Consider the following 46,799-nt stretch of genomic DNA (forward strand, 5'->3'; position numbering starts at 1 on the left):
CAGCCGCCGACCGACTTGGCAAAGGAGGTGATGTCCTCCAGGCGCGAGCCGATCTGCTGGCCATAGAGATCGACGGAGGCGCGGCCAATGGTGATGACGTCGAGCGGGGCATGTTTCGCGTCCACGGCTTCGCTCATTCGAACCTCCCATCAGCCTTGTTGTCTTGTAACACATTGTTTGGGTAACACGCGCGAGCGGCAGCGTGGCGTCGGCAATATGAAATAATAATTCCAATCGATAGTCAATATGGAACGCGCGTTCCTTTGCCGAAAAGTAGCCTGTCAGGCCTTGCCCTTGCCGCCGGTGTCGCGCCGCTTTTCGCCAACCGCAACAGTCAGCGCCATGGCCAGCGCCATCGTCGCCGACAGCGAGCGGAAGCCGGCGAAATCGGCTTCAGCGACCTCGAACCAGACTTTGGCGAACTGGGCCAGCGGGGAAAAGGAACTGTCGGTGATCGCTACAATCGGAACGCGTTGCTCCGAGATGACGCGCGCCTCCTCGATGGTCGCCGGCGCATAAGGCGAAAAACTGATGGCGATGACGGCATCCCTGGACGAGGCGAAGCTGATCATCTCGGCGTTGAGGCCGGCGGCTGATTCGATCAGCTGGTTGCGGATCTTGAGCTTGCCCAGCGCATAGGCGATGTAGGAGGCGACCGGATAGGAGCGGCGCTTGGCCAGCACATAGATGGTCTCCGCTTTCGCCAGCAAGGTGATCGCAGCCTCGAAATGGTCTTCGTTCAACCTGCCTGAAATATCGTTGAGCGAGGTGCTCGCCGCGGCGACGAAGCCGTCGAAAATCGCCCGGTGACCGGCGCCTTCCTCGGCCTTGGCGCGCAATGCCGCCAGCCTTTCATCATACGACGAATTGCGCTCGCGCAGGCGCTCGCGAAACACCAGCTGCAGGCTGGTGAAGCCGTCGAAGCCGAACTGCTGTGCGAAGCGTATCAAGGTCGAAGGCTGGACGCCGGCGGAGGCGGCGATGCTGGCCGCGGTGCCGAAGGCAATATCGTCGGGATTGTCGAGCGCATAGGCGGCGATCTGCGCGATGCGCTTGGGCAGGCTCTGGCGCCGTTCCAGGATCGTTGTACGCAGCGTCTCGAAATTGCGGGGCACCCGTTCGTCCATCGTCGCTCCGCCTAGGTCCATCAGTCGATGCCGTGCGATGCCCCATCATAGCGAGCCTGTGCAAGAAGACCATAAAAAATGAGCCATGCGTTCCATTTCTGGATAAAATGGACTAATTCATCCACACAACCTTCCTGGCAGCGGAGACAAGGAAATGGTCGGAGTCGGTCTTATCGGCACGGGGTTCATGGGCAAGTGCCACGCCATCGCCTGGAACGCGGTCGGCACCGTCTTTCCGGATGTGGCCAAGCCTAGGCTGGTCCATCTCGGCGAGGTCAGTGACGACCTTGCCAAGCGCCGGGCGACCGAGTTCGGCTTCGCCAAGGGCTCCGGCGACTGGCGCGCCGTTGTCGACGACCCGGACGTCGATATCGTCTCGCTGACCACGCCGAACCAGCTCCACCCGGAGATGGCCATCGCCATCCTCGAAGCCGGCAAGCATCTGTGGTGCGAAAAACCGATGGCGCCGAGCTTTGCCGAGGCGCAAGCCATGGCGGCCGCGGCGCAAAAATCCGGCAAGGTGGCCGCGCTCGGCTACAACTACATCCAGAATCCGGCGATCCGCCATATCGGCGCGCTGCTCGACGAGAAGATCATCGGTGAAGTCAACCATCTGCGCATCGAGATGGACGAGGATTTCATGGCCGACCCGGAGGCGCTGTTCTTCTGGAAACACGAGGCGGCGTCCGGTTACGGCGCGCTCGACGATTTCGCCGTGCATCCGCTGTCGCTGGTCTCGGTGCTGTTCGGCCGCGTCGCCCGCGTCATGTGCGACATGGCAAAACCCTATGCCGATCGCCGCGTCGCATCAGGCGGGCGTCGCGCGGTCGAGACCTACGACATCGCCAGCGTGCTGATGCATCTCGAAAACGGCATTGCCGGCACACTGCTGGTCAACCGTTCGGCTTGGGGCCGCAAGGGCCGGATCGCCATTCAGATCTTCGGCTCGAAGGGCTCGATCCTGTACGACCAGGAGCGGATGAACGAGTTCCAGCTTTACCTGACAACCGACCGCCCGACCGAGCAAGGCTATCGCTCCATCCTCGTGGCGCCGCACCACAAGCCCTACGACGCCTTCCTGCCGGCACCCGGCCACGGTCTCGGCTTCAACGACCTCAAGATCATCGAATGCCGTGAGCTTTTGACGCGGTTGGCCGGCAAGCCGGCGCGGATCATCGATTTCGACGAAGGCCTCGAAATCGAGCGCACCGTGCATGCCATGGCGCGCTCGTTCGACGAACAGCGCTGGGTGGCGGTGCGATAACGACGTACCCTCCGCAGTTCGAGCTTCCACACGTCATCCCTGCAAGGGCAGGGGGAGAACTTGTGTTGACGAGCCAGTTGTCGATATTGACGCTGAGGGGGCGGCGCCGGCCTTTCAAAGCCAAAAGCAATGTAGCAACCGCCGCAAAATTCCTGACTTCCAGCCAACGGCGCCAACCGCATCAGGCGGCTCCCGGACGGCTGGCCATCAGGGCGCGTCGCGCCGACCGGCGCCGCTCGACGGCGTCGGCAAGGCCGTGCAGCACCGTCTCGGTGGTTGTCCAGTCGATGCAGCCATCGGTGATGCTCTGGCCATAGACGAGCGGCTTGCCAGGCATGACCTCCTGCCGGCCGGCGACGAGGTTGCTCTCGATCATGACGCCGATGATGCGTTCGTCGCCTGCCGCGACCTGGCCCGCGACGTCGGCCGCCACCATCGGCTGGTTCTCCGGCTTCTTGTTGCTGTTGGCGTGGCTGACGTCGATCATCAGCCGTGGTGCTACGCTGATCCGGCCGAGTTCCGCGCAGGCGGCAGCTATGCTCGTTGCGTCATAGTTCGGCACGATGCCGCCGCGCAGGATGACGTGGCAGTCCTCGTTACCGGTGGTCGTCGCGATAGCGCTGCGCCCGCCCTTCGTCACCGCCATGAAATGATGTGGCTGGGCGGCGGATTTCACCGCTTCGGCGGCGATCCGCAAATTGCCGTCGGTGCCGTTCTTGAAGCCGACCGGGCAGGACAAGCCGGATGCGAGTTCGCGATGGATCTGGCTCTCTGTCGTGCGCGCGCCGATCGCGCCCCAGGCGACGAGGTCGGCAATGTATTGCGGGGTGGCCATGTCGAGGAATTCCGTCGCTGCCGGAAGGCCAAGATTGTTGACTGCGGAGAGCACGTTGCGGGCCATCCGCAAGCCCTTGTCGATGTTGAAGCTGCCGTCCAGGTCGGGATCGTTGATCAGGCCCTTCCATCCAACCGTCGTGCGCGGTTTCTCGAAATACACGCGCATCACGATCTCCAGCCGGTCCGACAGGCTCTCGCGCAACGCGACTAGCCGGCTGGCATAGTCGACGGCAGCGATCGGGTCGTGGATCGAACAGGGGCCGACGACGACGACCAGCCGATCGTCGGCGCCGGTCAGCACGGCGTGGATAGCGTTGCGTGACGCGGCAACGGCGCGCGTCGCCGTCAGCGTGCGCGGTATCTCCCGCATCACGTCGTCCGGCGCACTCAGCTCTCGGATTTCCTTGACCCGAAGATCATCTGTGGTGGTCAACACGGCTTTCTGCTCCTGATTGGGAGATCTGCCGGCTAAAACAAAAAAAGCCGCCAGATCTGGCGGCTGTTCGGATGTTGTTGCTGCAATCTTCAGATCGAGCGCAATCCTCCCGCCGCCAGCGAGCTGCCGTAGCTAAAGTACCAGAACGAGGCGGTCAGGTGGATCATGCCAGCCCTATAGCCGAAGCCACGGCGCTTGTCACGCGTCCGATGAGGAGGAGGTCTACTCGAGCCCATTCGCGATTGGCTGAAGCCTCTCGAACTTCGTCATCCTAGTGCGAAGGAAGAGCGAAGCTCCGTCGCGAAGACCCTGGGATCCATTCCGTGATCCTAGCCGAAGAGCGCAGCGGAGCAGAATTCTTCACCGCGGCAACGCCTAGAAGTCGCGGCATGGATCTCGGGTCTGCGCCGCGTCGCTACGCTCCTTGCTCTGCCCGTGGATGACGAAGCGATGGGGCGGTTCCGCTAGACTCGCCGGCGTTACTCCGGCGACGCTCCGGCAACGTTCTGGTCGTAATCGACCAGTGACCCGGTCATGACGCCCGACTGTGGGCTCAGCATATAGCTGATCAGTCGGGCAAGCTGGTCCGGCTTCACCAATTGGCCCATCGGCTGCGCGGCCTCGGCCTTTTCCAGCCAGTCGTCCGGCGCGTCGTGCCATTTCTTCTGCACGATCTCCTCGCCCTCGGTGTCCATCCAGCCGGGCAGCACCGCGTTGCAGCGGATGCGATTGCTGCGGTAGGCATTGGCGACATTCTTGGTCAGCGTCGCCAGTGCGCCCTTGCTCGACGAATAGGGCGCCAGGAACGACTGGCCGCAATGCGCCGACATCGACAGCACATTGACGATCGAGCCGGGCGCCTTGCGGTCGAGCAGGTGTGCCACCACACCCTGCATCAGGAAAAAGGGGCCGCGCACATTGGTCTGGAAGATCTGGTCGAATGTTTCCTCGGAGGTCTCGACCAGTGAGCCGCGGGCCGAGGTGGCGGCGGCGTTGACCAGCGCGTTGATCGAGCCGAAACGAGCGATCGCCGTTTCGACGACCCGCTTGCAGTCGGCCACCACTGAGACGTCGGCGCTGATGAACATGGCGTCGACGCCGTCTTTCGCAAGTGCGGCGACCGCCTTGTCGCCCTTCTCCCTGGAGCGGCCGACCAGCGCCAGTGCGCGGCAGCCCTCGTCGGCGAGCGCTTCGGCGACGGCGAAGCCGATGCCTTGCGCGCCGCCGGTGACGATGGCGCGTGTTTCTGAATTGCGACCGGCGGAACCGTTCATCCCCTTGCTCCTGTGCTTGATGGTCAGACTGTCTTGTCGAGGCGGACGGTCTTGCCTTCCCTGGCCGATTTCAGCGCCGCGTCCGCCAGCCTCAGCGCGACGAGCCCGTCCTTGCCGCTCGGCGCCGCCTTCTTGCCTGACGTCGCCGCCGCGATGAAGGCGGCGATCTCGTTGGCGTAGGCGTCGAGATAGCGGGTCATGAAGAAGTCGTGCAGCGGCGGGCGCGTATAGCCCTTCTCATTGGCCAGTTCGATCGACACCGGCCGCTGGTTCTCGGCCGCAACCATGCCTTTCGAGCCATGCACCTCAATCCGCTGGTCATAGCCATAAGTGGCGCGCCGCGAATTGGAGATGATGCACTGCTTGCCGGAGGCGGTTTCGAGGATGACGCTGACGCTGTCGAAATCGCCGGCCTCGCCGATTTGTCTGTCGACCAGCACCGAGGCATGGGCGCTGACCGCCACCGGCTCCTCGCCGAGCAGAAAGCGCGCCATGTCGAAATCATGGATGGTCATGTCGCGGAAGATACCGCCCGAGCGGCCGATATAGTCGAGCGGCGGCGGGCCGGGATCGCGCGACGTGATGGTCACCATCTCGACGGTGCCGATGGCGCCGTCGTCGATCGCCTTGCGCACGGCGGCGAAATGCGGATCGAAGCGGCGGTTGAAGCCGACCATCAAAGTGGCGCCGGCCTTATCGACCACGGCCAGGCATTCTTCCACTCTGCCGGCGTCGAGGTCGATCGGCTTCTCGCAGAAGATCGCCTTGCCGGCCTTGGCGAACCGCTCGATCAGATCGGCATGGGTGTCGGTCGGCGTGCAGATGATGACCGCATCAATATCCCCGGCTTTTTCGATGGCCTCTATAGTGCGTACTTCCGCGCCATAGGCCGACGCCAGCTCCGTCGCCGCCTTCTCGAAGGCATCGGCAACTGCGACCAGCCTGGCCTGCGGATTGGAACCGACGGCACGGGCGTGGACCTTGCCGATGCGGCCGGCACCGAGAAGAGCGAAGCGGAGAGACATGGGATTTCCTTTGAGGATTGTTCGAAATGGAAGTGCGTCTTTACTGCACCGTTCAGGGCAAGGCGCAGTGGATTTTCCTGCTCGGCGACGGGCCGATGACCCGCCGCGCCGGCATTCGCCTTAGGCCGCGAGTTCTGCCTCCCCGGTCTTGGCGCCGGTGATGTATGAGACGACGTCGTTGCCGTCGGTGTCCTGCTTGCGCAGATTGGCAACGATTTTGCCGCGGCGGAAGACGACGATGCGATCGCAAAGGTCGAACACCTGGCGCATGTTGTGACTGATCAGGATCAGCGGCTCGCCATTGGCCTTCAGCGTGCGGATGATGTTTTCAACCTGCATCGTCTCCTGCACACCAAGTGCTGCCGTCGGCTCGTCCATGATGATGAGCTTGGACGCGAAGGTCGCGGTTCTGGCGATTGCCACGCACTGGCGCTGGCCGCCAGACATGTGGCGGATGGTGTTGGAAAGGTTGGGAATCTTGACCGCCGTGCGGATCAGCGCTGCCTCGGTTGCCTTGCGCATGAACTTGCGATCGAGGATCGAGAAAGGTCCGAGATTGAAAAGCACCTTTTCGCGGCCGAGAAACAGGTTCGACGGTACGTCGAGATCGTCGGCGAGCGCCAGGTTCTGGAACACCGTTTCGATGCCCGCCTCGCGCGCCGCGATCGGGCCGGCGAAGTTCACTTCCTTGCCATCGAACCAGACCTTGCCGCTGGTCCGCTGCTCGACGGCCGTGATCTGGCGCACGAAGGTCGATTTGCCGGCGCCGTTGTCACCCATGATGGCGACATGCTCGCCCTTGCGCAGTTCGAAGTTCGCGCCTTCGAGCGCATGCACGCCGCCATAGTATTTGGTCAGGTTTTCGGTCTTCAGGACGATGTCTGACATGATCAAGCCCTCATTGCCCGCAGGCGCTGGCGCCACTGGTCGAGAACGACTGCGCCTATGATGATCACGCCCTTGACCATCTCCTGGTAGTAGGCGTCGAGGCGCAGGAAGGTGAAGCCGGAGATGATGACGCCGAAGATCAGCGCACCGATCACCGTTCCGATGATCGAGCCGCGGCCGCCCGACAGCGAGACGCCGCCGATGACCGCCATGGCGATCGCGTCCAATTCGTACATCACGCCCATGCCGGCCTGAGCGGTGAGGTTCTTGGAGCTCAGCACCACGGCGGCGAGCGAGGCGAGGATGCCGGCAATGACGAAGACGAGGATCTTGTGGTTCTGGACATTTATGCCGGACATGCGGGCGGCGTCCTCGTTGGAGCCGATGGCATAACAGTGCTTCCCGTACCTGGTGTATGACAGGATCAGCTGGAACAGAATCGCCAGCGATATGAAGATGATGACAGGCATCAGCCCCTTGCCGATGGCGGCGAAACTTTCGGTGGGAAACGAGATCGGCTGCCCCTTGGACCACCATTTGGCGACGCCGCGCGCGGTGACCATCATGCCGAGCGTGGCGATGAACGGCGGAATGCGGGAGTAGGCGACCAGCGTGCCGTTGATCAGGCCCGCCAGCAGGCCGCAGCCGATCGCGACGATCACCGGCACGATCACCGGCAGGTCGGTCCAGCCCTGCTCGATGAACATCGCCTTGGGGTTAGGGTTGCCGTTGACCGTCGCCACCTGGGCGAAGCTCATGGCGATCATCGCCGTCGCGCCGACGACCGAACCGGAGGAAAGGTCGATGCCGCCGGAAATGATGACCTGCGTCACGCCGATGGCGATGATGCCGACGATCGACACCTGCAGGATGATGATCTGCAGGCGCGCCTCGTTGAAGATCGTATCGACATTGGCGCGGGTGTTGAACAGGAAGCTGTCGCCAAGAAAGACGCGGCCTATCAGCTCGAAGGCGCCGACGAGGATGATGAGCGCCAGGAAGACATTGAACTCGGCAGGCCATGTGCGCCTTTTCGCATCATAGCTCAGTCCGCCGACGCCATGGGTTGTCTGTGCCAAATCTTGATTCCTCCAACCGCATCGGCCCGAAAATCGGGATCGATTTTCGGAAAGCACGATGCGTAGTCTCAAAGTTTTAGAGCGTACTTTTGTGCGTCCAAATGGACGCACGCCGCTCTAATCGTAGTCGCCCTCCCGCCGCCTGTTCCGGCGACGAGGGGAAAGAGGAGCGGCGTTTTTTTGTTTTTCCAACATCGGACTCTCAAAACGGTCCGATGCTCTGCCGCCGCTCCCGATTGAAAAACCGTCCTCTGCCTCAGTTCTTCTGCAGGAACTTGTCGATGTTTGCCGGCGTGACCAGCTGGAAGGGGATGTAAACCTTCTGCTCGACCGCCTCGCCCTTGGAAAGCTTGAGCGCCGCGTCCAGCGCCCCGGCGCCCTGGCCAGCGGCATCCTGGAAGACGGTCACGTCGAGATCGCCCGCCTGCATCGCGGAAAGCGCGTCCTGAGTGGCATCCACGCCGCCGACGACAACCGACTTCATGTCGATATTGGCAGCCTTCATGGCCTGGATCGCACCGATGGCGCTTTCGTCATTGTTGGCGATCACGCCATCGAACGGCGCGCCGGTCGACAGCCAGTTGGTCATCAGATTTTGAGCCTCGTCACGATTCCAGTTCGAAGTTTGCTTGTCGATGATCTTGATGAAGCTGCATTCGGGAGTGGCGATCACATCGTCGATGTCCTTGGTGCGCTGCACCGCGGCCTGGTTCGACAACTCGCCCATGATCACATAGACATTGGCCTCGGTCTTGCCGGCTTCCTTGAACAGCCGGCAGACTTCCTGGGTCTCGAGCGTGCCTGACTCGACCTCGTTCGAGGCGACGAAGGCCTGGTTGTCCGGCAGCGTGTCGACATTGACCGGCTCGCGGTTGACATAGACCAGCGGAACGTTGGCCGCAGCCGCTGCGTCCGACATCGCCTGGGTGGCCGAGGTGTCGACCGGGTTGACGATGATAGCGTCGACGCCCGAGGCGACGAAGTTCTTGATCTGGTCGAGCTGTTTGGCGACGTCGTTCTGCGCGTCCTCGACCTGCAGTTCCACGCCTTCCATGGCCTTGGCCTGCTCGATCATGCCGTTGCGCAGCACGGTGAGAAAATTGTCATCGAACTTGGCCATCGACACGCCCACCTTGGCAGCGAGGGCGGACGAACTCATCAGCGCCAGGAATGCGGCGCCCAACAGCAGTTTTTTCATTCTATTTCTCCTCCACAGAATTGGTGTCCGGCTGCACCGATCTACCCGGAATCCCCGATCTCCCAGGGAATCTCTCCCGATTGCTTCTCCGTTTCCGATGGCGACTTCCGCGTTGGCTGGAACGCCAAGCCCTCCGTTGAAAACAGATGTTCCGGAACGAAAGAACCAAAATGCCTAGTTGGTGAAATATTTATTCCATTCTGCGGGCGGGCGTCAAGGAGATTCCGAAAGCGGCTGCCGGATTTTTCGGACAACGCGGCTGAGGGCCGGCAAATCTTCTGCAAGAATCCAGCAGGCTGATGGTTCACATCACTGCCGACGCCCCGATCTAAACAGGATGTCTTGGCTGAGCCAGATGTTCTGCCCGAACCTAGATGTTTTCCGGCAGATAGATGTCGAAGGGCAGGAAGGTCTGGCCCGGCGCATTGGCAGCGCCTGCCTCGATGGCATGGGCCATCAGCCCGACAAGCTCGCGGCATAGTGCTGCCAGCGGCGTCGAAATCACCATGGTCAGGATGTTGTCGGCGAGCGCCGCGCGCGATTCGGCGTTGATCTCGTTGCAGACGACCACCGGCATGTTTGCCGGCCTGGCCGCCCGTAGCGCGGAAACCGCGCCTTCCATGCCGCCGCCAGCGACGTAGCAGCCGGCCAGATCCGGGTACCGCGCCAGAAGATCGATCATCGCATCATGGGTCACCTGGTTGGCTTCCAGGTTGACCAGTGTCTCCATCACCGTGAATTCCGGCGCATGCTCGCGAAAAAACGATCTGAAGCCGATCTCGCGCAGCTCATGGCCATGGAAGCGATGGCTGCCGACGAAAAGGGCGACCTTGCCGGGCTTCCTCGCCGCTCTGGCGATCATCCAGGCCGCGGTACGACCGACCTTGCGGTTGTCGAGGCCGACATAGCCCTCGCGGATGCCGGCTGCAAAGTCGGATAGCAGGGAGAAGACGGGTTGCCCCCTCGCCTTCAGGGTCTCGACGGCTGCCGTCAGCGTCGGATGGTCCGGACCGACAAGGGCGACTGCCCTGGATTTCGCCGCCAGCTTGCGCATCTGCGCGACGATCTCGTCGGGGGCCAGCGAACTGGCGAAATCGATGGTTGCCACGCCGCGGAAGCGCTGCGATTGCGAAACCGCCAGTTCGATCTCCCGGGCGAAATCGCTGTAGAAAACATCATTGCCCCTCAGCAGCAGAAAGCCGAGCCGGTATTTCGGCAGTTCCTGGCGCATCCGCTGCTTGATCAGCCCGGCGGCGTGATAGCCGATGCTGGTGGCGGCCTCATAGACGCGGCGCGCGGTTTCCTCGCGCACCGGCAGGCGATCGTTCAGCACCCGGTCGACGGTGGCGACGCTGACCCCAGAAATACGCGCCAGATCGGTGATGGTCGGCCGTTTTGCCATATGCTTCCTGCCTGATTGCCTTACATAGGCTTTACATCATTCTGATGGGAAATGATAGAAACTATCTTCATGATGTTGAGCCTATCACGGCTTGGCGCTATTTTAGGGTATAGCACCTGTGGCAGAGGCACCCGTTTCGACGGATGCCGACGGAGGCAGCCTCAATGGAAGCGACAATATCCGCAATGCCGTCCCGGCGAGACTACAGCCTGCTCGGCCGCGACGCGAAGCGCGCCGTCGAGACCGGGCTGGCGGCGGCCGAATGGTATCATACCGACGTGCCCCGCAAGCAGATGAAGGAGCTGATGCAGCGCTCCGATGGGCCGGCGATCCGCGACACCATCATCTGGCTCGGCGCCCTGGTCCTGAGCGGCGCCGGCGGCGCCTGGTTCTGGGGCGCTTGGTGGTGCGTGCCGTTCTTCTTCGTCTATGGCGTGCTCTACGGCTCTTCCACCGATTCACGCTGGCACGAATGCGGCCACGGCACCGCCTTCAGGACGCAGTGGATGAATGATGTGGTCTATCAGATCGCCTGCTTCATGATCATGCGCAACCCGGTGACCTGGCGCTGGAGCCATACGCGGCATCACACCGATACGATCATCGTCGGCCGCGATCCGGAGATCGCGGTGATGCGCCCACCGGACCTGTTGCGCGTCGTGCTCAATTTCTTCGGCATTGTCGATGCCTGGCATGCCATGACCGACATGGTGCGCAATGCGGCCGGTATCATCAGCCCGGCGGAAAAGACCTTCATTCCCGAGCCGGAGCAGCCAAAGGCGATCCGCATTGCCCGCATCTGGACCGCGATCTATGCCGCGACCATCGCGCTGGCGCTTTATAGCGGCTCGTTCCTGCCCTTGATGCTGGTCGGTCTGCCCAGGCTTTACGGCGCCTGGCATCATGTCATGACCGGCCTGTTGCAGCATGGCGGCCTCGCCGAAAACGTCATCGACCATCGCCTCAACAGCCGCACGGTCCACATGAACCCGATCAGCCGCTTCATCTACTGGAACATGAACTACCATGTCGAGCACCACATGTTCCCGATGGTGCCCTATCACGCGCTGCCGAGGCTGCATGAGCTGATCAAGCACGATCTACCGGCGCCGACGCCATCGATTCTGGCCGGCTATCGCGAGATGGTGCCTGCCTTCCTGCGCCAGCTGCGCAATGAAGACTATTTCCTCAAGCGCGAGCTGCCGCCGACCGCCAAGCCTTATCGCGACGAATTCCATAACGACAACGACGCCGTCGCGGCAGCAGCCGAATGATTTGCGCGCCTCTGCCAGGGCACGTTGACCAAGCAAAATTCTGCCGGGAGGACCAATGAGCGACTGGGTCGAGGCTTGTGGTGCCGATGACATCGACGAAGAGGACGTGATGCGGTTCGACCATGACGGCCGCACCTTCGCCATCTATCGCAGTCCCGACGACGAATATTTCGCGACGGACGGCCTTTGCACGCATGAGAAGGTGCATCTGGCCGACGGGCTGGTGATGGACGACATCATCGAATGCCCGAAACACAATGGCCGCTTCAACTATAAGACCGGTGCAGCCAGGGGCGCACCGGTCTGCGTCAACCTCAGGACATATCCGGTCAAACTCGACGCCGGCAAAATCCTCATTCAGATTGGGTGACGATGATGGCGAAAGGAATGCTCATCATCGGCGCCGGCGAATGCGGCGGGCAGGCTGCCTTGGCGCTGCGCGATCTCGGCTATGATGGCCCGGTGACGCTGGTCGGCGACGAGCCGCATCTGCCTTACGAGCGGCCGCCGCTGTCGAAAGACGCGATGACCAGCGATGCGCCCGCGATCAAGGCGATCGCCAGCGATGAGATCCTGGCCGAGAGATCGATCAGGCATATCCATTCGGTTCAGGCAATGGCGATCGACCGCGCCACGCATGGCGTGCGCCTGTCGGACGGTTCGGTCCTGCCATACAGCAAGCTGTTGCTGGCAACGGGTTCCGTGCCACGCAGACTGCCGATGCCGGGCATCGGGCCGCGCTGCGTCTATCTCCGGACCTTCAACGACGCGCTGGCCATTCGCGCCCATCTCCGCGCCAGAAACCGCATCGCCATCGTCGGCGGCGGCTTCATCGGTCTTGAGCTCGCCGCCGCGGCACGCGGGCTGGGGGCCACGGTCACCGTCATCGAGGCGCAGCAGCGCATCCTGATGCGCGGCGTGCCGGCCGAGATCGCCAAAATCATCCACGAGACGCATCAAGCCGAAGGCGTGAAAATCCTGTGCGGCGATGCCATCGCGGCGATCGCCGACGACGGCGCCCAGGTGCGCATCGCACTTGCCGGCGGGCAGGACATCGTCGCCGATCTGGCGGTGATCGGCATCGGCGCCGTGCCGGTGACCGGACTTGCCGCGGAAGCGGGGCTGACGATCGACAACGGCATAGCTGTCGATGCCGAACTTCGCACCAGCGATCCGGATATCTTTGCCGCCGGCGATTGCTGCTCGTTTCCGCTTGCCGTCTACGGCGGCCGGCGCGTGCGGCTGGAGGCCTGGCGCAACGCGCAGGAGCAGGGCGCGCTTGCGGCCAAGAACATGCTTGGCGCCGGTGAGGCCCACGCGGCGGTGCCATGGTTCTGGTCGGATCAGTACGGCCTGACCTTGCAGATATCAGGGCTGTCGGACGAGGGCAGCAAAGTCGTTCGCCGCGATCTCGACGACGGCGCCTTCATCCTGTTTCATCTGGCCGAAGACGGCAGGCTCGTCGCAGCGAGCGGCATCGGTCCGGGCAATTCGGTTGCCCGCGACATCAGGCTGGCCGAAATGCTGATCGCAAAAAGGGCAAAACCGGCGCCTGAGGCGCTCGGTTCGCAAACAATCAAGCTGAAGTCGCTGTTGGCGGCATGAGCCGTGGCGTGCCTATTGTCAAAAGCCGCGCCGCCCCTCATCTGCCTGCCGGCATCTTCTCCCCGTACAGTGACGGGGAGAAGGCGCTGACCGCACCCTCGGCATCCTTTCTGCTACGCTGGAGATTGGCGAAATCGTTCGCGAAGGCGTTTTTCTCCCCGTCACTATACGGGGAGAAATGCCCGGCAGGGCAATGAGGGGCAGCGCAAACGCCCAAGGGGGCGACTTCGGGTTTCAGCTCAAAGTCCAAATCTCAACACCCACCTAAAACAGCGCCTTCAGCTCCGGCAGTTTGTCGTTGACCAGCCAGCCATAGTAATTTTCCTCGGGCAGCTTCTCCGGTTCGCCCGCGGCGCGGCGCCTGTCGTTCTCCGCCTTCAGCACATGGGCGCGCTGTTCCGGATTGCCGACATTGTAGAGCGTCGATGTGATGCCGGGATTGCCCGATATGTCGAAGCCGGCAATGCTCTGATAGGCATCGATCGATTTCCGGATCGTCGCCGCGACATAATCCAAGGTCAGGTCCGGATCCATGATGGTCTTGTAGACCGCATTCGGATCGCCGACGTCGAGCTTCGGCAGGCCGGAAACATGGTGCACGATATCGCTCATCTGCAACGCCGTCAGCGGATTGAGCTGCCCAAGGCCAAAAGTCTGGCCTGCATAATAGGGCTGGAAGAACGTGGCGCCGAAGCGGTCGTCCGGAAAGCTGGTCCCGCCGACTGTCTTGCCGCGAAAGGAAAGGTTCCACACCTGCTCGCGGCACTCCCAGAGCGCGTAACTGTCCGTTTTACCGGCGCATTCCTGGAATTGCGGCCGCTGCACGAAATCGGCGATGTCCTCGCCTTCATAGGCGAAGGATAGCTTGCTCGACAGATAGGAGATCGCCTTGACGTAGTAGGTCTGCAGCCGGTCGTAGGCGTCGACATTGTAGGTGTGCTCGCCGACGATGGCGCCGACGATGTGCATAGGATCGATGCCATAGGTCGCTGCTGCCTGCTCGATCTTGCCGCGAAGACCGGCGTCGTGCTGCAGCAGCGCATAAACCTTGCGGTATTTCGCCTGGAAGGTGGTGTTGGTGGCCTGGGTGCGCCGGCTTGAGGCGCCCGGTATGTTGGGCTGCTCGACATGACTGTTGCCCGGCGGCACCATCGTCGCCGCTTCGGCGGCGAACATGGCTGTCGCCAGCGTCAGCCCAAGAGTGACGAGGATCGTTTTTTTCATGCGCCGCCGCCTGCAACAGCGCATGACCCCCGGAATCGATCTTCGGGGGTCACGCGCAGAACCAACTGTACAGCGCCCTTTGCACGTCCAACTGATGCGCGGCGCTGGTGTTGCCGGCAAACTAGGTAAAGCTGGAACGGGAGTCGAGAGCCCCGTCGCCCGGCAAGACAAAAGCTGGCCAGATGCTTCCATTTGGCCACACGTCCCGGAACGTGCCGGCTCCGCCGGCCCGACTCTTGCGGATGGATCGCCTGCTACAGGATGAATCGCGACAGATCCGTGTTTCTGGACAGGTCGCCGACATGCGTCTCCACATAGGCGGCGTCGACTGTCACCGACGTGCCGTGGCGGTCCGGCGCGTCATAGGAGATCTCGTCCAGCACCCGCTCCATCACCGTCTGCAGCCGCCTGGCGCCAATGTTCTCGACGCTGGCGTTGAGATCGACGGCGATGCCGGCCAGTGAATCGATGGCGTCGTCGGTGAAGACGAGATCGACGCCCTCGGTCTTCATCAGCGCGATGTACTGCTTGATCAGGCTGGCCTCGGTCTCGGTCAGGATGCGGACGAAATCGTCCTTCTCCAGCGCACGCAGCTCGACGCGGATCGGCAGACGGCCCTGCAGTTCGGGCAGCAGATCGGATGGCTTGGCAACGTGGAACGCGCCCGATGCGATGAACAGGATGTGATCCGTCTTCACCGGTCCGTATTTGGTCGCGACCGTGGTGCCCTCGACAAGCGGCAGCAGGTCGCGCTGCACGCCTTCGCGGGAAACACCGGCGCCCATGCCGCCTTCGCGCGAGGCGATCTTGTCGATCTCGTCGAGGAAGACGATGCCGTCGTTTTCGGTCGATTCGAGCGCCCTGCGCACCACCTCATCCTGGTCGAGCAGCTTGTCGGACTCGTCGCCGACCAGCACCGCGTAGGATTCCTTCACCGTCGTCTTGCGCGTCTTGGTCTTCTGGCCGCCCATCGCTTTCGACAACATGTCGTTGATGTTCAACACGCCGATATTGGCGCCCGGCATGCCGGGAATCTCGAAGCCGGGCATGCCGCCAGTGCCGGTGTCGCTCACTTCGATCTCGATCTCCTTGTCGTCGAGCTCGCCGTCGCGCAGCTTCTTGCGGAAGCTGTCGCGCGTCGCCGGGCTCGCCGTCTTGCCGACGAGCGCTTCCAGCACGCGTTCCTCGGCATTGATATGGGCGCGCGCCTTGACGTCCTCGCGCATCTTCTCGCGCACCAGCCCGATGGCGATCTCGACCAGGTCGCGGATGATCTGCTCGACGTCGCGGCCGACATAGCCGACCTCGGTGAACTTGGTCGCCTCGACCTTGACGAACGGCGCACCAGCAAGGCGCGCCAGGCGGCGCGAGATCTCGGTCTTGCCGACGCCGGTTGGGCCGATCATCAGGATGTTCTTCGGCATCACTTCTTCACGCATCTGGCCTTCGAGCTGCTGGCGGCGCCAGCGGTTGCGCAAGGCGATGGCCACGGCACGCTTGGCATCCTTCTGGCCGATGATAAAGCGATCGAGTTCCGAAACGATTTCGCGGGGCGAGAATGTCGTCATATCGCTAAATTCCACTTTGCCACTGCCGGATGGACTCGAACGGATGCAGCAGCATGATCACGTTGAGTGTCAGATTGTCCCTGATGATGTAGCCGACACCGAATTCGAAGATGAGAGCGAGGGTCACGATCACCCATATAGGAAGCCTGCGCGCCATCACAAATCCCAGCACCATCGCCAGCGTGTCGGCCACCGAATTGATGATGCTGTCGCCATAGTAATCCAGGGAAATTGTGCCGGCGCGGTAGCGCTCGATAATCAACGGGCTGTTCTCGAGAAGCTCCCAGCCGCCCTCTATGACGACGGCAAATGCCAGCCTGAGCCCGATCGGCGAACGCGGGAACAGAGCCCACGCCAGCGCGTAGAACAGGAAGCCGTGGATGATGTGCGAGAATGTGTACCAGTCGGAAATATGCTGGGAATTTTCCGAGCTCTGGACGATGCCGTGCCACAGCTTGACATAGCCGCATTCGCAAATCGGCGTTCGGCCCATGCCGTAAAGGGCTCCAGCCTGGAATATAATCAGGCCGAGGACGAGCAGAAGTCCCATCCGCCAGCTGTCTTCATAGGCCGAGACGGTCTTGTCGGCGCCGCTTGTGCTCATGCTGGTACTGCCCCTCTTCGGCGCCTTATTCGGCGTCGCCCTATTCGATATTGCCCGCTTGGGCGTCGCCCTCTTCCGCGTCAATCGCCATCAGCACGGCGTCGCCATATTCCGATTGCCTGCGATCGATAGCTGTGAATCCGGCCTTTTCATAGGCACGGATCGCTCGTCCGTTGGACGGATCCGGATCGATGATGACACGCGGTGCCCCTTCTTCGAACAGCTGTTCCACGAACTGACGGACAATTGCCGACCCGTGCCCGCGTCCGACAAGCTCGGGCCTGCCGATCGACAGATCGATGCCGAGCGTGCCGAACGGCTGGTCGCTGTAGGGATGACCGTCCTCCAGATGCGGGTCGTAGCTCTGCATGTAGCCGATCGGCTCGCCGTCGAGCTCGATGATCAGCGGTTCGACGGAAATGCTGTCGATGTGCTTGCGGATCTGCGCGATCTCCGTCTCGGGATCGTCCCACCACTCCGCCACATGTGGCTCGGCCAGCCATGCCGCGATCATCGGCAGGTCCGCTTCCGTCACCGGTCGAAAATCATATCTATTCTCTTGTTTGGCTATGATCTCCTCCGAAATCGGTTGCCACTTTTCGGGATATGGCCAGCGGCCGGCTCAGCCGGCATCGAGGGTTTCGATGACAAAATTGTTGTTGGTGTAGACGCAAATGTCGGATGCGATCTGCATCGCCTTGCGGGCGATTTCTTCGGCATCCTTGTCGCTGTCCATCAGCGCGCGCGCCGCGGCCAGCGCATAATTGCCGCCTGAACCGATGGCCATGACGCCATGTTCGGGTTCGAGCACGTCGCCGGTGCCGGTCAGCGCCAGCGAGACCGACTTGTCGGCAACCAGCATCATCGCTTCCAGCCGGCGCAGATAGCGGTCGGTGCGCCAATCCTTGGCGAGTTCGACGCAGGCCCGCGTCAATTGCTCCGGATATTGTTCGAGCTTGGCCTCCAGCCGCTCCAGAAGCGTGAAGGCGTCAGCGGTGGCGCCGGCGAAACCGGCAATGACATTGCCGCTTTTGCCGATGCGGCGCACCTTCTTGGCGTTGCCTTTCATGATGGTCTGGCCGAGACTGACCTGGCCGTCGCCGGCAATCACCACCTTGCCGCCCTTGCGCACCGTCACGATGGTCGTGGCGTGCATGGTCAATTCGTCAGACATTTTCTGCTCCGATCGGCACCGGCCCCGGAAAGGCGATTGGCGCGTTACGAGTGACTTGATCGACCATATGTATGCATAGGTCCAATGATTGCCAACCGGCCATCAGCAAGGCTCGATATCCCCTGGCACGGCAACTGGCAATCGCCGGATCATGCTGCTAGAAGGCTCTCGTTTTCAAGCACGTCGACGCTTTCAAGCATGTGGACGCTTGGAACGCCTGAACTCTGGACAAGGATGAGCATGCCGCCCCGTTCCGCCAACGCAAGCCGCAAGACCAAGGAAACCGACATCTCCGTATCGGTCCAGGTCGACGGCTCCGGAAAATCCGATATTTCGACGGGCGTCGGCTTCTTCGACCACATGCTGGACCAGCTGTCGCGCCATTCGCTGATCGACATGACGGTCAAGGCCAAGGGCGATTTGCACATAGACGACCACCACACGGTCGAGGACACCGGCATCGCTCTCGGTCAGGCGCTGGCCAAGGCACTGGGCGAGCGGCGCGGCATCATGCGCTATGCCTCGATAGATCTCGCCATGGACGAGACGCTGACGCGCGCGGCGATCGACGTTTCCGGCCGTCCTTACCTTGTCTGGAACGTCGCGTTCTCGTCGCCGAAGATCGGCACGTTCGACACCGAACTGGTGCGCGAATTCTTCCAGGCTCTGGCGCAAAATGCCGGCATCACGCTGCATGTCACCAACCACTGCGGCGCCAACAATCACCATATCGCCGAGACCTGCTTCAAGGCGGTGGCGCGTGCGCTGCGTTTCGCGCTTGAAAGCGACCCGCGCCAGCCTGACGCGGTTCCTTCCACCAAGGGATCTCTGAAGGGATAGGCCATGGCCGTCTATGTCGTGATGGAACCGCCGGGCCGCGGCGAAAAGCCTGACACAACGGCCTTTGTCCGTGATGGGTTTTCCTGGCTTGGCTTCCTCGTGCCGCCGCTATGGCTGCTCTGGCACCGGTTGTGGATCGAGGCAGCACTGGCGTTTGTCGCCATGGCTCTGCTTTCGATGCTTGCCGAAGGGCTGAGCCTTGGGCTGGCCGGCCCGCTGCTGTCGCTGCTGGTATCGTTCTTTGTCGGGCTGGAAGGCCAGGCCTTGCGGATCGCCGCACTGCGCCGTCGTGGCTGGCACGAATGGGGCGTCGTCGATGCCGACAGGCTCGACGATGCCGATACGCGCTATGTGCTGGAAGCCGAAGCGCATGCGGATGAGCAAGTGCCAGTGCCGCGCATCGTTCCGGACGCGGCCCATGCCCGGCCGGCGCAGACGGGAATGGTGCTCGGACTGACGCACACGCCGGGAAGACCCTGACATGCGGGTGGCGATCATCGATTATGGCTCGGGCAACCTGCGCTCGGCCACCAAGGCCTTCGAGCGCGCCGCGCACGAGGCCGGTATCGCCGCCGCCATCGACCTGACCGCCGATGCCGAGCGTGTCAGAACCGCCGACCGCATCGTCCTGCCCGGAGTCGGCGCCTATGCCGATTGCGCGGCCGGGCTGCGCGCTGTGGCCGGCATGTGGGAGGCGGTTGAGGAGGTCGCGATCGTCAAGCGGCGGCCGTTCCTCGGCATCTGCGTCGGCATGCAGCTGATGTCGGAGCGTGGCCTGGAAAAGACTGTTACGACAGGCTTTGGCTGGATCGCCGGCGACGTCAAGGAGATCACCCCGGCCGATCCTGCGCTGAAGATCCCGCAGATCGGCTGGAACACGATCGAGCTCACGCGCAAGCATCCACTGTTTTCCGGCATTCCGACCGGCAGCAAGGGGCTGCACGCCTATTTTGTTCATTCCTACCATCTCGACGCGCAGAAGCCGGACGAGGTGCTGGCGTTTGCCGCCTATGGTGGTCCGGTTACAGCTGCTGTCGCACGCGACAATCTCGCCGGCACGCAGTTTCATCCCGAAAAGAGCCAGGCGCTTGGCCTGGCGCTGATCACCAATTTTCTGCGCTGGAGGCCTTAGGAACATGAGCAAGAAAGGCTACTGGATGGCGATGGTCGATGTCCGCGATCCCGAGGGCTATAAGCAGTATATCGAGGCGAACGCGGCGGCGTTTGCGAAATATGGTGCGAAGTTTCCCGTGCGTGCGGGGCGTTACGCGAACCCGGAAGGGCCGACAGGCAACCGCCACGTCCTGGTGGAGTTCGAGTCCTACGACAAGGCGATAGAATGCTACGAATCGCCTGAATACCGGGAGGCATTGAAGTATAGGCTTGCCGCCTCGACCGGTCACTTCGTCATTGTTGAAGGCGCCTGAACGGTGATCCTGTTCCCGGCCATCGATCTCAAGGACGGCAAGTGCGTCCGCCTGAAGCACGGCGATATGGCGACCGCGACGATTTACAATGACGACCCGGCGGCCCAGGGCAGGGCCTTCGAGCAACAGGGCTTTGAATGGCTGCATGTCGTCGACCTCAACGGCGCCTTCAAGGGCCAGAGCGTCAACGGCGCGGCGGTCGGCGCCATTCTCAAGGCAACGAAAAACCCGGTGCAGCTCGGCGGCGGCATCCGCACCCTGGCGCAGGTCGAGGACTGGCTCGATCGCGGGCTGGCCCGGATCATTCTCGGCACGGTGGCCGTGCGCGATCCGGATCTGGTCAGGCAGGCCTGCAAGGCATTCCCGGGCAAGATCGCCGTCGGCATCGACGCCAAGGGCGGCAAGGTGGCGGTCGAGGGCTGGGCCGAGGCCTCCAGTCTCGGCGTCATCGAACTGGCGAAGAAGTTCGAGGGCGCCGGCGTTGCCGCCATCATCTACACCGACATCGACCGCGACGGTGTGCTGACCGGCATCAACTGGGACGCCACCATCGATCTTGCCGACGCCGTGTCTATCCCGGTCATCGCCTCCGGCGGGCTCGCCTCGATCGCCGACATCGTGCGCATGACGATGCCCGACGCGCAAAAGCTCGAAGGCGCAATCTCAGGGCGTGCACTTTATGACGGACGTATCGACCCGGCCGAGGCATTGGCGATCCTGGCGGCCGGACCGGAGAAGGCGAGGGCGCGATGAAACTTTCGATCATCCTCGCACCCTATGACAGCGGCCTCTACCATGCCGGCTTTGGCCAGGGCCCCGACGCCATCATTGCCGGCGGCCTTGTCGATGAACTTGCCTTGCGCGGCCATGATGTCGTCGTCGAGGACATCGGCGAGGTCGGCGATGCCCAGAAGCGCGAAATCGCGACAGGTTTCGCGGTTTGTCGGGCAGTTGCCACCAAGGTTGACATGGCGCGCGACGATGAGCGTTTTCCCATCGTGCTCACCGGAAATTGCCTGACCGCCGCCGGTGCAGTGGCTGGCGATGCCGCTGATTCGCTCATCTGGATCGATCAGCATGGTGACCTCAATACGCCCGAGACGTCTGCCTACGGCTTTCTCGACGGCATGGCGCTGGCGACGACGCTGGGGCTCTGCTGGCGGCCGATGACGTCAGCGATTCCCGGCTTCAAGGCGATCGACCCGTCGCGGTGCATGCTGGTCGACGCGCGCGACCTCGATCCAGATGAAAGGCGGCTTCTGGAGACGTTGCCGATCATTCGCGCCCAATGGACCGATGCACTCGACAATATCGGAAAGCTCAAGGCGGCCGGCGCGGCCCAAGCGCATTTGCATCTTGATCTGGATGTTCACGATCCGGATGTGCTGCAAGTGAACCGCTATGCGCTGCCGGGAGGTCCAAATCCGGAGCAGCTGCGGCAACTGGTTTGCGGGCTGGCCAAGTCGATCCCGATCGTCGGCATCACCCTGTCCGCCTACGATCCTGCCTTTGACGCCAAGGGGGAGGTTCCGCCTGTCGTTGGGCAATTGCTTGGCGATTTTTTTGCCGCACATGCGAGGATCTGATGCTGAAGGCCCGCGTCATCCCCTGTCTCGACGTCAAGAACGGCCGCGTCGTCAAAGGCGTCAATTTCGTCGACTTGATCGATGCCGGCGATCCGGTCGAGGCGGCAAGGGCCTATGATACCGCCGGCGCCGACGAGCTCTGCTTCCTCGACATCACCGCTTCGTCCGAAAATCGCGAAACCATCTTCGACATCGTCGCCCGCACCGCCGAACAATGCTTCATGCCGCTGACCGTCGGCGGCGGCGTGCGCCAGATCGCCGACATAAGAAAGCTGCTTTTGGCCGGCGCCGACAAGGTATCGATCAATACGGCGGCGGTGAAGAATCCCGATTTCGTCTCCGAGGCGGCCGACAAGTTCGGCAACCAGTGCATCGTCGTCGCCATCGATGCCAAGAAAGTGTCGGGCGAAGGCGAGGTCGACCGCTGGAAGATTTTCACCCATGGCGGCCGCGAGAAGACCGGCATCGACGCGGTCGAATTCGCTCAGCAGATGGTCGATCGCGGCGCCGGCGAGATCCTGCTGACGTCGATGGATCGCGACGGCACCAAGGCCGGCTACGACATCGCGCTCACCCGCGCGGTCGCCGACGCCGTGCGTGCGCCGGTCATCGCCTCCGGCGGCGTCGGCACGCTCGATCACATGGTCGAGGGCATTCGCGACGGCCATGCCGGCGCGGTGCTGGCGGCATCGATCTTCCATTTCGGCACCTACAGCATTGCCGAAGCCAAGGCGCATATGGCCCGCGCCGGCCTGCCGATGCGACTGGACACCCCAGGAGATCGGCTCTAAAGCAAAGTGGGAGCCGGTTTTCGGGAAAGATCATGCTTAAACAAGCAGATAGATGGCGCCATGGCTGAGTTTTCGCTCTCCGAGCTAGAGACAATCATCAGGGAACGCGCGCATTCCGGCGATCCGGAGTCGTGGACGGCAAAGCTGTTCGCGCGCGGCATCGACAAGGCGGCACAGAAGCTCGGCGAAGAGGCGGTCGAAACGGTAATCGCGGCCGTTGGCGGTGACAGACAAGCCCTCGTTTCGGAAAGCGCCGATCTCATCTATCATTGGCTCGTCGTTCTGGGCGTCGCCGGCGTTCCGCTTGCCGATGTCCTGACCGAACTCGAACGCCGCACCGGTCGTTCGGGTATCGCCGAAAAGGCGTCTCGGCAGGACCGGGGCTGATCGCTGCGGAGGGTAGGAAACTCGATGGACCAACTCGCCCCCACCGAGAAATATTCGCCCTTCCGTTTTTTCTCGGCGGAGCAATGGTCGCAGTTCCGCGCCGACACGCCGATGACGCTCGGCGAGGACGAGGTCCGTCGCCTGCGTTCGCTCAACGACCCGGTCGACCTCGAAGAGGTCAAGCGCATCTATCTTTCGCTGTCCCGGCTGTTGTCGGCCCATGTGGAGGCGAGCCAGCTTCTCTTCAGGCAGCGCCAGGCCTTCTTCAACGCGATGGATGTCGTCAAAACGCCCTTCATCATCGGCATTGCCGGCTCTGTCGCGGTCGGCAAATCGACAACGGCTCGCGTGCTCAAGGAATTGCTGGCGCGCTGGCCGTCGAGCCCCAAGGTCGATCTGATCACCACAGACGGCTTCCTGCTTCCCAACGAAATCCTGCGCCGCAACAATCTGATGGAACGCAAGGGCTTTCCCGACAGCTATGACGTCGGCGCATTGCTGCGTTTCCTGTCGGGCATCAAATCGGCGCAGCGCAATGTCCGCGCACCGGTCTATTCGCACCTGACCTACGACGTCGTTCCCGGCGAGTTCCAGACTATCGACCGGCCCGATATATTGATCTTCGAAGGCATCAACGTGCTGCAGCCGGGCAAGCTGCCGAAAGACGGCAAGATCGTGCCTTTCCTGTCGGATTTCTTTGACTTCGCCATCTATATCGATGCCGAGGAGGAGCTGATCCATCAATGGTACATCGCCCGCTTCATGCGGCTGCGCGAGACCGCCTTCCGCGATCCGGACTCCTTCTTCCACCGCTATTCGCAACTTTCGCAAGCAGCGGCCCGCGCCATCGCGGAAGGCCTGTGGGCCAACATCAATCTGAAGAATTTGCGCGAGAACATCCTGCCGACGCGAGCCCGCGCCGATCTCATCCTGCGCAAGGGCGCCAATCATCTGGTCGAGGAAGTGGCGCTCAGGAAGCTGTAACGAAGCGGTTAACGGCGCTTTAATGCATGTCGCGCAAAAGTGTGCAGCGGTTTTGCGATAACGACATGCATAAAACAACGACCTAAAGCGCGTCGCATGAAGCCGGTCAAACGCGACGCGCTTTAGGCAGTGCCCGCTATCGTTCGATTGCCATTCCAGAGCATTTGTCGGGAGCAGCCGGTGATCAAAATGCCTGCATTGCGCCGGCCTGACATTTCCGCCTGGCGCGGAACACTTGCTCCGCGCCGGCTTCTCAAATTCGCCGCGGTGGGGCTTGCGGCCACAGCGCTCTACGCGCTTTGTGCCAGCCTCTTCACCAGTGCCGGGTCAACATACCTGCCGCCGGCCACAGCCTCCGTCGCCGCCTATGCGATCGCGGCAATATTCTCCTATCTCGGCCACAAGTTCTTCACCTTCATGTCGGCCGGCTCGCATCAATTCGAAGCGCCGCGTTTCGCCGTGCTGACTGGATTCGGCCTTGCCATCGCCTATCTCCTTCCGCTGCTCCTCGTCGGGCAGTTCGGCCTGCCCGTCGCGAGTCCGATCCTGCTCACCTGTATTCTCATCCCGGTGGTCAACTTTGTCGTTCTCGAACGCTGGATTTTTTCCGCCCGTGCAGCGGCGGGCCTGGGCCGTGACACGAAGCGGGTGCCGGTTTTGGGAAAGTCCGATGCCTGAAAAAAGTGACAGAGCGGCGATACGGCTCGACTTGAAAGTCCGCCGCTCTAGCCAGGATAGGTCACCCGCCGCAGCGTCAGGTTGATCCGCCCGCCATTCCTGAGCAGTGCCGAGGTCGACGGATAGATACGGTCGACGCCGTGGAAACAGAGGCGGCCTTCACCGCCAAGCACGACGACGTCGCCGCTTTTCAGCCTGAACGATTTGGTGCCGCCTTGGCGCGTGCTCTGGCCGACCCTGAACAGGCAATCGTCGCCCAGTGAAACGGAGACGACCGGCGCGGAGAAATCGATCTCGTCGCGGTCCTGATGAAGGCCCATCGTCGCGTCCGGCGAATAGAAATTGACCAGGCAAGCCTCCGGCGGATGCGGATAGGCAGACACCTCGCGCCACAGTTCCAGCAGCACGTCCGGGATCGGCGGCCAGGGCGTTCCGGTCACCGGGTGCGTCGGCTGGTAGCGATAGCCGCGCTCCTTATCGGTGACCCAGCCAAGCGAACCGCAATTGGTCATTCGCACGCTCATCTCCTTGCCGGTGCGCGGCATCGCCGGCACGAACAGCGGCGCCTCCTGCACGACCTGCCTCACATCCTCGACCAGCGCTTCCTGCACCGCGCGGGACAGATAGCCGGGCATGTGGCGGACGCCTTTGGGCAGAACGAGCATGGTCGCTTGGTCCGTTGGTCTGCAAACACCCAGAATGCCACCATCAAATGAAAACGGCGACCCGAAAGCCGCCGTTCTTGTCCGTGGATGCAATCACCAGCTTAAGGTGTGGTGAGATTCAGCTCAGGCCGAGCCGGAGTCGAAGACGGGCGCGAAGCGACCAAACAAGTGGTTTCCGACAAACGGAGCGGAGCGTGCTTAAGCACGTGAGCACCGGAAACCGCCGTTTGCAGGCCGGCCTCAGCTGAATGTCAACATAGCTTAGTCGAGGTCCGGGATGCGCAGAACCTGCCCCGGATAGATCTTGTCGGGGTCGGTCAGCATCGGCTTGTTGGCCTCGAAAATGATCGTGTTCTTCGCACCCTTGCCCTTGCCATAGCTCTTTTCGGCGATCTTCCAGAGATTGTCGCCTTTCTTGACCGTGTAGAAGGTCGGTTCCTTGGCCGGGGCGGCGGGCGTGCCGGCCTCGGGTGCGGCGACCTGCAATTCATCCGCCTGCACCTTGGACACGCCGAGCGTGTTGCCGACGGCGATGACGGCCTTTTCGAAGATCGACTGATCCTTGACTACGCCTTTCAGCACAGCCGTATCGCCTTTGACGTCGACTTCCACATTGTCGGTGCCGAGCGCGTGCGAATCGAGTTCCTTCTTCAGCGTATCGGCCGTCGGCTCCGGTTCATCGTCGCCGAAGCCGAGCTTCTTGCCGACGCCCTTGACGAAATCAAACATGCCCATCTGCGGTCTCCTTGCTGTGACGAATACCGAACTTGCCACCTGCAACCTCGAATTGGAAGCGATCTCGACCGCGATCGATGTCGCGCCTGCCGCATCGGCCCGAAACTCGGAATCGGTTCTTCGAAAAACATGATGCGTGGCTGCAAAATGTCAGGGCGCGCCTTGTGCGTTCAGGTGGACGCACGTCAATCGTCGTCCACCCGACCGCGCAGCTTCTTGATTGTGCCGCGCCCAGCCTTGGTCTTCAGCCGCCTTTCGACCGCGCCTTTCGAAGGCCTCGTCTTCTTGCGCGGCGGCGGCGGCGGTTCGGCGGCCCTGGCGACCAGTTCGGCAAGCCGCGCCCGGGCGTCCGCCCGGTTCTGCTCTTGCGTGCGGAAGCGTCCGGCCTCGATGACGATGACGCCGTCCTTGGTAGCGCGCTGGCCGGCCAGCTTTATAGTTCGCGCGCGGACGCGCTCCGACAGGCCCGGCGCATTCGCCGCATCGAAGCGCAATTGCACCGCCGTCGCCACCTTGTTGACGTTCTGGCCGCCGGGGCCGGACGAGCGGATGAAGTCCTCGTGCAGGTCATCCGGATGGATCACCGCATCGTCGGCAATGATGATCTTGTCGTCGGCGTTCATGCCGCAGTCATGGCGCGGCGAACGAAAAAAGAAAAGGCCCGATCCCCGCGGGTCGGGCCTTCCCCCGGGTCGGGCCTTCCCGATCCCGATCCCGGGTCGGACCTTCCAGACGCAGCGGCTACTTACTCCGCGGCTTCGCGCATGCGCGGCGCGGCGCCGAGCACGACGGCGTCGACATGAGGTTCGAATTTTTCGAAATTGATGGCGAACATGCCGACCAGCCTCGCCGCCTGCAGGTCATAAGCTGAGGTATCGGCCCATGTCGATCTTGGATCGAGAATGGCACGGTCGACGCCCGCGACCGCCACCGGCACTTCGAAACCAAAATTGGCGTCGGTCCGGTAATCGGCCCCTTTCAGCGAGCCCTCGAGCGCCGCGGCAAGCAGCGCCCGCGTCGCCTTGATCGGCATTCGCTTGCCGGTGCCGTAGGCGCCGCCGGTCCAGCCGGTGTTGACCAGCCAGCAATCGACACCGTGATGGGCGATCAGCTCGCGCAGCAGATTGCCGTATTCCGACGGATGGCGCGGCATGAACGGTGCGCCGAAACAGGTCGAAAACGTCGCTTCGGGTTCGGTGACGCCCTTTTCGGTCCCTGCCACCTTGGCGGTGTAGCCGGAGAGGAAATGATACATCGCCTGCGCCGGGGTCAGCCGGGCGATCGGCGGCATCACGCCGAATGCATCGGCGGTCAGCATGATGATGTTTTTCGGGTGACCGGCGCGGCCCGTCTTGCTGGCGTTGGGGATGAAGTGGAGCGGATAGGCGCAGCGCGTGTTTTCAGTGAGATTGCCGTCGTCGAAATCCGGCACGCGGCCCGCGTCGAGCACCACATTCTCCAGCACCGTGCCGAAGCGTTGGGTGGTGGCGAAGATCTCCGGCTCGGCTTCGGCCGAGAGCTTTATCGTCTTGGCATAGCAGCCGCCTTCGAAGTTGAAGATACCATGCGGACCCCAGCCGTGCTCGTCGTCGCCGACCAGCGTGCGCGATGGATCGGCCGACAGCGTCGTCTTGCCGGTTCCCGAGAGGCCGAAGAAGATGGCCGCGTCTCCGCCGGCGCCTTCATTGGCCGAACAATGCATCGGCATCACTCCCTTCGCCGGCAACAGATAGTTGAGCACGGTGAACACCGATTTTTTCATTTCGCCGGCATAGGAGGTGCCGCCGATCAGCACGATCATGCGCGAGAGATCGACGGCGATCACCGTTCCGGTTCGGGTGCCGTGGCGGACGGGATCGGCACGGAACGACGGCAGGTCGATGATCGTCAAGTCGGGCACGAAATGCTCGAGTTCGGCGGCTTTCGGGCGAATGAGCAGATTGCGGATGAACAAGGAGTGCCAGGCAAGCTCCGTGACGACCCTGGTGGTCAGCTTCAAATCCTCATCGGCGCCGCCGACCAGGTCCTGCACATAAAGGTCTTTTTCCGCCGCATGGGCGCGAAAATCGGCGAGCAGCGTGTCGAACTGAGCCGGCGAAATCGCCTTGTTGTTGTCCCACCATACATGCGGCCCGGTGATCTCGTCGCGCACGACGAACTTGTCCTTGGGCGAGCGGCCGGTGTGCTGCCCGGTCTCGGCGACGAGCGCGCCATGCGCGGTAAGCCGGGCTTCGCCGCGGCGGATCGCTTCCTCGTAAAGGACGGCCTCGCCGAAATTATAGCGCACCGCGCCGGTGGTATTCAGGCCGATCCGGTCGATCGCCCATGCGGGATTGCGTTTGCCGGCTTCCGACATGAGGGTTCCTTCTTCGATTGCAGCATCCTGGCCGGCGAACTTCCGGAGCCCCCACGACGGGGACTGTAACGGTCAGAACCAGAAAAGCCAAATGATATCAAATATTTAATCGATTTAAACATTTTGAAAGTTGTTTAAATCGTTTATATGTGCGAAAAATCAGGCGATTGCCCGAAGGATTGGCGGTCTATATCGGTCCGATCCATGTTGAGGTGAGATTGTGGCCGCCGGCATGCCGCTCGTGACAGCGGACGAAGCCTGTGCCACATTTTGTACCTAATTTGTCCTGCAAAAGCCCCTTCTCGACCAAAGAAGGGACAGCTCATGAGGGAGCCACTTGAAATGGCAACAATCGCGCTTGTCGATGACGACCGCAACATTCTGACTTCGGTGTCGATCGCCCTCGAATCGGAGGGGTATCGCGTCGAAACCTATACGGATGGGGCGTCGGCGCTGGAAGGTCTGGCGGCGCGCCCGCCGAATCTCGCCATCCTCGACATCAAGATGCCGCGCATGGACGGCATGGAGCTTCTGCGCCGGATGCGCCAGAAATCCGACCTGCCGGTGATCTTCCTGACGTCCAAGGACGACGAGATCGATGAGCTTTTCGGCCTCAAGATGGGTGCCGACGACTTTATCCGCAAACCCTTCTCGCAGCGTCTTCTGGTCGAGCGGGTTCGCGCAGTGCTGCGCCGTGCCAGCGCCCGCGAGGCGTCGGCCAAGACGCCCAACCAGCAGGCCCGTTCGCTTGAGCGCGGCCAGCTTGTCATGGACCAGGAGCGCCACACCTGCACCTGGAAAGGCGAGCCGGTGACGCTTACGGTCACCGAATTCCTGATCCTGCATTCTCTGGCCCAGCGCCCCGGTGTGGTAAAAAGCCGTGATGCGCTGATGGATTCGGCCTATGATGAGCAGGTCTATGTCGATGACCGCACCATCGACAGTCACATCAAGCGGCTTCGCAAGAAGTTCAAGGCCGTCGATGATGACTTCGAGATGATCGAAACCCTTTACGGAGTCGGATATCGGTTCCGCGAAGCTTGAATTGATGCATGTCGCCCAAAAGCGGTCCCGGTTTTGGGACAACGACATGTTCAAAACGCCAATGCATGTCGCTCAAAAGTGGTCCCGGTTTTGGGGCAACGACATGCATCAAACTAAAGACTGAGCCGGGGGCTGCTATTCGATGGCAGTGGACGTAGAGCGAGTGAGACGGACGGGCGCCCGGCGCCCGTCGCGGATTCTGCCCGCATTCCTGTCGAGGATCACGGTGCCGATGCGCCGCTTCCTCGGCCACCATATCTTTTCCAGCCTGACGCGGCGCATTCTCTTCCTCAACCTCGCCGGCCTGGCCGTCCTGGTTACCGGCATCCTCTACCTCAACACGTTTCGCGACGGGCTGATCGATGCCCGCGTCGAGAGCCTGATGACCCAGGGCGAGATCATCGCCGGCGCGATCGCGGCATCGGCGACGGTCGAGACCGATTCGATCAGCATCGATCCGGAAAAGCTGCTTGAACTGCAGGCCGGCGAAAGCTTGGGCCCTGGCTCCGATCAGCTCGACAATCTGGACTTTCCGATCAATCCGGAGCGCGTCGCGCCGGTGCTCAGGCGGTTGATTTCGCCGACGCGGACGCGCGCCCGGATCTATGACCGCGACGCCAATCTGCTGCTCGATTCGCGCCACCTCTATTCGCGCGGCCAGATCCTTCGCTACGATCTGCCGCCGACCGACAAGGAAGAGCCCGATCTTCTCGAGCGAATCCAGAAATTCGTCTTCGACTTCTTCCGCAACACCGCGCTGCCGGTCTACCATGAGCAGCCGGGCGGCAACGGCGCTGCATTTCCCGAGGTGGTCAAGGCGCTTACCGGCAGCCCGTCGACTATCGTCCGGATCTCCGAACAGGGCGAGCAGATTGTTTCGGTCGCCGTGCCGATCCAGCGCTTCCGCGCCGTCCTCGGCGTGCTGATGCTGTCGACGGAAGGCGGCGATATCGACAAGATCGTCGCGGCCGAGCGCAAGGCGATCCTGCGCGTCTTCGGCATCGCCGCCCTTGTCACCGCCATCCTGTCGATGCTGCTTGCTTCGACCATCGCCAACCCGCTGCGCCGGCTGTCGGCGGCGGCGGTCAGGGTGCGGCGCGGCGTCAAGAATCGCGAGGAAATCCCGGACTTCTCCGATCGGCAGGACGAGATCGGCAATCTGTCGATCGCCGTGCGCGACATGACCAATGCGCTCTACGCCCGCATCGAGGCGATCGAAAGCTTCGCGGCTGACGTCTCGCACGAATTGAAGAACCCGCTGACCTCGCTGCGCAGCGCCGTAGAGACCCTGCCTCTGGCTAAGAACGAGGCGTCGCGCGCCCGGCTGATGGAGATCATCCAGCACGACGTCAGGCGGCTGGATCGCCTCATCACCGACATTTCCGATGCCTCCCGCCTTGATGCCGAGCTCGCGCGCGAAGACGCAGGAACCGTAGATCTCAAGAAATTCATCACGGATCTGGTCGACGTTTCGCGCACGGCCACGCGCAACAAGAAGACGGTCGACATCGAGTTCAAGGTCGCCAAACTGCCGCAGGGCGTCAAAGGCTACTTCGTCGCCGGCCATGATTTGCGGATCGGCCAGGTCGTCACCAATCTGATCGAGAATGCCCGCTCCTTCGTTCCTGGGGAGCGCGGCCACATCGCCATATCGCTGGCGCGCGCCGGCAAGGTCAACATCATCACCGTCGACGACAATGGTCCCGGTATAAGGGCCGACAACATCGACCGCATCTTCGAACGCTTCTACACCGACCGGCCGGCCGGCGAGGCGTTCGGCCAGAACTCGGGTCTTGGCCTGTCGATCAGCAGGCAGATCGTCGAAGCCCATGGCGGCACGCTGACCGCCGAGAACATCCCGGGCACCAAACCCGGCGAGATCAAGGGCGCACGTTTCGTCGTGACACTGCCGGCGGAAGGCTGACGAATGATCCCGAAAAGTGGGAACCGGTTTTCGGACAAGATCATGCGTGACCAAAAAGCCATGATCCCGAAAAGTGGGAACCGGTTTTCGGACGAGATCATGCGTGAACCAATAAGCATCATCCCGAACCGAAGGTCCGCGCAGCGAAAAATGGGGACCGGTTTTTTCGGGCACGATAATGCCTGATCCAACTGTGCAGGCTGAGAACATTCACGGCACGGCGATCTTGATCGGCGAGCGTGGTGTCCTCATCACGGGACCGTCCGGCTCGGGCAAGACGACGCTGGCGCTCGCCCTCATCGATCATTGCCGCCAACGTGGATTGTTTTCGCGGCTGATCGGTGACGACAGGCTCCTCGCGGCCGATCACGCGGGGCGGCTGGTCTGCCGGGTGCCCGCTCCCATCGCTGGCCTCGCCGAGGTGCCCGGATTCGGCCCGCGGCCATTGTCGTTCGAGCCCGGCGGCGTGATCGACCTTTGCGTCCGGCTGGTCCCGGCAAGCGAAATGGACCGCTTCCAGGAAGATGCCAGCGAGCCCATCGCGGGCTGTCCGGTGCCGCGTATCGATCTTGCCGAACGCAATGTTCCGGCGGCCTTGCCGGCCGTGATGGCGCGGCTGTCAATTGCGCCTTTCGTATGATCCGATTTCGAATTGTTGCTGCAATGCGTCAAAATGGCCTGCGCCTGTGCAATTTTGGGCTTGTCAACGCGCCTCGCGTCGACAAGATAGCGCTCCCGCCGCCCGAAAAGGCCGGCGAACATGAAGCGCCTATGAAGCGGCGATGACGGGAGCCACCAAAGAATGATCGGACTCGTGCTTGTAACGCACGGTCAACTGGCCGCCGAATTCCGCCATGCCGTGGAACATGTCGTCGGGCCACAAGACAGTTTCGAGACCGTGGCGATCGGCGCCGATGACGATATGGAGCAGCGCCGCAGCGACATCATCGACGCCGTTGCCCGTGTCGACACGGGAGCGGGCGTCATCGTCTTGACAGACATGTTCGGCGGCACGCCTTCCAATCTTGCAATTTCGGTGATGGAATCCGGTCGTACCGAGGTCATTGCCGGCATGAACCTGCCGATGCTGATCAAGCTGTCCAGCATTCGCAAGGGCGACAATATGAGCGCAGCGCTGGACGAGGCGCAGGCGGCCGGCCGCAAATACATCAATGTCGCCAGCCAGCTTCTGAGCAGCAAATGAACGCGCTGTCGGCCAACAAGGGTGACATCGTCCGAGAATTTCCAATCGTCAACCAGCGTGGCCTGCATGCCCGCGCCTCGGCAAAGTTCGTTCAGGTCGCCAGCGGTTTCGACGCCTCCGTCCAGGTCGAGAAGGACGGCGTCACGGTTGGTGGCACCTCGATCATGGGCCTCATGATGCTGGCGGCAAGCCCCGGCTATTCGATCCGCGTCACCGCCAGGGGCCCGGAGGCCGAGCAGGTGATCGATGCGCTGGAGCAACTGGTCGCCTCCCGCTTCGGCGAAGAGTCCTGACGCCTGGAGCGCCGCGCGTCCGTTGGACGCGCAAAAGACGCTCACATCTAGCACTTAGAATTTGCGCATTATGCTTCCGAAAACCGATTCCGATTTCGCGCCGGTGCGCCTCCAAAGACATGCACGGATAAAGATTTCTTTATATCCCATTGTCGTCCGACCGACGATCTGCTAGTCAGGCCGGCAATTCGCGCCCTTCGACACGCCTTTCCGGCGCGGGCGCATCCCGAAGACAATTCTTGATCGGAGCACTGCCATGACGGGTAGCAATGACTATGTGGTCGCCGACATCTCGCTTGCCGGCTGGGGCCGCAAGGAGATCGAGATCGCCGAAACCGAAATGCCGGGCCTGATGGCCTGCCGCGAAGAATTCGGCAAGGCGCAGCCGCTCAAGGGCGCGCGCATCACCGGCTCGCTGCATATGACCATCCAGACGGCGGTGCTGATCGAAACGCTGAAGGCGCTCGGCGCCGAAATCCGCTGGGCCTCCTGCAACATCTTCTCGACCCAGGACCATGCTGCCGCGGCCATCGCCGAGGCCGGCATTCCGGTCTTCGCCGTCAAGGGCGAGACGCTCGAGGACTACTGGGTCTACACCGACAAGATATTCCAGTGGGCCGATGGCGGCACCTCCAACATGATCCTTGATGATGGCGGCGACGCCACCATGTATATCCTGATCGGCGCGCGCGCCGAAGCCGGCGAGGAAGTGCTGTCCGATCCGGGCAGCGAGGAGGAAGAAATCCTTTTTGCCCAGATCAAGAAGCGGATGGCGGCATCGCCCGGTTTCTTCACCAGGCAGAAGGAAGCGATCCGCGGCGTCACCGAAGAGACCACCACCGGCGTCAACCGGCTCTATCAATTGCAGAAGAAGGGTCTGCTGCCGTTCCCGGCGATCAACGTCAACGATAGCGTGACCAAGTCGAAATTCGACAACAAATATGGCTGCAAGGAATCGCTGGTCGACGGCATTCGCCGCGGCACCGACACGATGATGGCCGGCAAGGTTGCGGTCGTCTGCGGCTATGGCGACGTCGGCAAGGGCTCTTCGGCGTCGCTCAAGGGCGCCGGCGCCCGCGTCAAGGTCACCGAGGTCGATCCGATCTGCGCATTGCAGGCGGCGATGGACGGCTTCGAAGTCGTCACCCTCGAAGACGCCGCCCCGACCGCCGACATCATCATCACCACCACCGGCAACAAGGATGTCGTCACCATCGACCATATGCGGGCGATGAAGGACATGGTGATCGTCGGCAATATCGGCCACTTCGACAACGAGATCCAGGTGGCCTCGCTGCGCAATCTGAAGTGGACCAACATCAAGCCGCAGGTCGACATGATCACCTTCCCGGACGGCAAGCGGATGATCCTTTTGTCGGAAGGCCGCCTGCTCAATCTCGGCAACGCCACCGGCCACCCGAGCTTTGTTATGTCGGCGTCCTTCACCAACCAGGTGCTGGCCCAGATCGAGCTGTACAGCAAGCCTGGCCAGTATCAGAACCAGGTCTATGTCCTGCCGAAGCATCTCGATGAAAAGGTCGCGCGCCTGCATCTCGACAAGCTCGGCGCCCGGCTCACCGAATTGTCCAGCGAACAGGCCGCCTATATCGGCGTGACCCCGCAGGGACCGTTCAAGCCGGAACACTACCGCTATTAACCATAGCTGAAAACTACCACTAGATATTGACGCCGGGCGATTGACCTTCGCCCGGCTTTATTTTTGCGCCGATTGATTCTTCACGCCGATTCGCGCAAGCGCTATGGTGCTGATTCGCGGGGTTCGGGGACGAGGGCCGACACCCGCATCAGGGCGGTCTTGCATTCAGGCGGCGAAGAGGACCAGGACATGCCGGGGGATCACCCGCCTTGCGCGGGACGGGCCGTTTCCGGCGGCCACAACGATTCGGCGACAACGGGTTCCGCTGCCAGCGGCGGAAGCCTCTTATGGCGCGCCGGCACCCGCGTCGGAAAATTGCTTGCTTCTTCGGCGCTCGCCGGCCCGCTGCTTGGCCTTTCGGCACATGCTGGACCCGCTGCTGCGTCCCCCGCGGCTGCGTCCAAAGCCGGGCTGTCGGTCAGCACGGTCGAGGTCATGCAACTCGCCATGTTTGTCGGCGTCATGGGCGCGGCACTTGTCTCGGCCATTTTCCTGATCCGCGAACGGGCGCGCACCTCGGCGCAGAATGGCGAACTCAGGGCCCGCTTGGCCGACGTCAACGCTGCGCTGCAGCGCTCCGAGGCGCTGCTCAACCTGCGCGACCAGCGTGTCGTCGTATGGGCCTCGGAAAACAAGAAGCCCGAGCTCGTCGGGACATTGCCGGTTGAAAGCGGCGCTCCGGAAGACCGTGCCGCCTTCCTCGCCTTCGGCCGTTGGCTGATGCCACGCTCGGCGGCGGCGCTCGAGAATGCCGTGGCGGGACTGCGGGAAAAGGCGAGGCCGTTCGACCTCGTCATCGAATCGCAGGCCGGGGCGCCGCTCGAAGTGCACGGGCGCAAGAGCGCAGCACACGTGGTCGTCCGCTTCGTCTCGCTTTCTGAAACGCAGCGAAGCGAGGCCAGGCTGAAAATCGAGAACCAGCGCCTTGCCGCCGAGTATGACACCATGCTCGGCCTTTTCAACGCACTCAGCATGCCAGCATGGCTGCGCTCGGCGGACGGGCGGCTGAAATGGGTCAACCGCGCCTATGCCAGGGCGGTCGAGGCGGAAAACCCCGAAGCTGCGGTTCGCGACGCGAAGGAATTCCTGGGCGGCCAGGCGCGCGATGCGATCGCTGCGCAGCACAAGTCGCATCCCGTCTTCGAGCAGGCGCTTTCCACCGTGATCGAAGGCGACCGCCGCATGTTCGCCGTGACCGACTTCGCCGGCGCGGACGGCTCGGCGGGTCTCGCCTGCGACACCAGCGCCATCGAAACGATCCGTAGCGAATATGAGCGGACCGTGCGCAGCCATGCCGATACGCTCGACCAGCTCAACACCGCCGTGGCGATTTTCGATGCCGACGAAAAACTGCGGTTTTTCAACCAGGCGTTCCAGAAACTATGGGGTCTCGACAGCGGCTTCCTGCACAGCGCTCCGGACAACGCCTTGTTGCTCGACCGGCTTCGCAGCGAAGGCAGGATCGCCGAGCAGCCCGAATGGCGGCGCTGGAAGGAAAGCCTGCTTGGCGCCTATCGCGCGGTCGAGTCGCAGGAGCATTGGTGGCATTTGCCGGACGGCAAGACCATCCGCGTCGTCGCCAATCCGCAGCCCAAAGGCGGCGTCACCTGGGTGTTCGAGAACCTGACCGAGAAGATGGACCTCGAAAGCCGCTACCAGACCGCGGTGCGGGTCCAGGGCGAGACGCTCGACAATCTTGCCGAAGGCGTTGCCGTGTTCGGCCCCGACGGCAGGCTCAGATTGTCGAACCCGGCCTTCGCAGCGCTTTGGGGGCTGGACGCCGACGCCGCCAAGCCCAACGTTCACGTCTCCACGATCCGCGATCTTTGCGACCGGGGCGCCGCCGACAGCCCTTGGGGCGGTTTCGTTGCCGCGGTCACCGGTTTCGACGATGAGCGCCGCGACCGCCACGGCCAGACCGAGCTGAACAACGGCACCGTGCTGCGCTACGCGATGATCCCGCTGCCCAACGGTCAGGTGATGATGACCTTCGTCGACGTCACCGACAGCGTCAATGTAGAGCGGGCGCTGAAGGACAAGAACGAGGCACTGGAAAAATCCGACCAGCTCAAGAACGAGTTTGTGCAGCACGTCTCCTACGAGCTGCGCTCGCCGCTGACCAACATCATCGGCTTCACCGAGCTGCTTTCGCTGCCCTCGACCGGGCCATTGAACCAGAAGCAGCGCGAATATGTCGAGCATGTCAGCTCGTCTTCCTCGGTCCTGCTCACCATCGTCAACGACATCCTCGACCTGGCGACCGTGGATGCCGGCATCATGGAGCTCGATATCTCCGAAGTTCACGTCGACCGGACCATCGCTGCCGCTGCCGAGCTTGTTGCCGACCGGCTGGAGGAGCATGCGATCAGGCTCAAGATCGATGCGGCCACTGCGCCAAAGACGTTCCACGGCGATGAAATCCGCATCCGCCAGATCCTCTACAATCTGCTGAGCAATGCCGCGAACTACGCTCCCGAGGCGAGCACCATCACGCTCGCCTGCCGCTCGCTTGGTGAGGGCGTGGAATTCTCCGTTCACGACGATGGTCCCGGCATGCCGCCAGACCTGCTCGATTCCGTGTTCCGCCGTTTCGAACCGCGCAGCAATGGCGGCCGCCGGCGCGGCCCCGGCCTCGGCCTGTCGATCGTCAAGAGCTTTGTCGAGCTGCATGGCGGCAGCGTCCGAATCGAAACCGGCAAGGACATGGGCACCACTGTCATTTGTGCGTTTCCCGACACGCCGTCCGGCATCCGCGCGGCGGCCGAGTAGCGCGCTCGATGGCAGGCATGGTGCTGGAGCGTTTTCTGGCCGACGAGGCTGCGACCGCAAGGCTGGGCGAGGATCTGGCCATGGCGCTGCGCCCCGGCGACGTGCTGGCTCTCAGAGGCGATCTCGGCGCCGGCAAGTCGAGTTTGGCGCGGGCGCTGATCAGGGCAATGACCGACGATGCCGGTCTCGACGTGCCGAGCCCGACCTTCACGCTCGTCCAGAACTATGAGGCGCGCGTTCCCATCCATCATTTCGACCTCTATCGCCTGTCCGCGGCGTCCGAACTGGACGAACTGGGTTTCGACGAGGCGCTGGCGCAAGGCGCTGCCCTGGTCGAATGGCCGGAACGGGCAGAGGCCTATTTGCCAAAGACTTCGGTGCTGATCGAACTCGTCCATCAGGACGACGGACGCCTGGCGAGATTGTCGGGGCAAGGCGCTGCCTTCGAGCGCGCGGCGCGCTCGCTGGCCATGCGCGATTTTCTGCAAACAGCCGCCTGGGGCGAAGCGCAGAGACGCTATTTTATCGGCGACGCCTCGGCCCGCTCCTATGAGGTCGTCTCCCTGGCCGGCCTGCCGCCGCGCGTGTTGATGAACTCGCCGCGGCTGGTGCTCGGGCCGCCGGTCCGCGACGGCAAACCCTATGCGGTGATCGCCCACACCGCACAATCCGTCGCGGCCTTCGTCGCCATCGATCGGGCATTGCGGGCCGGCAGCGTCAGCGCCCCGGAAATCCACGCGCACGACCTGGACCAGGGCTTTCTTCTCATGGAGCATCTCGGATCGGAGGGATTTCTCGGCCAGCACGGTCAGCCGCTGGCGGAGCGCTACGCGGCGGCGGCCGAACTGCTTGCCATGATGCACGGCAAGACGTGGCCCGATCGCATCGAGGCCGCGCCCGGCGTATTTCACGACGTGCCGCCTTTCGACCGCGACGCCATGATGATCGAAGCCGAATTGCTGCTCGACTGGTATGTGCCGGCGATATCAGGCGGCCCGGCAAGCGATGCCTTGCGCGCCGGCTATACCAGGGAATGGAATGCGGTCCTCGACCGGCTGGAGGGGCGCGAATACACGCTCATGCTGCGCGACTTTCATTCGCCGAACATCATCTGGCGCGGCGAGCGCACCGGTCACGATCGGCTCGGCATCGTCGATGTCCAGGACGCGCTGATCGGCCCGTCCGCCTACGACCTCGCCTCGCTTGCCATGGATGCGCGCGTCACGATCTCGCCTCAGATCGAGCGGCGGACGCTCGACGCCTATGTCGCTGCGCGCCATAAGGCCGGCGCTTTTAACGAAGACGATTTCGTCGAGACCTATGCGATCATGGCGGCGCAGCGCAATTCGAAGATTCTCGGCATTTTTGTTCGGCTCGAAAAGCGGGACGGGAAGCCCTATTATCTAAAACACCTGCCGCGCATTCGCGACTATCTTCGGCGGGCGCTGGCGCATCCAGCACTGGCTGGCCTGTGGGATTTCTATACAGCCCACGGGCTGCTGGAGGAACGGCCGCTGTGACGACACGCCCCAAGATCGCGATGGTGCTTGCCGCCGGGCTGGGAAAGCGCATGCGGCCAATCACCGACACAAGGCCGAAACCGCTGGTCAGGATATCAGGCAAGGCGTTGCTTGACTGGAGCCTGGACAGCCTGGCTCGCGCCGGCGTCGACAAGGCCATCGTCAACGTCCATTATTTTCCCGAGCAGATCGTCGCCCACGTCGCCGCGCGCCGCGCGCCGCGGGTCGTTATTTCCGACGAAAGCGAAAGACTGCTCGATTCCGCCGGCGGCATCGTCCATGCTTTGCCGGAACTGGGAGGGGCTCCCTTTTACATCGTCAACTCCGACACCTTCTGGATCGACAGCGGCGTGCCCAACCTTGCCCGCCTCGCTCTTGCGTGGGACGCGGCGAAAATGGATATTCTGCTGATGCTCGCAGATCTCCAGTCAGCAACCGGACACAGCGGCGGCACCGATTTCCTGATGGCGCCGGACGGCGCGTTGCGGCGTTCGAGAGGCGACCCAACAGGCCTGATCTATGCCGGTGCGGCGATCGCCCATCCCAGGCTTTTTAGCGATGCGCCGGCCGGACCACACTCGCTCAACGCCTATTTCGATGCGGCCATCGCAGCCGGCCGCCTGTACGGCATGGTGATGCACGGCCATTGGATCACCGTCGGCACGCCCGATGCCATACCGCTTGCGGAAGCGGCCGTTGCCACCGCTCTTGCTGAGCCGCCCGGCACTCTTGCCGAGTTGACCAGCCCCTTCACCGAGTTGAAATGAGCGGCTCCCGCCGCGTTTTCTCGATCCCGCCCGGAGCGCCGTTTCTGCCGACGCTGGCCGAGGCCCTGCTGTCAGGGCGCCTCGTTCCCGGTTTCCGCTTCGACGGTGACCCGCTGGCGCTGGCGGACGCCACCATCTACGTGCCGACGCGCCGCGCCGCGCGGGCGCTGCGCGGCGTCTTCGTCGACCGTCTGGGCAGCCGCTCGGCGATCCTGCCGGTCATCCGCCCGCTGGGCGAGTTCGACGAGGGCGAGGCCGCGTTCGAGGCCGACGCATCGGCCGCCATCGATCTCGCGCCGCCGATCGCCGCGATCGAGCGCCTGCTGCTGCTGGCGCCGCTGGTGCGCGCCTGGAAACGCCGCCTGCCGGCGCATGTCGCGGCACTTTTCGACGAGGATATCGTCGTGCCGGCGTCGGCCGCCGATGCCATCTGGCTGGCGCGCGACCTGGCCCGGCTGATGGACGAGATCGAGACGGAAGGCACGGACTGGGCCAGGCTCGCCGATCTGGTGACCGGCAACCTCGCCGGTTGGTGGCAGGTGACGCTCGACTTCCTGAGCATCGTCACCGAGAACTGGCCGAATCTCCTCGAGGAACGCAATCGCTCCAACCCGGCCTCGCATCGCAATGCGCTGATAAGGTTGGAAGCGGCGCGGCTGAAGCGCAATCCGCCGACTGGGCCGGTGATTGCCGCCGGCTCCACTGGGTCCATTCCTGCTACGGCCGAACTGCTTGCGGTGATCGCCGGCCTGCCCAGCGGCGCGGTCGTGCTGCCCGGCCTCGACCTGACCCTGGATGAGCCGTCATTCCAGGCAATTGCTGTGCCCGGCGCACGGCCGGCCTTGCTTGGCCACCCGCAATACGGCCTGGCAAAACTGATCGGCAAGATCGGCGTGCTGCGCGGCGATGTCGAGGAGATCGCCGTTGCCGAAAGGCCGCTCGCGCTGCGCGCCGCACTTGTCGGCGAGGCGCTGCGGCCGGCGGAGACCACCGAGCTGTGGGCGCAGACGCGCGCCCGCTTTACCGCCGGCGATATCACCGAGGCCTTTGCCGAGGTGACGCTGCTCGAAGCCGCCGGCGAGCGCGACGAAGCGGTGGCGATCGCCGTCGCGCTCAAACGTGCCGTCGAACAGCCCGGCCAGCGCGCCGCACTCGTCACCGGCGACCGCGCCCTGGCGCGGCGCGTTTCGGTCGAGTTGCTGCGGTTTGGGGTCGTCGCCGACGATTCGGGCGGCACGCCGCTCATCAACACGCCAGCCGCCGGCCTGCTCAGGCTGGCGCTTCAGGCCGCGTTCCGGCCCGGCGATCCGGTCGGCATGCTGTCGCTGCTCAAGCACCCGCTGCTTGGCCTCGGTCTGGAACGCACAAGCGTCCGTCACGCGGCGGAGATCATCGAATTGGTGGCGCTGCGCGGCGGTACCGGCCGCCCCGACATCGCCTCGCTGCCGGAACTCTTCGAGGCCCGTCTCACCGGTCTGGGCGATACCCGCCCGCCGTTCTGGTTCGCCCGCCTGACTGTGCGAAGCATCGAGCGCGCCCGCGAACTGCTCGTCCGCCTTGCTGCTGCGCTGGCGCCGCTGATCGCCTTCCGCAGTCAAGCCGAAGCCGATCTTGCCGAGCTGACCCGGGCCAGCGTCGTCGCGCTCGAAAGTCTGGGCCGCACTGCGGATGGCAGCTTGAGCGATCTCTATGCTGGCGACGCCGGTGAAAAACTCGCCGAGCTCTTGCGCGGGCTGGTCGCTGCCTCGGCGTCGTTCTCCTTCGCGGCGGACGAATGGCCCGATGTGATGGAGGCGCTGATCGCGCCCGAAACCGTCAAGCCGGCACAAGGCACCGACAGGAACATCGCCATCTGGGGTGCGCTGGAAGCCCGGTTGCAGAACGTCGACACGCTGGTCATTGGCGGGCTCAACGAAGGCGTGTGGCCGCGCAAGCCGGAAAGCGACCGCTTCATGTCGCGGCTGATGAAGACCGGCATCGACCTCGAGCCGCCCGAACGGCGCATTGGCCTGGCCGCCCATGATTTCCAGATGGCGATGGGGGCGAAGCAAGTGGTGCTGGCGCGCTCCGCCCGCTCCGGCGACGCGCCGGCAGTGCCGTCGCGCTGGCTGCAGCGCCTCCTGACCTTCATCGGCAAGGACCATGCGGCGGTGCTTCGCCGGCGTGGTGATGAATTCCTGTCCTGGGCCCGTTCGCTCGATGCCGGCGAAAGAAGAGACTTCGCGCCGCGACCGCAGCCGAAGCCACCGCTGGCTGTACGGCCTCAGCATTTCTCGGTCACCGAGATCGAGACGCTGCGCCGCGACCCTTACGCGATCTATGCCAGGAGGATTCTCCGCCTGATGCCGCTCGACCCGGTCATCCGCGACCCGGGCGCTGCCGAACGCGGCACGCTGTTTCACGCCATTCTGCATCTTTTTTCACGGACCGTGGCCGATCCGCTTGTGCCGGAGGCGCTGGACGGTCTCATTGCCGCCGGCCGCGCATGCTTTGCCGAGGCGGGCCTTCCTCCCGATGTCGAGGCGGTGTGGTGGCCGCGCTTCGAAAAGCTCGCCGCCGGCATCATCGAATGGGAGCGCGGCCGCGCCTTCGCCCTGACAATGCGGCATGCCGAAGAGCACGCCGAGAAAACCGGCGTCGGCCAGTCCGGCGTGACGCTGTCCGGCTATGCCGATCGTGTCGATCTCCTGGCCGGCGGCATGGCCGACATCCTGGATTACAAGACCGGCTCCTCGCCGTCCAAGGCGCAGGCCCATACGCTGCTTTCGCCGCAACTGGCGCTCGAAGCCGCGCTGCTCAGGCGCGGCGCCTTCAAGGGGCTTGGCGCGCGCGAGCCGTCGCAACTGGCCTTCATCAGGCTGAAGCCGAATGGCGAGGTGTTCGAGGAATCCATTCTCGAATACAACCGCAAGCCGCGAACCGCCGCAGACCTCGCCGAGGAGGCGTGGGCGCGGCTCGAAAAGCTGCTGATCCACTATGCCGACCCGACGACCTTCTATCTGTCGCGCGCGCTGCCGTTCCGCGAGGGCGAGACCGACGGCGACTACGACCATCTCGCCCGCGTGCTCGAATGGTCCGCCGGTGGTGACGCCGACGACGAGGGAGGGGAGGCATGAAGAAGGCCTATCCGATCCCGACCGATACCGCGGCCAGCCAGGCAAGCGCCTCAGATCCGCAAAATTCCGCTTGGGTGTCGGCCAATGCCGGATCGGGCAAGACCCATGTGCTGGCCCAGCGCGTCATCCGGCTTTTGTTGCGTGGCACCGATCCGTCGAAAATCCTGTGCCTGACCTACACCCGCGCCGCCGCTGCCAATATGTCGAACCGGGTGTTTTCGACGCTGTCGGAATGGACAGCGCTTGGCGACGTCGAACTGGCGGCAAGCATAGAGGCGCTGGACGGCCGCCAACCCGATCGCGAAGCCATGCGCCGCGCCCGCCGGCTGTTCGCCGAGGCGCTGGAGACGCCCGGCGGGCTGAAGATCCAGACTATCCACGCCTTCTGCGAATCGGTGCTGCACCAGTTCCCGCTGGAGGCCAACATACCGGCCCATTTCGAAATGCTCGATCCGCAGATGGAGGCGTCGCTCTTCGCCGCCGCCCGCCGTGACATGATCTCGGGCACGGCGGCCGGCGATGCGGGGCTGGCCGAGGCTTTCGCCACCATTCTGGAACGCGGCGGCGAGCATGGGCTTGACGCCTTGCTGGCCGAGATCGTGCGCAAGCGCGACGGTCTGCGCGCTTTCATCGCTGCTGCCGGCGGCGATGGCTTCCGGGCGCTGTTCGACGAGTTCAAGTTTCGCGCCGGCCAGACCGCCGCAGGCCTGGCGGCGTCCGTCTGGCCGCTGCCGGGCTTCCTGCCGGACTATTTCATCACCTTTGCCCGCGCTGCTGAAGCCGCCGACGCCCGCCTCGTGCTGAACAATTTGCTGCCCTACGCCCATCTTGCCTTCGCCGAGACTGATCCGGTTCGCCGGCTGCATCTGCTGGCAAAAGCCTTCCTGCGAACCGATGGCGAGCCTTATGAGCCGGCAACGTTCAAGAAGGCGTTGCTCGACCGGCTGCCGGATCTTGCCGAGCGCTATCTGTTAGCTGCCGATGCCATCCTCGAAATCTCCGATCGATTGGCCTTGTTCAGGATGCTGGAGGGCACAGGTGCGGCGCTGACCATCGCCGACTGGCTAATCGCCCGCTACGAGCACTTGAAGCGCGCACGCGGCTTCCTCGATTTCAACGACCTCATCACCCGAACGGTCAATCTTCTGGCGCGGCCCGACGCCGGCCCTTGGGTGCAATACAAGCTCGACCAGGGCATCGACCATATCCTGCTCGACGAGGCGCAGGACACCAGTCCCGACCAGTGGGAGGTGGTGAAGCGGCTGGCCGAGGAGTTCTTTGCCGGGCTCGGCGCACGCGACAATGTTCACCGCACGGTGTTTGCCGTCGGCGACGAAAAACAGTCGATCTATTCCTTTCAAGGAGCGGCGCCCGACTCCTTCGCCGACTCAAGGCTGCTGTTTTCCGGAAAAGTGCGCGACGCCAAAGCCACCTTCGCCGATCTCAAGCTGACCTGGTCGTTCCGCTCGACCGAGGACGTGCTTGCGGCAGTGGACCGTGTCTTTGCCGACCCGGTCGTGCGGCGCGGCATCAGCCACGATCCCGACCCGCTGAGCCATAAGGCGATCCGCAGCGATGCGCCGGGCTATGTCGAGGTCTGGCCGTCGATCGGGGCCGACGTCGTCGATGAACCCGACGACTGGACGCAAGCCGTCGACCACGCCCATGCGCCCGCGGTGCGTGTTGCCGAAAACGTGGCGGCGACCATTGCCGGCTGGATCGGCGCCGGCGAGATCATCGAAGGCCGCGGCAAGAAGCTTCGGCCCGGCGACGTGCTGGTGCTGGTGCGCAAGCGCGATCGTTTCGTCCATGCGCTGACACGCGCACTGAAGCGACGCGACATCCCGGTCGCCGGCGCCGACCGCCTCAGCCTGCCCGGCCATATCGCGGTGAAGGACCTGATCGCGCTCGGTCACTTTCTCGTCCAGCCCGAGGACGATCTGTCGCTTGCCGCCGTGCTGCGCAGCCCGATTTTCGACGTCTCGGAAGAGACGCTTTTCGCGCTTGCCGGCGCGCGGCCGTCCGGCCTCTCGCTGATTGCATCGCTCAGGCAGCAAGCCGGGGAAAGCGCCGCCTTGGCCGCAATCGCTGCCCAGCTCGATACATGGTCCGATGAAGCCGCATTCAGGCCGGTGTTCGAGTTCTATGCCGCGGCTCTCGCCCGCGACGGCTTGCGCAAGAAAATGATCGCGCGGCTCGGGCCGGAGGCCGGCGACATCCTTGACGAATTCCTGAGCTTCTGCCTGGCCGAGGAGCGGACCGGCTTGCCGGGGCTGGAATCCTTCCTGTCGACGCTGGAAAATGCCGGCCCCGAGATCAAGCGCGAAATGGACCAGACCCGCGACGAGGTTCGCGTCATGACCGTGCATGCCGCCAAGGGCCTGGAGGCACCTGTCGTGTTCCTGGTCGATGGTGGCTCGGCGCCGTTCAGCGACCAGCACCTGCCGAGACTGATGCCGTTCGATGGCTCGGGCGAACACTGGGACGGCAAGGGCTATCTCTGGCGTTCGGCCAGCGATGTCGCCAATGGATTTTCGCGGGCCGCTTCGGTCCGCGCTCGCGAACTGGCCGACGACGAATACCGCCGGCTGCTCTATGTCGGGATGACCCGCGCCGAGGACCGGCTGATCATCTGCGGCTATCACGGCAAGCGGGCGCCGAATACCGGCACCTGGCATTCGATCGTCAGCCGTGCGCTGGTCGGCGCGCCCGAAAGCATCGAGCGGCAGCACCCCGCCACCGGCGAGACCGTGCATCGCTTTCACGTGACAAAATTGCCGCCGGTCGCGCAAGTGGCCGCCGAAGAGGCGCGGCAGGCGCAACAGTTCGAGCCGTTGCCAAAGACCCTGTTCCAGCCCTTGCCGCCCTTCGAGGATCTGCCGCGGCCGCTGTCGCCGTCCGGCGCCTCGGCAATGATCGACGAGGCCAGGCAAGCCGTGGTCAACACCGGCTCGCCGGTGCTGGACACCGAGGCGGAGCCTGGCCTCGCGGTGATGCGCGGATTGGCGCTGCACAAATTGTTGCAGGTGCTGCCGGGCATTGCGAAGGCCGAACGGCGGGAGGTCGCGGAACGCTACCTCAGGCGCGCCGGGGCGAAGTGGCCGGAAACCGAGCGCGACAAGGCGCTGGCCTCGGTGGCGGCGATCCTTGCCGACAGCCGCTTCGCTCCGTTGTTGGCACCAACGTCGCGCGCCGAAGTCGCGGTCATGGGCAGCCTGGAGGTCAAGGGCAAATTGCGCTCGATCTCCGGCAAGATCGACCGGCTGGCGATCACATCAGGCAAGGTTTCGATCGTCGACTACAAGACCAATAGGCCGGCGCCTGCAGCGCTGGCGGACGTTCCACCGGCCTATGTCCTGCAGCTCGCGCTCTATCGCGCGCTGCTCCAGCCGCTTTATCCCGAGCGGGAGGTCTCGGCGGCGCTGCTGTTCACTGAAGCGCCACGGCTGATCGAGCTGCCGCCGGCGGTCATGGACGACGCTCTTGCCCGACTCACGGCAGCGTGACACAACAGCTGCTTGAAGAAGGACGCGATCACCACCACATTTGGTGCGACAATAACTCTCGAAAGGATTTTCGCATGGCCACCGTCAAGGTCGACAAGAGCAATTTCCAGACCGACGTGCTTGACGCCAAGGAGCCGGTCGTCGTCGATTTCTGGGCGGAGTGGTGCGGCCCGTGCAAGATGATTGCGCCGGCGCTGGAAGACATCGCCATCGAGCTTGGCGGCAAGGTCAAGATCGCCAAGCTCAATATCGACGAGAATCCCGAGCTTGCGGCGCAGTTCGGCGTGCGCTCGATCCCGACGCTGATGATTTTCAAGGGCGGCGAAATGGCCGACATGAAGGTCGGCGCCGCGCCGAAGACGGCGCTGTCGCATTGGATCAACGGTAATCTCGCCTGATCCGACTGAAAATTCGCAGACGAGCCGGCCCTCGCGCCGGGCTTTTTTGTGTCATCTACAGCGCCGCGCGTCCTCTTGGACGCACAAAGGATGCAGTAGTACTTTATTTGCGCATGACCCAGAAAATCGAATTCGATTTTCTGGGTCATGCGCTGGTCCGCCCTGGCACTCGC

44 protein-coding genes (1 of these 44 running past the window's edge) are annotated in these 46,799 nt (G+C 63.2%); 26 read left to right on the plus strand and 18 right to left on the minus strand.

Going from position 1 to position 46,799, the window contains the following annotated elements; genetic code table 11:
* Together NMG70_RS08550 and NMG70_RS08555 are read right to left on the minus strand one after the other, a co-directional pair.
* Positions 1-137: the 5' end (the start) of a bifunctional 5-dehydro-2-deoxygluconokinase/5-dehydro-2-deoxyphosphogluconate aldolase gene (locus NMG70_RS08550; protein WP_254024102.1), read on the minus strand. It extends 1,798 nt beyond the left edge of the window; 137 of the gene's 1,935 nt are visible here — the first part of the coding sequence; its start codon is at positions 135-137; its stop codon lies beyond the left edge, outside the window.
* A gap of 144 nt (positions 138-281) precedes the next feature.
* Positions 282-1,127, minus strand: coding sequence for a MurR/RpiR family transcriptional regulator (locus tag NMG70_RS08555; RefSeq protein WP_254024103.1), 846 nt, complete (start codon positions 1,125-1,127; stop codon positions 282-284).
* 154 nt (positions 1,128-1,281) lie between these two features.
* Between NMG70_RS08555 and NMG70_RS08560 the strand changes: the two genes are divergently transcribed.
* On the plus strand, positions 1,282-2,391 hold the full coding sequence (locus NMG70_RS08560) for a Gfo/Idh/MocA family protein (RefSeq protein ID WP_254024104.1): 1,110 nt from the start codon (positions 1,282-1,284) through the stop codon (positions 2,389-2,391).
* Positions 2,392-2,572: 181 nt separating this feature from the next.
* On the opposite strand, the gene NMG70_RS08565 is transcribed toward NMG70_RS08560, so the two are convergent.
* The 7 genes from NMG70_RS08565 to NMG70_RS08595 all read right to left on the minus strand — a co-directional run bounded on the left by NMG70_RS08565 (position 2,573) and on the right by NMG70_RS08595 (position 10,530).
* Positions 2,573-3,664 carry a 3-deoxy-7-phosphoheptulonate synthase gene (locus NMG70_RS08565; protein WP_301555141.1) on the minus strand — a complete coding sequence of 364 codons (1,092 nt, stop codon included), beginning with the start codon at positions 3,662-3,664 and terminating at the stop codon, positions 2,573-2,575.
* Positions 3,665-4,143: 479 nt separating this feature from the next.
* Entirely contained in the window at positions 4,144-4,938 is a 795-nt protein-coding gene (locus NMG70_RS08570; protein ID WP_254024105.1) for an SDR family oxidoreductase, read from the minus strand.
* A 23-nt stretch (positions 4,939-4,961) separates the two neighbouring features.
* On the minus strand, positions 4,962-5,963 hold the full coding sequence (gene iolG, locus NMG70_RS08575) for an inositol 2-dehydrogenase (RefSeq protein WP_254024106.1): 1,002 nt from the start codon (positions 5,961-5,963) through the stop codon (positions 4,962-4,964).
* 120 nt (positions 5,964-6,083) lie between these two features.
* Entirely contained in the window at positions 6,084-6,851 is a 768-nt protein-coding gene (locus tag NMG70_RS08580; protein WP_254024107.1) for an ATP-binding cassette domain-containing protein, read from the minus strand.
* A gap of 2 nt (positions 6,852-6,853) precedes the next feature.
* The gene (locus tag NMG70_RS08585; RefSeq protein ID WP_254024108.1) at positions 6,854-7,930 is read right to left on the minus strand and encodes an ABC transporter permease; all 1,077 of its coding nucleotides are present in this window, start codon (positions 7,928-7,930) and stop codon (positions 6,854-6,856) included.
* Between the two features lie 256 nt (positions 7,931-8,186).
* On the minus strand, positions 8,187-9,128 hold the full coding sequence (locus NMG70_RS08590) for a sugar ABC transporter substrate-binding protein (protein WP_254024109.1): 942 nt from the start codon (positions 9,126-9,128) through the stop codon (positions 8,187-8,189).
* Between the two features lie 370 nt (positions 9,129-9,498).
* On the minus strand, positions 9,499-10,530 hold the full coding sequence (locus tag NMG70_RS08595; protein WP_254024110.1) for a LacI family DNA-binding transcriptional regulator: 1,032 nt from the start codon (positions 10,528-10,530) through the stop codon (positions 9,499-9,501).
* A gap of 164 nt (positions 10,531-10,694) precedes the next feature.
* Between NMG70_RS08595 and NMG70_RS08600 the strand changes: the two genes are divergently transcribed.
* Genes NMG70_RS08600 through NMG70_RS08610 form a run of 3 tightly spaced genes read left to right on the plus strand, consistent with a single transcriptional unit; the run spans position 10,695 to position 13,409 of the window.
* Positions 10,695-11,804: a fatty acid desaturase family protein gene (locus tag NMG70_RS08600; protein ID WP_254024111.1), complete on the plus strand. Its 1,110-nt coding sequence runs from the start codon at positions 10,695-10,697 to the stop codon at positions 11,802-11,804.
* Positions 11,805-11,859: 55 nt separating this feature from the next.
* Positions 11,860-12,174, plus strand: coding sequence for a MocE family 2Fe-2S type ferredoxin (locus NMG70_RS08605; RefSeq protein ID WP_023796929.1), 315 nt, complete (start codon positions 11,860-11,862; stop codon positions 12,172-12,174).
* Positions 12,175-12,179: 5 nt separating this feature from the next.
* Positions 12,180-13,409 carry an NAD(P)/FAD-dependent oxidoreductase gene (locus tag NMG70_RS08610; protein ID WP_436798361.1) on the plus strand — a complete coding sequence of 410 codons (1,230 nt, stop codon included), beginning with the start codon at positions 12,180-12,182 and terminating at the stop codon, positions 13,407-13,409.
* A 264-nt stretch (positions 13,410-13,673) separates the two neighbouring features.
* Here the strand turns inward: NMG70_RS08610 and NMG70_RS08615 are convergent, their stop codons facing one another.
* From NMG70_RS08615 to hslV, 5 genes are all read right to left on the minus strand, one after another.
* Positions 13,674-14,633, minus strand: coding sequence for a DUF1402 family protein (locus tag NMG70_RS08615; RefSeq protein WP_254024113.1), 960 nt, complete (start codon positions 14,631-14,633; stop codon positions 13,674-13,676).
* 254 nt (positions 14,634-14,887) lie between these two features.
* On the minus strand, positions 14,888-16,201 hold the full coding sequence (gene hslU, locus NMG70_RS08620) for an ATP-dependent protease ATPase subunit HslU (protein WP_254024114.1): 1,314 nt from the start codon (positions 16,199-16,201) through the stop codon (positions 14,888-14,890).
* Positions 16,202-16,205: 4 nt separating this feature from the next.
* A complete protein-coding gene (locus NMG70_RS08625; protein WP_202364995.1) occupies positions 16,206-16,805 on the minus strand; it encodes a DUF2585 domain-containing protein in 600 nt (199 codons plus the stop codon).
* A gap of 40 nt (positions 16,806-16,845) precedes the next feature.
* The gene (locus tag NMG70_RS08630; protein ID WP_301555144.1) at positions 16,846-17,376 is read right to left on the minus strand and encodes a GNAT family N-acetyltransferase; all 531 of its coding nucleotides are present in this window, start codon (positions 17,374-17,376) and stop codon (positions 16,846-16,848) included.
* Positions 17,377-17,427: 51 nt separating this feature from the next.
* Positions 17,428-17,979, minus strand: a complete 552-nt coding sequence (hslV, locus tag NMG70_RS08635) for an ATP-dependent protease subunit HslV (RefSeq protein WP_254024115.1) — start codon at positions 17,977-17,979, stop codon at positions 17,428-17,430.
* A gap of 240 nt (positions 17,980-18,219) precedes the next feature.
* On the opposite strand from hslV, the gene hisB reads away from it, so the two are divergent.
* From hisB to NMG70_RS08685, 10 genes are all read left to right on the plus strand, one after another.
* A complete protein-coding gene (hisB, locus tag NMG70_RS08640) occupies positions 18,220-18,819 on the plus strand; it encodes an imidazoleglycerol-phosphate dehydratase HisB (protein ID WP_254024116.1) in 600 nt (199 codons plus the stop codon).
* A 3-nt stretch (positions 18,820-18,822) separates the two neighbouring features.
* The gene (locus NMG70_RS08645; RefSeq protein ID WP_254024117.1) at positions 18,823-19,299 is read left to right on the plus strand and encodes a DUF2628 domain-containing protein; all 477 of its coding nucleotides are present in this window, start codon (positions 18,823-18,825) and stop codon (positions 19,297-19,299) included.
* Between the two features lies 1 nt (position 19,300).
* Entirely contained in the window at positions 19,301-19,951 is a 651-nt protein-coding gene (hisH, locus tag NMG70_RS08650; protein ID WP_254024118.1) for an imidazole glycerol phosphate synthase subunit HisH, read from the plus strand.
* A 4-nt stretch (positions 19,952-19,955) separates the two neighbouring features.
* Positions 19,956-20,246: a DUF1330 domain-containing protein gene (locus NMG70_RS08655; RefSeq protein ID WP_023796919.1), complete on the plus strand. Its 291-nt coding sequence runs from the start codon at positions 19,956-19,958 to the stop codon at positions 20,244-20,246.
* 3 nt (positions 20,247-20,249) lie between these two features.
* Positions 20,250-20,999: a 1-(5-phosphoribosyl)-5-[(5-phosphoribosylamino)methylideneamino]imidazole-4-carboxamide isomerase gene (gene hisA / locus NMG70_RS08660; RefSeq protein ID WP_254024119.1), complete on the plus strand. Its 750-nt coding sequence runs from the start codon at positions 20,250-20,252 to the stop codon at positions 20,997-20,999.
* Entirely contained in the window at positions 20,996-21,832 is an 837-nt protein-coding gene (locus NMG70_RS08665; RefSeq protein ID WP_254024120.1) for an arginase family protein, read from the plus strand. The genes hisA and NMG70_RS08665 overlap by 4 nt, the downstream gene beginning before the upstream one ends.
* Positions 21,829-22,623 (plus strand): imidazole glycerol phosphate synthase subunit HisF, encoded by a 795-nt coding sequence (gene hisF, locus NMG70_RS08670; protein WP_254024500.1) that lies wholly within the window; start codon positions 21,829-21,831, stop codon positions 22,621-22,623. The genes NMG70_RS08665 and hisF overlap by 4 nt, the downstream gene beginning before the upstream one ends.
* 60 nt (positions 22,624-22,683) lie before the next feature.
* Complete coding sequence (locus tag NMG70_RS08675; RefSeq protein WP_254016349.1) at positions 22,684-23,010, plus strand: phosphoribosyl-ATP diphosphatase; 327 nt, start codon at positions 22,684-22,686, stop codon at positions 23,008-23,010.
* 24 nt (positions 23,011-23,034) lie between these two features.
* The gene (coaA, locus tag NMG70_RS08680; RefSeq protein ID WP_128182569.1) at positions 23,035-23,994 is read left to right on the plus strand and encodes a type I pantothenate kinase; all 960 of its coding nucleotides are present in this window, start codon (positions 23,035-23,037) and stop codon (positions 23,992-23,994) included.
* Between the two features lie 189 nt (positions 23,995-24,183).
* Complete coding sequence (locus NMG70_RS08685) at positions 24,184-24,672, plus strand: GtrA family protein (RefSeq protein WP_254024501.1); 489 nt, start codon at positions 24,184-24,186, stop codon at positions 24,670-24,672.
* A gap of 47 nt (positions 24,673-24,719) precedes the next feature.
* On the opposite strand, the gene NMG70_RS08690 is transcribed toward NMG70_RS08685, so the two are convergent.
* From NMG70_RS08690 to NMG70_RS08705, 4 genes are all read right to left on the minus strand, one after another.
* A complete protein-coding gene (locus tag NMG70_RS08690) occupies positions 24,720-25,337 on the minus strand; it encodes an alpha-ketoglutarate-dependent dioxygenase AlkB (protein WP_254024121.1) in 618 nt (205 codons plus the stop codon).
* 261 nt (positions 25,338-25,598) lie between these two features.
* Positions 25,599-26,072 (minus strand): peptidoglycan-binding protein LysM, encoded by a 474-nt coding sequence (gene lysM / locus NMG70_RS08695; RefSeq protein WP_254024122.1) that lies wholly within the window; start codon positions 26,070-26,072, stop codon positions 25,599-25,601.
* Between the two features lie 185 nt (positions 26,073-26,257).
* Positions 26,258-26,695 (minus strand): alternative ribosome rescue aminoacyl-tRNA hydrolase ArfB, encoded by a 438-nt coding sequence (arfB, locus tag NMG70_RS08700; protein WP_254024123.1) that lies wholly within the window; start codon positions 26,693-26,695, stop codon positions 26,258-26,260.
* A gap of 122 nt (positions 26,696-26,817) precedes the next feature.
* Complete coding sequence (locus NMG70_RS08705; RefSeq protein ID WP_254024124.1) at positions 26,818-28,428, minus strand: phosphoenolpyruvate carboxykinase; 1,611 nt, start codon at positions 28,426-28,428, stop codon at positions 26,818-26,820.
* A gap of 342 nt (positions 28,429-28,770) precedes the next feature.
* Here NMG70_RS08705 and NMG70_RS08710 point away from each other — a divergent pair, with 342 nt between their 5' ends.
* The 12 genes from NMG70_RS08710 to trxA all read left to right on the plus strand — a co-directional run bounded on the left by NMG70_RS08710 (position 28,771) and on the right by trxA (position 46,626).
* Positions 28,771-29,472 carry a response regulator transcription factor gene (locus NMG70_RS08710; RefSeq protein WP_023796909.1) on the plus strand — a complete coding sequence of 234 codons (702 nt, stop codon included), beginning with the start codon at positions 28,771-28,773 and terminating at the stop codon, positions 29,470-29,472.
* Between the two features lie 142 nt (positions 29,473-29,614).
* Positions 29,615-31,396 (plus strand): sensor histidine kinase, encoded by a 1,782-nt coding sequence (locus NMG70_RS08715; protein WP_301555142.1) that lies wholly within the window; start codon positions 29,615-29,617, stop codon positions 31,394-31,396.
* Between the two features lie 178 nt (positions 31,397-31,574).
* Positions 31,575-32,036 carry an HPr kinase/phosphorylase gene (locus tag NMG70_RS08720; RefSeq protein ID WP_254024125.1) on the plus strand — a complete coding sequence of 154 codons (462 nt, stop codon included), beginning with the start codon at positions 31,575-31,577 and terminating at the stop codon, positions 32,034-32,036.
* A 162-nt stretch (positions 32,037-32,198) separates the two neighbouring features.
* On the plus strand, positions 32,199-32,600 hold the full coding sequence (locus NMG70_RS08725; RefSeq protein ID WP_027152037.1) for a PTS sugar transporter subunit IIA: 402 nt from the start codon (positions 32,199-32,201) through the stop codon (positions 32,598-32,600).
* Complete coding sequence (locus tag NMG70_RS08730) at positions 32,597-32,893, plus strand: HPr family phosphocarrier protein (protein ID WP_254024126.1); 297 nt, start codon at positions 32,597-32,599, stop codon at positions 32,891-32,893. Before NMG70_RS08725 ends, NMG70_RS08730 begins: the two co-directional genes overlap by 4 nt.
* Before the next feature lie 256 nt (positions 32,894-33,149).
* Positions 33,150-34,550 carry an adenosylhomocysteinase gene (ahcY, locus tag NMG70_RS08735; protein WP_254024127.1) on the plus strand — a complete coding sequence of 467 codons (1,401 nt, stop codon included), beginning with the start codon at positions 33,150-33,152 and terminating at the stop codon, positions 34,548-34,550.
* A 189-nt stretch (positions 34,551-34,739) separates the two neighbouring features.
* The gene (locus tag NMG70_RS08740) at positions 34,740-37,319 is read left to right on the plus strand and encodes a sensor histidine kinase (RefSeq protein WP_254024128.1); all 2,580 of its coding nucleotides are present in this window, start codon (positions 34,740-34,742) and stop codon (positions 37,317-37,319) included.
* A gap of 8 nt (positions 37,320-37,327) precedes the next feature.
* Positions 37,328-38,839, plus strand: a complete 1,512-nt coding sequence (tsaE, locus tag NMG70_RS08745; RefSeq protein ID WP_254024129.1) for a tRNA (adenosine(37)-N6)-threonylcarbamoyltransferase complex ATPase subunit type 1 TsaE — start codon at positions 37,328-37,330, stop codon at positions 38,837-38,839.
* Between the two features lie 20 nt (positions 38,840-38,859).
* Entirely contained in the window at positions 38,860-39,606 is a 747-nt protein-coding gene (locus NMG70_RS08750; RefSeq protein WP_254024503.1) for a nucleotidyltransferase family protein, read from the plus strand.
* Positions 39,603-42,722: a double-strand break repair protein AddB gene (gene addB, locus NMG70_RS08755; protein WP_254024130.1), complete on the plus strand. Its 3,120-nt coding sequence runs from the start codon at positions 39,603-39,605 to the stop codon at positions 42,720-42,722. The genes NMG70_RS08750 and addB overlap by 4 nt, the downstream gene beginning before the upstream one ends.
* Positions 42,719-46,228 carry a double-strand break repair helicase AddA gene (gene addA / locus NMG70_RS08760; RefSeq protein WP_254024131.1) on the plus strand — a complete coding sequence of 1,170 codons (3,510 nt, stop codon included), beginning with the start codon at positions 42,719-42,721 and terminating at the stop codon, positions 46,226-46,228. The genes addB and addA overlap by 4 nt, the downstream gene beginning before the upstream one ends.
* A gap of 74 nt (positions 46,229-46,302) precedes the next feature.
* Positions 46,303-46,626 carry a thioredoxin gene (trxA, locus tag NMG70_RS08765; protein WP_091592579.1) on the plus strand — a complete coding sequence of 108 codons (324 nt, stop codon included), beginning with the start codon at positions 46,303-46,305 and terminating at the stop codon, positions 46,624-46,626.
* Positions 46,627-46,799 lie beyond the last annotated feature (173 nt).

This window comes from Mesorhizobium ventifaucium (assembly GCF_935822925.1).
Classification (GTDB): Bacteria; Pseudomonadota; Alphaproteobacteria; order Rhizobiales; family Rhizobiaceae; genus Mesorhizobium; species Mesorhizobium ventifaucium.

Bases quoted from the DNA above. Each gene is read 5' to 3' on its own strand.
- NMG70_RS08555 (WP_254024103.1), bottom strand. From the start codon at position 1,127: ATGGACGAACGGGTGCCCCGCAATTTCGAGACGCTGCGTACAACGATC.
- NMG70_RS08560 (WP_254024104.1), top strand. From the start codon at position 1,282: ATGGTCGGAGTCGGTCTTATCGGCACGGGGTTCATGGGCAAGTGCCAC.
- NMG70_RS08570 (WP_254024105.1), bottom strand. From the start codon at position 4,938: ATGAACGGTTCCGCCGGTCGCAATTCAGAAACACGCGCCATCGTCACC.
- iolG (WP_254024106.1), bottom strand. From the start codon at position 5,963: ATGTCTCTCCGCTTCGCTCTTCTCGGTGCCGGCCGCATCGGCAAGGTC.
- NMG70_RS08580 (WP_254024107.1), bottom strand. From the start codon at position 6,851: ATGTCAGACATCGTCCTGAAGACCGAAAACCTGACCAAATACTATGGC.
- NMG70_RS08590 (WP_254024109.1), bottom strand. From the start codon at position 9,128: ATGAAAAAACTGCTGTTGGGCGCCGCATTCCTGGCGCTGATGAGTTCG.
- NMG70_RS08595 (WP_254024110.1), bottom strand. From the start codon at position 10,530: ATGGCAAAACGGCCGACCATCACCGATCTGGCGCGTATTTCTGGGGTC.
- NMG70_RS08600 (WP_254024111.1), top strand. From the start codon at position 10,695: ATGGAAGCGACAATATCCGCAATGCCGTCCCGGCGAGACTACAGCCTG.
- NMG70_RS08605 (WP_023796929.1), top strand. From the start codon at position 11,860: ATGAGCGACTGGGTCGAGGCTTGTGGTGCCGATGACATCGACGAAGAG.
- NMG70_RS08610 (WP_436798361.1), top strand. From the start codon at position 12,180: ATGGCGAAAGGAATGCTCATCATCGGCGCCGGCGAATGCGGCGGGCAG.
- NMG70_RS08615 (WP_254024113.1), bottom strand. From the start codon at position 14,633: ATGAAAAAAACGATCCTCGTCACTCTTGGGCTGACGCTGGCGACAGCC.
- hslU (WP_254024114.1), bottom strand. From the start codon at position 16,201: ATGACGACATTCTCGCCCCGCGAAATCGTTTCGGAACTCGATCGCTTT.
- NMG70_RS08625 (WP_202364995.1), bottom strand. From the start codon at position 16,805: ATGAGCACAAGCGGCGCCGACAAGACCGTCTCGGCCTATGAAGACAGC.
- hslV (WP_254024115.1), bottom strand. From the start codon at position 17,979: ATGTCTGACGAATTGACCATGCACGCCACGACCATCGTGACGGTGCGC.
- hisB (WP_254024116.1), top strand. From the start codon at position 18,220: ATGCCGCCCCGTTCCGCCAACGCAAGCCGCAAGACCAAGGAAACCGAC.
- NMG70_RS08645 (WP_254024117.1), top strand. From the start codon at position 18,823: ATGGCCGTCTATGTCGTGATGGAACCGCCGGGCCGCGGCGAAAAGCCT.
- hisH (WP_254024118.1), top strand. From the start codon at position 19,301: ATGCGGGTGGCGATCATCGATTATGGCTCGGGCAACCTGCGCTCGGCC.
- NMG70_RS08655 (WP_023796919.1), top strand. From the start codon at position 19,956: ATGAGCAAGAAAGGCTACTGGATGGCGATGGTCGATGTCCGCGATCCC.
- NMG70_RS08665 (WP_254024120.1), top strand. From the start codon at position 20,996: ATGAAACTTTCGATCATCCTCGCACCCTATGACAGCGGCCTCTACCAT.
- NMG70_RS08675 (WP_254016349.1), top strand. From the start codon at position 22,684: ATGGCTGAGTTTTCGCTCTCCGAGCTAGAGACAATCATCAGGGAACGC.
- coaA (WP_128182569.1), top strand. From the start codon at position 23,035: ATGGACCAACTCGCCCCCACCGAGAAATATTCGCCCTTCCGTTTTTTC.
- NMG70_RS08685 (WP_254024501.1), top strand. From the start codon at position 24,184: ATGCCTGCATTGCGCCGGCCTGACATTTCCGCCTGGCGCGGAACACTT.
- NMG70_RS08690 (WP_254024121.1), bottom strand. From the start codon at position 25,337: ATGCTCGTTCTGCCCAAAGGCGTCCGCCACATGCCCGGCTATCTGTCC.
- lysM (WP_254024122.1), bottom strand. From the start codon at position 26,072: ATGGGCATGTTTGATTTCGTCAAGGGCGTCGGCAAGAAGCTCGGCTTC.
- arfB (WP_254024123.1), bottom strand. From the start codon at position 26,695: ATGAACGCCGACGACAAGATCATCATTGCCGACGATGCGGTGATCCAT.
- NMG70_RS08705 (WP_254024124.1), bottom strand. From the start codon at position 28,428: ATGTCGGAAGCCGGCAAACGCAATCCCGCATGGGCGATCGACCGGATC.
- NMG70_RS08710 (WP_023796909.1), top strand. From the start codon at position 28,771: ATGGCAACAATCGCGCTTGTCGATGACGACCGCAACATTCTGACTTCG.
- NMG70_RS08715 (WP_301555142.1), top strand. From the start codon at position 29,615: ATGGCAGTGGACGTAGAGCGAGTGAGACGGACGGGCGCCCGGCGCCCG.
- NMG70_RS08720 (WP_254024125.1), top strand. From the start codon at position 31,575: ATGCCTGATCCAACTGTGCAGGCTGAGAACATTCACGGCACGGCGATC.
- NMG70_RS08725 (WP_027152037.1), top strand. From the start codon at position 32,199: ATGATCGGACTCGTGCTTGTAACGCACGGTCAACTGGCCGCCGAATTC.
- NMG70_RS08730 (WP_254024126.1), top strand. From the start codon at position 32,597: ATGAACGCGCTGTCGGCCAACAAGGGTGACATCGTCCGAGAATTTCCA.
- ahcY (WP_254024127.1), top strand. From the start codon at position 33,150: ATGACGGGTAGCAATGACTATGTGGTCGCCGACATCTCGCTTGCCGGC.
- NMG70_RS08740 (WP_254024128.1), top strand. From the start codon at position 34,740: ATGCCGGGGGATCACCCGCCTTGCGCGGGACGGGCCGTTTCCGGCGGC.
- tsaE (WP_254024129.1), top strand. From the start codon at position 37,328: ATGGCAGGCATGGTGCTGGAGCGTTTTCTGGCCGACGAGGCTGCGACC.
- NMG70_RS08750 (WP_254024503.1), top strand. From the start codon at position 38,860: ATGGTGCTTGCCGCCGGGCTGGGAAAGCGCATGCGGCCAATCACCGAC.
- addB (WP_254024130.1), top strand. From the start codon at position 39,603: ATGAGCGGCTCCCGCCGCGTTTTCTCGATCCCGCCCGGAGCGCCGTTT.
- addA (WP_254024131.1), top strand. From the start codon at position 42,719: ATGAAGAAGGCCTATCCGATCCCGACCGATACCGCGGCCAGCCAGGCA.
- trxA (WP_091592579.1), top strand. From the start codon at position 46,303: ATGGCCACCGTCAAGGTCGACAAGAGCAATTTCCAGACCGACGTGCTT.